Annotated in this window: 50 protein-coding genes (2 of these 50 cut by a window edge); 22 read left to right on the forward strand and 28 right to left on the reverse strand. The window is 58.9% G+C overall.

Annotation, left to right across the window (positions count from 1 at the left end):
* Window positions 1-1,214, forward strand: partial view of an FAD-binding oxidoreductase gene (locus tag QRN55_RS12610; protein WP_284776940.1) — the 3' portion only. It extends 217 nt beyond the left edge of the window; the window shows 1,214 of its 1,431 coding nt (coding positions 218-1,431); the start codon falls outside the window, past its left edge; its stop codon occupies window positions 1,212-1,214.
* Window positions 1,215-1,640: 426 nt separating this feature from the next.
* On the forward strand, window positions 1,641-2,207 hold the full coding sequence (locus tag QRN55_RS12615) for a DUF6101 family protein (RefSeq protein WP_111840585.1): 567 nt from the start codon (window positions 1,641-1,643) through the stop codon (window positions 2,205-2,207).
* A gap of 63 nt (window positions 2,208-2,270) precedes the next feature.
* On the opposite strand, the gene ubiA is transcribed toward QRN55_RS12615, so the two are convergent.
* The 3 genes from ubiA to QRN55_RS12630 form a co-directional block, all read right to left on the reverse strand.
* Window positions 2,271-3,224 carry a 4-hydroxybenzoate octaprenyltransferase gene (ubiA, locus tag QRN55_RS12620; protein ID WP_284776941.1) on the reverse strand — a complete coding sequence of 318 codons (954 nt, stop codon included), beginning with the start codon at window positions 3,222-3,224 and terminating at the stop codon, window positions 2,271-2,273.
* Between the two features lie 64 nt (window positions 3,225-3,288).
* Window positions 3,289-4,545 (reverse strand): cyclopropane fatty acid synthase, encoded by a 1,257-nt coding sequence (locus QRN55_RS12625; RefSeq protein ID WP_284776942.1) that lies wholly within the window; start codon window positions 4,543-4,545, stop codon window positions 3,289-3,291.
* 387 nt (window positions 4,546-4,932) lie between these two features.
* Window positions 4,933-7,245, reverse strand: a complete 2,313-nt coding sequence (locus QRN55_RS12630) for a Tex family protein (RefSeq protein ID WP_284776943.1) — start codon at window positions 7,243-7,245, stop codon at window positions 4,933-4,935.
* A gap of 172 nt (window positions 7,246-7,417) precedes the next feature.
* Between QRN55_RS12630 and purD the strand changes: the two genes are divergently transcribed.
* From purD to QRN55_RS12645, 3 genes are all read left to right on the forward strand, one after another.
* Window positions 7,418-8,704 carry a phosphoribosylamine--glycine ligase gene (gene purD, locus QRN55_RS12635; protein WP_284776944.1) on the forward strand — a complete coding sequence of 429 codons (1,287 nt, stop codon included), beginning with the start codon at window positions 7,418-7,420 and terminating at the stop codon, window positions 8,702-8,704.
* Between the two features lie 103 nt (window positions 8,705-8,807).
* Complete coding sequence (locus QRN55_RS12640; protein WP_284776945.1) at window positions 8,808-9,266, forward strand: plant virulence effector HPE1-like domain-containing protein; 459 nt, start codon at window positions 8,808-8,810, stop codon at window positions 9,264-9,266.
* A 267-nt stretch (window positions 9,267-9,533) separates the two neighbouring features.
* Window positions 9,534-11,363, forward strand: a complete 1,830-nt coding sequence (locus tag QRN55_RS12645; protein WP_284776946.1) for a methyl-accepting chemotaxis protein — start codon at window positions 9,534-9,536, stop codon at window positions 11,361-11,363.
* Between the two features lie 77 nt (window positions 11,364-11,440).
* Here the strand turns inward: QRN55_RS12645 and QRN55_RS12650 are convergent, their stop codons facing one another.
* Genes QRN55_RS12650 through glyS form a run of 5 tightly spaced genes read right to left on the reverse strand, consistent with a single transcriptional unit; the run spans window position 11,441 to window position 15,491 of the window.
* Window positions 11,441-11,917 carry a VOC family protein gene (locus QRN55_RS12650; RefSeq protein ID WP_284776947.1) on the reverse strand — a complete coding sequence of 159 codons (477 nt, stop codon included), beginning with the start codon at window positions 11,915-11,917 and terminating at the stop codon, window positions 11,441-11,443.
* 36 nt (window positions 11,918-11,953) lie between these two features.
* Complete coding sequence (locus tag QRN55_RS12655) at window positions 11,954-12,484, reverse strand: 2-thiouracil desulfurase family protein (protein WP_284776948.1); 531 nt, start codon at window positions 12,482-12,484, stop codon at window positions 11,954-11,956.
* A complete protein-coding gene (locus QRN55_RS12660; protein WP_284776949.1) occupies window positions 12,481-12,795 on the reverse strand; it encodes a helix-turn-helix domain-containing transcriptional regulator in 315 nt (104 codons plus the stop codon). Before QRN55_RS12660 ends, QRN55_RS12655 begins: the two co-directional genes overlap by 4 nt.
* A 1-nt stretch (window position 12,796) precedes the next feature.
* Entirely contained in the window at window positions 12,797-13,117 is a 321-nt protein-coding gene (locus QRN55_RS12665; protein WP_284776950.1) for a type II toxin-antitoxin system RelE/ParE family toxin, read from the reverse strand.
* A 40-nt stretch (window positions 13,118-13,157) separates the two neighbouring features.
* Window positions 13,158-15,491, reverse strand: coding sequence for a glycine--tRNA ligase subunit beta (gene glyS / locus QRN55_RS12670; protein WP_284776951.1), 2,334 nt, complete (start codon window positions 15,489-15,491; stop codon window positions 13,158-13,160).
* A 2,539-nt stretch (window positions 15,492-18,030) separates the two neighbouring features.
* Here glyS and QRN55_RS12675 point away from each other — a divergent pair.
* The 5 genes from QRN55_RS12675 to QRN55_RS12695 are packed head-to-tail and all read left to right on the forward strand — an operon-like array spanning window position 18,031 to window position 24,030.
* Window positions 18,031-18,987 (forward strand): glycine--tRNA ligase subunit alpha, encoded by a 957-nt coding sequence (locus QRN55_RS12675; protein ID WP_111840739.1) that lies wholly within the window; start codon window positions 18,031-18,033, stop codon window positions 18,985-18,987.
* A 54-nt stretch (window positions 18,988-19,041) separates the two neighbouring features.
* Entirely contained in the window at window positions 19,042-20,202 is a 1,161-nt protein-coding gene (locus QRN55_RS12680; RefSeq protein ID WP_284776952.1) for an alpha/beta hydrolase family protein, read from the forward strand.
* Window positions 20,203-20,237: 35 nt separating this feature from the next.
* Entirely contained in the window at window positions 20,238-20,789 is a 552-nt protein-coding gene (locus tag QRN55_RS12685; RefSeq protein ID WP_284776953.1) for a LemA family protein, read from the forward strand.
* Window positions 20,790-20,831: 42 nt separating this feature from the next.
* Window positions 20,832-22,094: a 3-phosphoshikimate 1-carboxyvinyltransferase gene (aroA, locus tag QRN55_RS12690; protein ID WP_284776954.1), complete on the forward strand. Its 1,263-nt coding sequence runs from the start codon at window positions 20,832-20,834 to the stop codon at window positions 22,092-22,094.
* 19 nt (window positions 22,095-22,113) lie between these two features.
* The gene (locus QRN55_RS12695) at window positions 22,114-24,030 is read left to right on the forward strand and encodes a DUF2207 domain-containing protein (RefSeq protein ID WP_284776955.1); all 1,917 of its coding nucleotides are present in this window, start codon (window positions 22,114-22,116) and stop codon (window positions 24,028-24,030) included.
* A 19-nt stretch (window positions 24,031-24,049) separates the two neighbouring features.
* Here QRN55_RS12695 and QRN55_RS12700 read toward each other — a convergent pair whose 3' ends face one another.
* Window positions 24,050-24,244 (reverse strand): hypothetical protein, encoded by a 195-nt coding sequence (locus QRN55_RS12700; RefSeq protein WP_077103523.1) that lies wholly within the window; start codon window positions 24,242-24,244, stop codon window positions 24,050-24,052.
* Between the two features lie 14 nt (window positions 24,245-24,258).
* Entirely contained in the window at window positions 24,259-25,116 is an 858-nt protein-coding gene (locus QRN55_RS12705; protein ID WP_284776956.1) for a S49 family peptidase, read from the reverse strand.
* Between the two features lie 825 nt (window positions 25,117-25,941).
* Between QRN55_RS12705 and QRN55_RS12710 the strand changes: the two genes are divergently transcribed.
* Window positions 25,942-26,241 (forward strand): GIY-YIG nuclease family protein, encoded by a 300-nt coding sequence (locus QRN55_RS12710; RefSeq protein ID WP_284776957.1) that lies wholly within the window; start codon window positions 25,942-25,944, stop codon window positions 26,239-26,241.
* A gap of 206 nt (window positions 26,242-26,447) precedes the next feature.
* Here QRN55_RS12710 and QRN55_RS12715 read toward each other — a convergent pair whose 3' ends face one another.
* Together QRN55_RS12715 and QRN55_RS12720 are read right to left on the reverse strand one after the other, a co-directional pair.
* Complete coding sequence (locus QRN55_RS12715; protein ID WP_284776958.1) at window positions 26,448-27,260, reverse strand: tRNA1(Val) (adenine(37)-N6)-methyltransferase; 813 nt, start codon at window positions 27,258-27,260, stop codon at window positions 26,448-26,450.
* A 6-nt stretch (window positions 27,261-27,266) separates the two neighbouring features.
* Window positions 27,267-27,497: a putative signal transducing protein gene (locus QRN55_RS12720; protein WP_065699697.1), complete on the reverse strand. Its 231-nt coding sequence runs from the start codon at window positions 27,495-27,497 to the stop codon at window positions 27,267-27,269.
* A 116-nt stretch (window positions 27,498-27,613) separates the two neighbouring features.
* Here QRN55_RS12720 and QRN55_RS12725 point away from each other — a divergent pair, with 116 nt between their 5' ends.
* From QRN55_RS12725 to moaB, 4 genes are all read left to right on the forward strand, one after another.
* Window positions 27,614-28,630 (forward strand): polyprenyl synthetase family protein, encoded by a 1,017-nt coding sequence (locus QRN55_RS12725; protein ID WP_045232878.1) that lies wholly within the window; start codon window positions 27,614-27,616, stop codon window positions 28,628-28,630.
* 258 nt (window positions 28,631-28,888) lie between these two features.
* Window positions 28,889-30,727: a tetratricopeptide repeat protein gene (locus QRN55_RS12730; protein ID WP_284776959.1), complete on the forward strand. Its 1,839-nt coding sequence runs from the start codon at window positions 28,889-28,891 to the stop codon at window positions 30,725-30,727.
* A gap of 6 nt (window positions 30,728-30,733) precedes the next feature.
* Entirely contained in the window at window positions 30,734-31,624 is an 891-nt protein-coding gene (locus tag QRN55_RS12735) for a 4-(cytidine 5'-diphospho)-2-C-methyl-D-erythritol kinase (RefSeq protein ID WP_284776960.1), read from the forward strand.
* Window positions 31,621-32,166: a molybdenum cofactor biosynthesis protein B gene (moaB, locus tag QRN55_RS12740; protein WP_284776961.1), complete on the forward strand. Its 546-nt coding sequence runs from the start codon at window positions 31,621-31,623 to the stop codon at window positions 32,164-32,166. The genes QRN55_RS12735 and moaB overlap by 4 nt, the downstream gene beginning before the upstream one ends.
* Here the strand turns inward: moaB and QRN55_RS12745 are convergent, their stop codons facing one another.
* Window positions 32,167-32,685, reverse strand: coding sequence for a glycosyltransferase family protein (locus tag QRN55_RS12745; RefSeq protein ID WP_284776962.1), 519 nt, complete (start codon window positions 32,683-32,685; stop codon window positions 32,167-32,169).
* Between the two features lie 202 nt (window positions 32,686-32,887).
* Between QRN55_RS12745 and QRN55_RS12750 the strand changes: the two genes are divergently transcribed.
* The gene (locus QRN55_RS12750) at window positions 32,888-34,045 is read left to right on the forward strand and encodes a PA0069 family radical SAM protein (protein WP_284776963.1); all 1,158 of its coding nucleotides are present in this window, start codon (window positions 32,888-32,890) and stop codon (window positions 34,043-34,045) included.
* A 251-nt stretch (window positions 34,046-34,296) separates the two neighbouring features.
* Complete coding sequence (gene rnhB / locus QRN55_RS12755; RefSeq protein ID WP_284776964.1) at window positions 34,297-34,950, forward strand: ribonuclease HII; 654 nt, start codon at window positions 34,297-34,299, stop codon at window positions 34,948-34,950.
* A gap of 15 nt (window positions 34,951-34,965) precedes the next feature.
* Here the strand turns inward: rnhB and QRN55_RS12760 are convergent, their stop codons facing one another.
* The 13 genes from QRN55_RS12760 to QRN55_RS12820 all read right to left on the reverse strand — a co-directional run bounded on the left by QRN55_RS12760 (window position 34,966) and on the right by QRN55_RS12820 (window position 49,115).
* The gene (locus QRN55_RS12760; protein WP_284776965.1) at window positions 34,966-36,798 is read right to left on the reverse strand and encodes a HAMP domain-containing methyl-accepting chemotaxis protein; all 1,833 of its coding nucleotides are present in this window, start codon (window positions 36,796-36,798) and stop codon (window positions 34,966-34,968) included.
* A 456-nt stretch (window positions 36,799-37,254) separates the two neighbouring features.
* A complete protein-coding gene (locus tag QRN55_RS12765; protein ID WP_111840964.1) occupies window positions 37,255-37,740 on the reverse strand; it encodes a F0F1 ATP synthase subunit B in 486 nt (161 codons plus the stop codon).
* Window position 37,741: 1 nt separating this feature from the next.
* Window positions 37,742-38,380, reverse strand: coding sequence for a F0F1 ATP synthase subunit B (locus QRN55_RS12770; RefSeq protein ID WP_111840963.1), 639 nt, complete (start codon window positions 38,378-38,380; stop codon window positions 37,742-37,744).
* Window positions 38,381-38,458: 78 nt separating this feature from the next.
* On the reverse strand, window positions 38,459-38,686 hold the full coding sequence (locus QRN55_RS12775; RefSeq protein WP_027673924.1) for a F0F1 ATP synthase subunit C: 228 nt from the start codon (window positions 38,684-38,686) through the stop codon (window positions 38,459-38,461).
* A 70-nt stretch (window positions 38,687-38,756) separates the two neighbouring features.
* Complete coding sequence (locus tag QRN55_RS12780; protein WP_111840962.1) at window positions 38,757-39,506, reverse strand: F0F1 ATP synthase subunit A; 750 nt, start codon at window positions 39,504-39,506, stop codon at window positions 38,757-38,759.
* Between the two features lie 62 nt (window positions 39,507-39,568).
* Window positions 39,569-39,934 carry an AtpZ/AtpI family protein gene (locus QRN55_RS12785; protein WP_112501174.1) on the reverse strand — a complete coding sequence of 122 codons (366 nt, stop codon included), beginning with the start codon at window positions 39,932-39,934 and terminating at the stop codon, window positions 39,569-39,571.
* A 270-nt stretch (window positions 39,935-40,204) separates the two neighbouring features.
* On the reverse strand, window positions 40,205-41,374 hold the full coding sequence (locus QRN55_RS12790; protein WP_431355641.1) for a cell wall hydrolase: 1,170 nt from the start codon (window positions 41,372-41,374) through the stop codon (window positions 40,205-40,207).
* Between the two features lie 181 nt (window positions 41,375-41,555).
* Window positions 41,556-43,460 (reverse strand): potassium transporter Kup, encoded by a 1,905-nt coding sequence (locus QRN55_RS12795; protein ID WP_502871324.1) that lies wholly within the window; start codon window positions 43,458-43,460, stop codon window positions 41,556-41,558.
* A 27-nt stretch (window positions 43,461-43,487) separates the two neighbouring features.
* A complete protein-coding gene (locus tag QRN55_RS12800) occupies window positions 43,488-44,465 on the reverse strand; it encodes a magnesium transporter CorA family protein (RefSeq protein ID WP_284776966.1) in 978 nt (325 codons plus the stop codon).
* Between the two features lie 393 nt (window positions 44,466-44,858).
* Window positions 44,859-45,992 carry an Mrp/NBP35 family ATP-binding protein gene (locus QRN55_RS12805; RefSeq protein ID WP_284777175.1) on the reverse strand — a complete coding sequence of 378 codons (1,134 nt, stop codon included), beginning with the start codon at window positions 45,990-45,992 and terminating at the stop codon, window positions 44,859-44,861.
* Between the two features lie 112 nt (window positions 45,993-46,104).
* A complete protein-coding gene (locus QRN55_RS12810; protein ID WP_284776967.1) occupies window positions 46,105-47,328 on the reverse strand; it encodes a CmpA/NrtA family ABC transporter substrate-binding protein in 1,224 nt (407 codons plus the stop codon).
* A gap of 78 nt (window positions 47,329-47,406) precedes the next feature.
* Entirely contained in the window at window positions 47,407-48,147 is a 741-nt protein-coding gene (locus QRN55_RS12815) for a helix-turn-helix transcriptional regulator (protein WP_284776968.1), read from the reverse strand.
* Window positions 48,148-48,317: 170 nt separating this feature from the next.
* Window positions 48,318-49,115: an IclR family transcriptional regulator gene (locus QRN55_RS12820; RefSeq protein ID WP_284776969.1), complete on the reverse strand. Its 798-nt coding sequence runs from the start codon at window positions 49,113-49,115 to the stop codon at window positions 48,318-48,320.
* A gap of 115 nt (window positions 49,116-49,230) precedes the next feature.
* Here QRN55_RS12820 and QRN55_RS12825 point away from each other — a divergent pair, with 115 nt between their 5' ends.
* Genes QRN55_RS12825 through QRN55_RS12840 form a run of 4 tightly spaced genes read left to right on the forward strand, consistent with a single transcriptional unit; the run spans window position 49,231 to window position 52,454 of the window.
* On the forward strand, window positions 49,231-50,004 hold the full coding sequence (locus QRN55_RS12825; RefSeq protein WP_502871314.1) for an SDR family NAD(P)-dependent oxidoreductase: 774 nt from the start codon (window positions 49,231-49,233) through the stop codon (window positions 50,002-50,004).
* A complete protein-coding gene (locus QRN55_RS12830) occupies window positions 50,004-50,921 on the forward strand; it encodes a 2-dehydro-3-deoxygalactonokinase (RefSeq protein WP_284776971.1) in 918 nt (305 codons plus the stop codon). Before QRN55_RS12825 ends, QRN55_RS12830 begins: the two co-directional genes overlap by 1 nt.
* Before the next feature lie 12 nt (window positions 50,922-50,933).
* On the forward strand, window positions 50,934-51,563 hold the full coding sequence (locus tag QRN55_RS12835) for a 2-dehydro-3-deoxy-6-phosphogalactonate aldolase (protein WP_284776972.1): 630 nt from the start codon (window positions 50,934-50,936) through the stop codon (window positions 51,561-51,563).
* A 3-nt stretch (window positions 51,564-51,566) separates the two neighbouring features.
* On the forward strand, window positions 51,567-52,454 hold the full coding sequence (locus tag QRN55_RS12840) for an SMP-30/gluconolactonase/LRE family protein (protein WP_284776973.1): 888 nt from the start codon (window positions 51,567-51,569) through the stop codon (window positions 52,452-52,454).
* 53 nt (window positions 52,455-52,507) lie between these two features.
* On the opposite strand, the gene QRN55_RS12845 is transcribed toward QRN55_RS12840, so the two are convergent.
* Both QRN55_RS12845 and QRN55_RS12850 read right to left on the reverse strand, forming a co-directional pair.
* Window positions 52,508-53,866 (reverse strand): putative bifunctional diguanylate cyclase/phosphodiesterase, encoded by a 1,359-nt coding sequence (locus tag QRN55_RS12845; protein WP_111840951.1) that lies wholly within the window; start codon window positions 53,864-53,866, stop codon window positions 52,508-52,510.
* 131 nt (window positions 53,867-53,997) lie between these two features.
* A complete protein-coding gene (locus QRN55_RS12850) occupies window positions 53,998-55,662 on the reverse strand; it encodes a response regulator (protein ID WP_284776974.1) in 1,665 nt (554 codons plus the stop codon).
* 338 nt (window positions 55,663-56,000) lie between these two features.
* Between QRN55_RS12850 and mutL the strand changes: the two genes are divergently transcribed.
* On the forward strand, window positions 56,001-57,671 hold the 5' portion of the coding sequence (gene mutL / locus QRN55_RS12855) for a DNA mismatch repair endonuclease MutL (protein WP_284776975.1). 144 nt of this gene lie beyond the right edge of the window; the window shows 1,671 of its 1,815 coding nt (coding positions 1-1,671); the start codon lies at window positions 56,001-56,003; its stop codon lies beyond the right edge, outside the window.

Below are 57,671 nucleotides of genomic sequence, written 5' to 3' on the forward strand. Positions count from 1 at the left end.
CGCAGACCGGCAATACTGGCCTTGTGGGCGGACAGACGCCACGCGGCGATGCCAGCGACGTCATTCTATCGCTGGAGCGCATGAACCGCGTTCGCGATATCGATCCTGTCGCCAATGTCATCGTGGTGGATGGCGGTTGCATTCTCGATAGCGTCCATCAGGCCGCCGAAAAGGTGGAGCGCATGTTTCCGCTATCGCTGGGTTCGCAGGGCTCGTGCCGCATCGGCGGCAACCTCGCCACCAATGCAGGCGGCACGGCGGTTTTGGCCTATGGCAACATGCGCCAGCTTTGCCTCGGTCTGGAGGTGGTTCTGCCGACCGGTGAAATCTGGAACGGCCTGCGCCGTCTGAAGAAGGACAATACCGGTTACGATCTGCGTGACCTATTCATCGGCTCCGAAGGTACGCTTGGCGTGATCACCGGTGCGGTGCTGAAACTCTTCCCAAAACCGCGCGGCCATCAGGTCGCATTTGCCGGACTGAACTCCCCGGCGGATGCCTTGACGCTTTTCGACCGCGCTTCGACCCTGTGCGGCAGTGCGCTGACCGGTTTCGAGCTGATGCCACGCATCGGTATCGAGTTTACCGCAAAGCACATTCCCGGCGTCCGCGATCCCTTGGAAACGCCGCATCCCTGGTATGCGCTGATCGACGTCTCGACCTCCGACACTGCCGAGACGGCGCAGACGATGATCGAGACCCTTCTGGAGCAAGGTTTTGAGGCCGGGATCGTGCAGGATGCCGTGATTGCCAGTTCCGAAGCACAGCGTCAGGCGCTGTGGCACATGCGCGAAAGCATGTCGGATGCGCAAAAGCCCGAGGGCGGCTCCATCAAGCATGATGTGTCCGTGCCGGTTTCCAAAATCCCGGACTTCATGGCAGAGGCCGAGGCTGGCGTTCTCCAAGCCATTCCCGGCGCGCGCATCTGCGCCTTCGGCCATCTGGGTGATGGCAATATCCATTACAACATCTCGCAGCCCGTGGGAGCCGACAAGGCGCAGTTCATCGAACGCTGGCGTGACATCAACCACATCGTCCACGGCATCGTGCTTTCCCATGGTGGATCGATTTCTGCCGAACATGGCATCGGCCAGTTAAAACGTGACGAGCTCGCATCCATCCGCCCCGGCATCGAAATGGAACTGATGCACCGAATCAAGACAGCCTTCGACCCCGCAGGCATCATGAACCCGGGCAAGGTTGTGCAGATATAGGGCGTTTTCGCTTTCATTTTGTAGACCTGATGTGAACTGATCCGACGCAAAGATTCCGCGCCCTTTTCCCTCATCCACGCTCATTTTTGGCTTTCGCAATTTTACCGATTGCGGAAGCGCTTTGCACTGCGCAAGCTGCTTTTAGGCGGAACCTGCGGGGGCAAGGGAAGCGTAGCCGAATGCGGCACAGACGGGATGAAGGGGTGATATTGGCTGACAGGCTGCCACAAGGGGTTGCCGTACCAATTCAGGAATTCGAAACCCTATCAGGCTGCGTTTTGCTAACCATTTGGGAACGCAAAGTTTTCTTAACCTCGATTTTTAAGCTGTATCGAACAAGCGCCCGCTATCTTCTCCCTATCAGAGGACGAAAAGTCCCGGACGAGACCATGAAACGGCTCTCAGGTAAAACAAGGATAGCATGATATGACCAACACTGTTCTGAAGCCCGAATGGGCAGGCGCGACACTCCGGCTCGATCCTACGCGGTTCCCGCAGCAGCTGACGTATGGCAACGACCAGGGTTCAGCCGATGTGGCAATCACGCTTGATGAGCGCGGCGCTGTTCTTCGCAAAGTGCTTCACACCAGCGGCCTTCCGCTTTCCTTCGCTCTGCCTGCTCGCGCCTTCAAAGGTGTTGCCGCCCGCGCCATCGACCATGGTGACGGACAGGTCACTGTTACCCTCGAACTTCACCACGATGACCCGGAGCTGTGCATTCCGCTGCTGGTGGCGCATGATCTGTGCGACATCGCCGCAGACTGGCGCAGCTGGTCGGAAAAGTATCGCATTCCCATGCTGATGGTCGAAGCCGATGGTGTTGCCCGTCCGCTGGAAGATCATCTCGGCAATGTGCGCACCCAGACCACCCGCCCGCGCCGCCGTCATTCCTATTTCGCAGACCGTCGCCCGCGCTTCCTCGTGCGCCGCAGCACCGGTTCTCTGGGCATGACCATGCGCATTCAGGGCAAAGAAATCATCGCCCGCAGCTGATCCACCACGCTTGCGGACAAAAGAAAACCCGGCGCGTTTCAGGACGCGGCCGGGTTTTTCATGTCAGCCCGTCACCAGTGGCAGAAGCAATCCGGCAAAGATCAGAAGTCCGACGCGATTGTTGGATTTGAAAAGCGCCAGGCACTGCTCGACATTGTCGATATCCAGCACCCAGACCTGTCTAAACAGCAGGAAAGCTGCAATGGCGACGCCGATATAGCCTGCGAGACTGACCCCCGCGGTCACAAACGCCAGCAGGATAAAGGCGAGCGCTGCACCATAAAGACCGATCAGCCAACCATGGGTCTTTTCACCGAACAACAGCGCGGTGGAGCCGATGCCCGCAGCCGTGTCATCTTCCCGGTCCTGATGGGCGTAGATCGTGTCGTAGCCGATGGTCCAGACGATGGCACCGACATAGAGCAGGACAGGCGACATCGACAGCGACCCGAATTGCCCGGCCCAGCCCATCAACGCACCCCAGGAAAAGGCGAGGCCGAGGAAAAACTGCGGCCAGTGGGTAAAGCGTTTGGCAAACGGATAGATCGCCACAAAGACCAGCGATGACAGACCGACCAGAATGGCAAATCCGTTGAAGCACAGCAGAACCGCAAGTCCGACAAGCGCCTGAATGACGATGAAGATTTTCGCCTGTTTGCGGCTGACCCGCCCGGATGGCAGTGGTCGCGAGCGGGTTCTGGCGACCGCCATGTCAATCTTGTGATCGACGAGATCATTATAGGTGCAGCCCGCACCGCGCATGGCAACGGAACCGGCAAAGAACAGGAACAGGTGAAAAAGCAGCGTCATCCACGAAAACGTGCCCTGATGCTGCGCCACGTTTGCCGCCAGCGCCGCCGACCAGAAGCACGGCCACATCAGCAATTCCCAGCCGATGGGCCGATCCCAACGCGCAAGCTGCGCATAGGGCCACAGCGTCCTCGGCAAGATCCGATAGACCCAGTTGTTGGATGGCGCGTCGGAAACGCGGCCAGAGAGATCGCTTTGGTCAACCATGCCAGCGTTCTACGCCTCGCCTTCGTGAAGCGTCAAGCGGGGACGGAGGCGCGACCGATTCCCGTTAAAACGTGACCTTCTCGAGCGGCGGGCGCGTCTTTTCGAATTCCATCAGCCGCGCTTCGTTTTTCGCGATGTAATCGCGCGCAACGGGCACCACGCCGCCACGTTTTGTCAGCTGCATCTGGAAGATGTGGAAGTTCTCGTGGGTGAAGGCCATTTCCGATCCGGCCAGATAGAATTCCCACATGCGGAAGAAGCGCTCATCATAAAGAGCGATGGCTTCCGCCTTGCTTGCGACGAACCGTTCCCGCCACGCCCGAAGCGTATGGGCGTAGTGCATCGGCAGGATTTCGATGTCGCGCACCAGAAGACCTGATTTTTCGATGGCCGGCAGAACCTCGGCAAGCGAGGGTATGTAACCGCCGGGGAAAATATATTTTTCGATGAAGGGATTGGTCGCTAGCGCGGGCTGTGGCTGACCGATGGAATGCAGCAGCATCACGCCGTCATCATCCAGCAATTCCGCGGCCTTGGTGAAGTATTCGCGGTAATGCGTCGGCCCCACATGTTCGAACATACCGACGGAAACAATCCGGTCATAAGGCCGCGCGGCAGACATATAGCGATAGTCCTGCAGCTCGAAATGCACCTTGGCATCCAGACCGCGCTTTTGTGCACGGTCGCGCGAAACCCGCAACTGCTCTTCGCTGAGCGTGATGCCCGTGACCTCGACGCCGGAGCTTTCGGCAAGATACATCGCCATCCCGCCCCAACCGGACCCGATTTCCAGCACGCGATGGCCTTCATCCGGCATAAGCTTTGCGGTGATATGCCGCTTTTTGGCAACCTGCGCTTCATAGAGACTGATGCCGGGCGGGTTGAAATAGGCGCAGGAATATTGCCAGTCCTCATCCAGAAACAGATCGAACAGCTTGGCGCTCAAATCATAATGGTGGGAGACGTTATCCTTGTTGTGGTTGACCGGCAGGTGCATCTTGATACGGGCGGCGATGATGCGGGCCATGCCGCGCCAGATCATGCCGAACGTCAGCGCTTCGCTGATCGTGTTGCCTTTGATAAGGGCGAGAAAATCATAGATGTCGCCCTCAACGACAACCATCCGCCCGTCCATGAACATTTCTGCCAGCTTCAATGCGGGGTCCGCGGCAATCTCGTCCATCGCCGCCTGGTCGGTGAAGTTGATGGCGACACGTTTTCCAGTGTTATCGCCAAAGACCTGAAGGCCCCCAGGGCCTGTCACGACCAGATTTCCTGTCTTTATGATTTTGCCAAGCAAAGCATGCAGAGATGAGGCCATTCCACCCACCAAATAAGCTAAGTCTCACTTATCAAGTAGAATGAAGCTATTCTTTTCAAGCAAAGTTGCAAGCCGGACAATGTTCAAAAATATTGAATGATTTCAGCTTGGTTTTTTGGCGTTATTCGGTGTTTTGATAGAGTAGAGAGGCTTAGTGGGTGTGGCTTACCCCCCTCTGTCCTGCCGGACATCTCCCCCACAGGTGGGGAGATCAACTCGTGGCTAGCTCTCGCCCTTCTTGAAGGTTGCGGATAGAGCGGGGTGTAAGCGTCTTGCCAATCTCCCTCCTTGTGGGGGAGATGTCCGACAGGACAGAGGGGGGTGAACCAAGCCCGCTGACATCTACGACCAATCACCAGCTTCCGGCAAATCAACCGTTTTCGCCACTCACCGCTTCTTCATCGCTTCCGCCAAAGCTGCCGCCAATGCACCGCCGGATGGCGCTGCCTCGGCACGTGGCTGCGGTTTGGCGCTGGCATGGCGCATGGCATTGGCGTTGCCCTTTTCGCGCATCGGCTGGGGTGCTGCCTCGCCGCCATCCTTGCGCATGGTGAGACCAATGCGCTTGCGCTTCACGTCCACTTCCACCACGCGCACTTTTACGACATCCCCTGCCTTCACCACCTCATGCGGGTCCTTGACGAAACGGTCGGCCAGTTGTGAGACGTGGACGAGGCCATCCTGATGCACGCCGATATCCACGAAAGCACCGAAAGCCGCGACGTTCGTGACCGTTCCTTCCAGCAGCATGCCGGGTTTCAAATCAGTGATTTCGTCCACGCCATCGGCAAAGGTTGCGGTCTTGAAGCTTGGGCGCGGGTCGCGGCCCGGCTTTTCCAGCTCAGTGATGATGTCCTTGACGGTCGGGAGACCAAACTGTTCATCGATGAATTGTTTCGGGTCCAGTGATTTCAGCGCGGCACTATCGCCCATGACAGAGCGCAGATCGCGACCGCAGGCGGCGACGATCTTCTTGGCAACGCCGTATGCTTCCGGGTGCACGGAGGACGAATCCAGCGGCTCCTTGCCGTTTGGAATGCGCAGAAAGCCCGCGCATTGCTCGAAGGTGCGCTGACCGAGACGCGGCACTTTCAGCAACTCCTTGCGGCTGACAAACGGGCCAGTCTGATCTCGATGCAAAACGATGGCATCGGCAATCGAGCTACCGAGGCCCGAAACACGGGCCAGAAGCGGGGCGGATGCGGTGTTGAGGTCGACGCCCACCGCGTTCACCGCATCTTCAACGACAGCATCCAGAGAGCGCGACAGCTTGCCCTGATCGACATCGTGCTGGTACTGGCCGACGCCGATCGACTTCGGCTCGATCTTCACCAGTTCCGCCAGCGGGTCTTGCAGACGACGAGCGATGGAGACGGCACCGCGCAGCGAGACGTCCAGATTGGGGAATTCGGCAGCAGCACTGGCCGAGGCCGAATAGATCGAAGCACCCGCTTCCGACACGATGACCTTGGTAGGCTTTGCACCGCTCAACTGCCCCAGCATGTCAGCGACTAGCCGTTCCGTTTCACGGCTGCCCGTGCCATTGCCGATAGAGATCAGCTCGATATTGTGCTTCTTGATGAGGCTCGCAAGCTCCGCCTGCGTGCCACGAATATCGTTTCGTGGCGGGAACGGGTAGACCGTGGTCGTATCCAGCAACTTGCCGGTGCCATCGATAATCGCCACCTTGACGCCGGTGCGAATGCCGGGATCGAGACCCATGGTGGCACGCGAACCGGCGGGAGCTGCCAGCAGCAAGTCCTTGAGATTTCGGGCAAAGACGTGGATTGCCTCCTCTTCGGCCCGCTCCCGCAATTCGCGCATCAGGTCGAGCGAAAGCGACATGGACAGCTTGACGCGCCAAGTCCAGCCCGCAACCTCCATCAGCCACGCATCCGCAGGTCCTACACTGCGAATATCGAAGGCGCTGGCGATGGTGCGCTGGGCGGGTTTGACGGGAGATGGGTCATCCGCATCCACATCGATGGTCAGCGTCAGCACTTCCTCGTTCCAGCCGCGCAACATTGCCAAGGCGCGATGGCCCGGCACAGTCGCCCATTTTTCGGAATGGTCGAAATAGTCGGAGAATTTTTCGCCCGTCGCCTGCTTGCCATCCACCACCTTGGCGCGGAAGGTTGCGTTGTGGCGCATGTAGTCACGCAGCCGCTTCAGCAGATCGGCATTCTCGGTCATGGCTTCGGCCACGATGTCGCGCGCACCCTCCAGCGCCGCCTTCACATCGGCCACCTCGCCCTGAACATAAGCCTGCGCCAGCTTGGCCGGGTCGGCGCTGCGGTCGTCCCATAGGGCTTGCGCTAGCGGTCCAAGCCCCCGCTCACGGGCAATTTCGGCGCGGGTGCGGCGCTTGGGCTTGTAGGGAAGATAGAGGTCTTCCAGTTCCGCCTTGGTCGTGGCCGAGACGATCTTGACCATCAGTTCGTCGGTCATCTTGTCCTGACCCGTGATGGAATCGACAATCGATGTGCGACGGGCGTTGAGTTCACGCAGATAGGACAGCCGCTCGGCCAGCGTGCGCAGTTGCGTATCGTCAAGACCGCCGGTCACTTCCTTACGGTAGCGGGCGATGAAGGGCACGGTGGCGCCTTCGTCCAGCAGCGCGATCGCTGCCTTGACCTGTTCGGCGCGGGCATTGATCTCGGAAGCGATTGTCGGGGCGATACGGGCATTATCTGCGGACATATGGTTCTCTGAACTGTTTGAAAATCTGCCCGAACATAGATGTTGATTATGGCATGACAACAGGAAGCTTTATCGATTCCACAGAAAAGCCGTCGGTGACCTTGACCTTTCCTGCCCCTGCCCTTAACGCCCCAACAATACGATAAAACGCGAGATGACAGGGGTGTTGACCATGAAAGTTCTGTTGATCGGTTCCGGCGGACGCGAACATGCCTTGGCGTGGAAAATTGCCCAGTCTCCCCTTCTGACGAAACTCTACGCCGCCCCCGGCAACCCCGGCATTGCCGACCATGCGACGCTGGTCACACTCGATGTCGAAGATCATCCAGCAGTCATCTCCTTCTGTCGGGAAAACTCAATCGACTTCGTGATCATCGGCCCGGAAGCACCGCTGGTGGCGGGTCTGGCGGATGACCTGCGCGCAGCAGGCATCGTGACCTTCGGCCCATCGAAGGCAGCAGCACAGCTAGAGGGATCCAAGGGCTTCACCAAGGATCTCTGTGCGCGATACGACATTCCAACCGGCGCCTACCAGCGCTTCAAGGCTGCCGAACCCGCCAAAGCCTATGTTCGCGCACAGGGCGCCCCCATCGTCATCAAGGCCGATGGCCTGGCGGCTGGCAAAGGCGTGACCGTTGCGATGACGGAAGCCGAGGCGCTTGCAGCCATCGACGATTGCTTCGATGGCGCCTTCGGCGCTGCCGGTGCTGAAGTCGTGGTCGAAGCCTTTCTCGATGGTGAGGAGGCCAGCTTCTTCTGCCTTTCCGATGGCAAGACGGCGCTGGCACTGGCCACCGCGCAGGACCACAAGCGCGTCGGCGATGGCGACACCGGTCCCAACACAGGCGGCATGGGCGCCTATTCGCCTGCCCCAGTCATGACGCCCGAAATGGTGGAACGCACCATGAAGGAGATCATCGAGCCGACCATCAAGGGCATGGCGAAGGACGGAAACCCGTTTTCCGGTGTGTTCTTTGCGGGTCTGATGATCACGCAGAAAGGCCCTGAGCTGATCGAATACAATGTCCGTTTCGGCGACCCGGAATGCCAGGTGCTGATGATGCGGCTGAAGAGCGATCTTCTGCCAATCCTCCATGCAACGGCCACCGGCACGCTGGATCAGGTCAGCGCCGAATGGCGTGACGATGCGGCACTGACCATCGTTCTGGCGTCGAACGGCTATCCCGCTTCCTATGAGAAAAACATGCCGATTGCGCATGTGCCGGACGAGCGCGCCGATGCCAAGGTCTTTCACGCGGGCACATCCATCAAGGACGGCCAATTGGTTGCCACCGGAGGGCGCGTGCTGAACGTGACTGCCTTTGGCAAGACCGTGACCGAAGCAAGAGACCGCGCCTACGCCTTGGCCAAAGAGGTGAAGTGGGACAATGGTTTCAGCCGCACGGATATAGGCTGGCAAGCTGTAGCCCGCGAAAAGCAAGGCCCGAGCGAGGGCTGATTTCGCTCAATTTTTACCATTATTCCTGACGGTATGGAAAGGAAGTCTGCGTAAAATTCCCGCCTGATACAGCAGCGAAGAGCTGCCGATGACGGGGATTTTCATGCGCAAGACTTTGCTGACGATTGCAGTTGTGCTGACAAGCGGCACTGCCATGGCATCTTCCATCGAAGTCATCGGCCAGAACCGTACCGGAAACGGCAGTCTGCTGTCCATTTCCTGCGACGGCTGTCCGCCACCCAAGCCACGACAGCCAGCACCGCAGCCCACCCCCGTTCTCAGCCCCGGCACGCAGGATATTTCCATTCGCGATGTCGGCGGCAAGAGGGAAATCGTGCGCACGGAAGCTTGGCTCGGCGGATCACCCGTAACCTATGTCAGCAGCAACCCTACCTGGTTTCCTGCGCCCGAGATGAATGTGGCGGCCCCCGCACCCGATACTGTCGATATGACGGCGAAGACTTCTGCTGTCGGCAAGACCATCGGCGGTGAAATGCCCGAACCTGTAACTGCGGACGCTGTCACGCCGCTGTCGCTGGATGGCTTTACGCTGCGCCAGTGATGGCAAAAGCAACCATTCTGGGTGACAACCGATATCTCAAACAACCAACGATGGAATTTTATTGTCATATATTTGACAAATGACAAAATATTTTCTACGGCGCCGCCTCCAGCGGGCTGAATTTAAACAATTGTTCAAATTTTTGAAGCTTCATCTACATTATCGGGTGCGATGAGCGTACCTTTATAGCGCATCAGGCGCCCATCCCACATCGTCCCGAGATCGCTCCGTTGCCCATGCTGCGGTGCTTTAGCCCTGTGAGCGCGTATGAAAAACCTGCCGATTTCCCGACAACTGATCCTGCTCGTGGTCGCGCTGATGGCAGCCTTTGCCGCCACGACCTATTTCCAGATCAGATCGTCCGTCAACGCCATTTACGAAGAGCGATACGGGATGCTGCGCACGCAGGTGCAGTCGTCCATCTCCATTCTCCAGTCGTTCTACGACAAGGAAAAGGCCGGTACGCTGACCCACGAACAGGCGATGTCCCAGGCCTTCGCTATCGTCGCAGCCATGAAATATACCCCCGATGGATATATGTTCGGGTATGACTACGATGTCAAAATGCTGTTTCACCCTGATCCAAAGCGCGTCGGCCAGAGCTTCAAGGGCAAGCCGGACAGCCAGGGCTTCAACTACCGCGACGAACTGGTACGGCTGGCCCGCGCAGGCGGCGGCCAGACCAGCTTTTATGGTCCGAAGCCCGGCGCAGAAGGCGATACCTATGCCAAAAGCTCCTACGCCATGGCATTCGAGCCATGGCAGGTCGTGGTCGTGACGGGTGTCTACATCGATGACCTGCAGGCGCAGGTTCGCGATACCATCATCAGCGCCATTTCCTTCGGTCTCGGCGTCTTCCTGCTGGGTCTCGCTGCTGCCTATATCGTGATCAGAGGCATCTCCAAGCCGCTCGATGACATTCACAAGGCTCTGGGTGAAGTGGCCAACGAGAATGTCGATCTGGCCATTCCCCACACCGGCATGAAGAACGAGATCGGCCTAATGGCCAAGGCGACGGAAGCCTTGCAAGAGAAGGTGCGCGAGCGCCACACCATGCAGGCCCGTCAGGACGAACAGCAGCAGCAGCTGGACACCGAGCGCCAGACCAACCTCGATATGCAGCGCGATGAGGCCGAGCTACAGGCCCGCGTCGTCACCACCATCGGCAATGCGCTGGAGCAACTGGCGCAGGGCGATCTGACGGTACGCTGCGGCGATCTCGGTTCGCGCTATGCGGCTTTGCGCGACAATTTCAACGAGGCACTGTCGCAGCTCGACGCGGCCATGGAAAAGGTCAACGTCAAGAGCGTGGATATCGGCGGCTCCAAGGATGAAATCCGCAAGGCCTCCAACGAACTCTCCCAGCGCACCGAACGTCAGGCCGCAAGCCTTGAGGAAACATCGGCTGCACTGGACGAGCTGACGGTTGCCGTACGCCAGACCGCAGATGGCGCGTCGGAAGCCGCAAAGCGCGTGACCTCCATCAGCACCGATGCGAGCCGCAGCGACCAGATCGTGGAGGAAGCCATCGGCGCGATGAGCGGCATCGAACAATCCGCCGTGGAAATCTCCAAGATCATCGGCGTCATCGACGACATCGCTTTCCAGACCAACCTTCTGGCCCTGAACGCGGGCGTGGAAGCAGCCCGTGCAGGCGAAGCTGGCAAGGGCTTTGCCGTCGTAGCCCAGGAAGTGCGCGAACTGGCCCAGAAATCCGCCGCCGCTGCCAAGGAAATCAAGACGCAGATCGCCCGTTCCTCGACACAGGTGGAAAATGGCGTTCGTCTGGTCGGTGAGGCAGGCGATGCGCTGAAACGCATCTCCACTCAGATCAAATCCTCCAGTGACATCGTCAGCAAAATCGCCCATTCGGCGGCTGAGCAGGACACCACACTTCGCTCCATCTCGTCCTCGCTCAATCAGCTGGACGCGGCAACCCAGCACAACGCCGCCATGGCAGAGGAGACCACCGCGTCTGCCGAAGCACTGGCCGCCGACACCGAAGAGCTGCTCAACCTCATCCGCACCTTCCGCGTCTCCAATTCGCAAAATGGCAGCGTGCATGGCATGGGCCAGCAGATGCGGATGGCAAGCTGATCGGGTTTAGCGGAATATTTTGAAGTGAACCGCCGGGGAGAGATCTCCGGCGTTTTTTTATGGGCAGGACAAACCGATTATGGTCCGCGCCGGGCAGTCTCGATCTTCGCCACATCGATCTTCTTCATCGTCATCATGGCATCGAATGCCCGCTTGGCCTCGGCACCACCGGCGGCCATCGCTTCCATCAGCACGCGCGGTGTGATCTGCCACGAGACGCCCCATCTGTCCTTGCACCAGCCGCAATCGCTTTCCTGCCCGCCATTGCCGACGATGGCATTCCAATAGCGGTCGGTTTCCTCCTGGGTATCGGTTGAAATCTGGAAGGAAAAGGCTTCATTGTGCTTGAACACCGGCCCGCCATTGAGGCCCACACAGGCGACGCCTGCCACCGTGAACTCCACCATCAGCACATCCCCCTGTTTGCCGGAGGGATAATCGCCGGGGGCGTGGTGGACCTTGCCAACGGTGCTATCGGGAAACACCTCCGCATAAAACCGGGCGGCGGCTTCGGCTTCCTTATCGTACCAGACGGAAATCGTGTTCTTGGCCATTGTGCATTCCTCCCTGAATTCAGTATGGCGAATGCATCATGCCTCAAAATTCGGGAAGTCGCTAGGACGCGGTCCGTGCTGCTCGACCTCAGCGACAAGCGCATCGATCTGCCCGTCGGAAAACACCATGATGCCTGCCTGCGCGAGCAGTGCTGCGGTAACACCATTGCCCGCATGTTTGCGGCCCGAAAACGAGCCGTCATAGACCGAAACCGACCCGCAGGACGGACTGCCATCGATCAGCAGCGCATAGCCGCAGCCATTGTCTTGCGCGAAAGCCAGCGCCTTTTGCGCACCGGCCACGAACTGCGCCGTCACATCGCCGCCGTTGACTTCGATAACCCGTGCCCTGCCCTCCAGCACATCGAGGCCCGAGGCCCCATTTTCGATTTCCGCTGGCGGACGCGGGACCGCCATGCCGCCTGCCATTTCGGGACAGATCGTCACCAATCGGCCCTCTCCCTTCCAGCGCTCGATGGCCGGGTGGGAGAGTGGTTTGCCCCTGCCATCGTAGCGGACGGCGTGGCCGAGGAGGCAGGCGCTGATGAGGATTTTGGGCACGCTCAAGCCGCTGCGACGGCAAGGTGAATGCCGGAGTCTTTCTGAAGCGCATGGATGACGCTGAAGAGATTATCCGCACGCGGATTGCCCTTTGGTCCGAACATGCGCATCAGGCTTTTGGGCGGCATATCCACCGCGATGGCCAAAGCTTCGAAGCCGAGCGTCGCATTGATGAAGTCACGCAAAACGGCCTTTCCGGTGTCCACGTCACCTTCCAGAAACAGTTCGACTGCATCTGAGAGAAGTGCTGCCCTAAAGGCCGGGTCATTGTCCGCCCGCAGCTTGACCGTTTGTTTGAAGTCCCGTGTCAGGGCCATGTCAGATACCCTTTCTGGATTTGTAGTCGCGCCACAGACCATGTGCGGTTTCGATATCGTTCTGCTGCCGCGCTTTAGTTCCACCGACCAGTAAAATCACCAGTTCATCGCCATCACGACCGAAATAGACCCTGTAGCCCGGCCCATAATCAATCCGGTACTCCAGCACGCCCGAGCCAACGGTCTTGACGTTGGAGAGATTGCCCTGCTCCATTCGGGTCAAGGCAATCGTCACTTTGGATGCCGCACGGGCCTCGATTTTCGCGAACCAGCGGCCAAATGGGCTGATGCCATTCCGCTCGATGTATTCGACGATCTTCATCGCTCATAGTACCATAAATGTTACCATGAGCAAGGCTACCTCACCCACTGATCTTCGAGAAGTCCGCAACCGTGCCCGTTGCTTCGCGGATGGCCTTCAGCAAAGCCAGGCGGTTGGCGCGGATGGCGGTGTCTTCGTCGTTGACGAGGACATCTTCGAAGAATTTGTCGACGGGCGCGCGCAGCGTTGAAAGCGCCTGCATGGCGGAGCGGAAGTCTTCCGTTTCGACCGCTTTGGCGGCATCGGCGGAGGCGGTCTTGATGGCGGCGTATAGCGCTTTTTCGGCGTCGAGCTTCAGCAGTTCTTCCGACACGCTGTCGGCCACCACGGTGCCCTTCTTTTCTTCCGCAGCCAGAAGCTGGGTGGCGCGCTTGGTGCCGGCCAGAAGGTTGATGCCATCCTGATCCGTCACGAAAGCCGTCAGTGCTTCGACTCGGCGAGCGACCATGAGGAGGTCGTCGGCCTCAGGTGTGAGCACGGCTTCGATGAGATCGTAACGTGCGCCGAGGTCGCGGAGGTAGACTTTCAGGCGGTCGTGGAAAAAGGACAGGAGGTCGGCGCGCTGCGTAGTCCCAAAGACTGAATGATGAATAACAACATCCTCACCCCTCTGTGCCGCCTCAATCATTTTTGGTCGCCACAGGGGAGAAATTGTTTTCCAAGCCCCCCTAGCAATCTCCGAACCCTTACTTTCGTTTGTTACGATTGCGATTGTATCATCGGACACCGTCTCTTCGTGAAAAGACATAATTTTATTTAACTCAACGCGAACATTGCGCTCCAAAATCATCCGCACAACGCCCAGCGCCGCACGGCGCAGCGCGAATGGGTCTTTCGAACCGGTCGGCTTTTCATCGATGGCCCAGAAGCCGACGAGGGTATCTAGCTTGTCGGCCAGAGCCACGGTCAGACCGACCTTGTCTTGCGGCAGACGGTCGGACGGGCCATTCGGCTTCCAGTGATCTTCGATGGCGGCGGCGACGCTTTCGTTTTCGCCCTGAAGGCTCGCATATTTGCGGCCCATCAGGCCCTGCAATTCGGGGAATTCACCGACGGCTTCGGTGCGCAGGTCGGCCTTGGCGAGAACCACGGCGCGGTCTACCAGATCGGCATCGGCACCGATGACAGGGGCAAGCTGCTTGGCCAGTTCACGGATGCGGGCGACGCGTTCGCCCTGCGTGCCGAGCTTGGCGTGGAAGGTCACGTTCAGCGCATCGAGCTTGGCCATGCGCTGGTCCAGCGGCTTTTTCAGGTCGAGGTCGAATTTCGCGGCGGATGCTTTCAGCGTTTCCAGGTCCGGCAGGTCGCCCTGGTCGCGGGTCCAGAAATGCTTGGCATCCGAGAGGCGGGCGCGCACGACCTTGCCGTTGCCGTGGATGATTTCCTTGCCGCCATCGATGGCTTGAATATTGGAGACCAGAATGAAGCGGTTGGACAGGCCTTCCGTCGCGCCTTGCGGGCGGGTGACGAAACACTTCTGGTTGGTCTTGATGGTGAGGCGGATGATTTCGGCGGGGATTTCGAGGTAATCTTCCTCGAAGGTGCCGATCAGCACCTGCGGCCATTCCACGAGGCCGGAGACTTCTTCGAGCAGGCCTTCGTCTTCCACGAGGTCGAGGCCGTTGGCGAAAGCCAGATCCTTGGCGTCATGCAGAATGATGTCCTTGCGGCGCTCGGCATCCAAGATGACCTTGGCCTTTTCGAGGCTCGAAACATAGTCCTCGAAGCGGCGCACGGTGATGGCTTCGGGCGCATGGAACCGGTGGCCATAGGTCACGTTGCTGGCCACGATGCCATCGATCTCGAAGGGAATGACCTGCGTTTCGTCGTGTTCGGGGCCGAACAGGCAGACAATGGATTGCAGCGGGCGCACCCAGCGCAGGCTTTCAGACCCCTTGCCCTCGATGCCGCCATAGGTCGAGCCCTTCGGCATAGAGGCCGGGCCGGAGCGCATGGATTTCGGCCATGCAAAGCCCCTGATAATGCCGGGCATCACCTCTGCAATGATTTCTTCTGCCGCACGGCCGGGCTTGTTGACGATGGCGATGTAGAAATCACCCTTCTTCGGGTCGGACACGACCTGCGCCTGCGCGATATCACTGAGGCCCGCGCCACGCAAAAAGCCTTCGATGGCCTTTTCGTTGGCATCGGTGCGGGGGCCTTTCTTTTCTTCTCGTACATCGGCAGAGCGCGCATTCAGCCCGCGAATATCCAGCGTCAGGCGGCGCGGCGTCCAATATTCGCGCGCACCCTCATAGGTCAGCCCTTTTTCCACCAGTGCATCGGTGACGAGCTTCTTCAGATCACCAGCCGCCTTCCGCTGCATGCGAGCGGGGATTTCCTCGGAGCGGAGTTCAAGCAGAAGATCGGGCATATCTATTTTCCGGTGTCATGGATTTTCGGTTGGCCTCTGCTAGCAAAATTTGCGGTGGATGCACAATGGTAATATCGGGTTGGACGTTGTGCCGTTGGCGGGATGGTAAGCCTCGGCGCCAGATCGCCCCCCTCTGGCCTTTCGGGTTGCTGCCGTTGCGCCCGATGTCCAGTGTCTCACTCTGCCCTCTCGAAGACTAGGGCAACCACACCCACCGCCCTCATGCTGAGGTGCTTTGACCGAAGGACAAAGCCTCGAAGCATCCGCCGCGCACTCTGCCCCAAGCCCGCAACCCCCGTCCTTCGAGGCTCCGGCTTCGCCTCCGCACCTCAGGATGAGGGTTGCTGCGTTGCATCCGGCATCCGACGACATGCATTCGTCCAACTCCGTTTCACCATCCCCCCTTTGTTTCTAGCAGGGTGGGCTGCCACACCCACCGCCTCATGCTGAGGTGCTTTGACCGAAGGGCAAAGCCTTGAAGCATCCGCCGCGTACTCTGCGCTCTCGTCCCGCAACCCTCGTCCTTCGAGGCCCCTGCGGGGCACCTCAGGATGAGGGTTGCTGCGGTGCATCCAGCATACGGCATCCGACGACATGCACTCATCCAACTCCGTTTCACCATTCCTCCTTTGTTTCTAGCAAGGTGGGTAGCCGCACCCACTGCCCTCATGCTGAGGTGCTTTGGCCGAAGGACAAAGCCTCGAAGCATCCGCCGCGCACTCCTGCCCCAAGCACGCAACCCGCGTCCTTCGAGGCCCCTGCGGGGCACCTCAGGATGAGGGTTGCTCTGTTGCGGCCCGCAGTCCAGTACCTTGCACCCAGCACCCAGCATCCAGCGACCAAAACCTCCCAATCCCATCACCATCAAAAACCCCAGCCACCGCTTACGCAAGCTTCGCCGTTCACGCGGCAGCGCCTGCCCGTGGTTTGCTTCATTCTCTGGTCCCATAACCATTCGCGGCCACGGATATGTCGGACGGGGCGCTGCAAGCTGCCTCGTTGGGTAGTTTAAGAATGGCACCTTTCAGCGCCCCGTTCGGCTCTTTTGGCCAAACAGCAATCCACTTGCCACGGCTGGCAGAGCCCGGACGGCGAAGGGGGAACCTTGCCGGAGAACCGGTCGGACGTGTTCAAGGTCCGACCCTTCCCATCCGGGTGGCGATGGCCTGTTGCCAGATCATCGCCCTACCAGTTCGGCTGCACCTGCCTTCGATTTGCCTCCGCGCCGATAATCAAGGGGCGGAAGGATCGATCCGTTTTTCGCAAGTTCCTCACCCGCCAGCCCCGGCCAGGTGTGCCCCTTGCGATCCGTCCGCGCTGTTTGCCAACAGCGCGGGGCAGATGCAGCGTGTTCCTGTGTACCGCCTGACTTTCGCTTCAATCTCCGTAGTCGCGTTCGACCAGAGGACGATGAGCTGTCGGTACACCCGGCGACCAAGCTCCTGGCGGATGCATCGCGGGTCACCAAGACGGTCAGTCTTGGCACCCGTGATGCGGCCAGGTCGGGCATCGGGAGGATGACACCGGCCGGTCCGAAACCGGTGTCGCCCTCCTCCCGTGCCGCCGGGGGGATTGCTGCTCGACCCCGATAGCAAAGAGGATGCGTAGCCTCTCTCCCACCAGCGCCGGTCCCGCCTCGCCGCAACGCCTTGCGGTGTATCCGAGGGCGGAACGGAGCAATTGTGCGGGTGATTCGCGCGTCATTGAGAAAGTTGCGGGAGGAATTTTGGGGTTTTTTGCGGGTTTTTGGGTAAGGGATTGATTTGGTTGGGAAGTATTTTTAGTTGAGAGGTTCGAGGGTGTGGGGTGGCGGCTCGATGGAAGCCAAGCCGGGTGCCGCTCACCCCCCCTCTGCCCTGCCGGGCATCTCCCCCACAAGGAGGGAGATCGACTCGTGGTTAGCTCCCGGCCATCTCGAAGGCTGCGGATAGATTGGTTAGCGTTCGGCTGTCCGATCTCCCCACCTGTGGGGGAGATGCCGGTAGGCAGAGGGGGGGAGCGGCATACTCTGCCCCAAGCCCGCAACCCTCGCCCTTCGAGGCTGCGGCTTCGCCTCCGCACCTCAGGATGAGGGATGCTGCCGTTGCAACCGGCATACGGCATCCTACGACATGCACTCATCCAACTCCGTTTCACCATTCCTCCTTCGTTTCTAGCAGGGTGGGTAGCCGCACCCACTGCCCTCATGCTGAGGTGCTTTGGCCGAAGGACAAAGCCTCGAAGCATCCGCCACGCACTCTGCCCCAAGCCTGCAACCCTCGTCCTTCGAGGCTGCGGCTTCGCCTCCGCACCTCTCCTTCGACAAGCTCAGGATGATGGATGCTACCGTTGTGCGACACTCTCAACTTATGCGAGGGAGTCCGGCTGCCACGCCCACCGCCCTCATGCTGAGGTGGCGCGAAGCGCCCTCGAAGCATCCGCCGCAGGCACCCTCCCCCACACAGAAGTTCTTGACCCGCAACCCTTCGCCGTGGCACCTGTCCGCATCCAAGGTGCGTCAAGCACTTACCGACAACAATCGATGGCCGTGATGACTGTAATGACCGACGTTCCAGACCATATGAACCCGAAGCGTTCCTTTCAGGCGCTGATCCTGACGCTGCACAATTACTGGGCCGACAAGGGCTGTGCGGTGTTGCAGCCTTATGACATGGAAGTGGGTGCGGGCACGTTTCACCCGGCAACGACGCTGCGGGCGCTGGGGCCGAAGCCGTGGAAGGCTGCTTATGTGCAGCCGTCGCGTCGTCCATCCGACGGGCGTTATGGTGAGAACCCCAACCGGTTGCAGCATTATTACCAGTATCAGGTCATTCTCAAACCCAACCCTTCCAATTTGCAGGAGCTATATCTCGGCTCGCTGAAGGCCATCGGGCTTGATCCGCTGCTGCATGACGTCCGCTTTGTGGAAGACGACTGGGAAAGCCCGACGCTGGGGGCCTGGGGTCTGGGTTGGGAGTGCTGGTGCGACGGCATGGAAGTGTCGCAGTTTACCTATTTCCAGCAGGTCTGCGGCATCGAATGCTCGCCTGTCGCCGGTGAGTTGACCTATGGTCTGGAGCGACTGGCCATGTATGTGCAGGGCGTGGACAATGTCTACGACCTGAACTTCAACGGCCGCGAAGGCGAGGAAAAGATTTCCTACGGCGATGTCTTCCTGCAGGCAGAGCAGGAATATTCGCGCCATAACTTCGAATATGCCGACACCGCCATGCTGCACCGCCATTTCATCGACGCCGAGAAAGAGTGCAAGGCGCTGCTGGATGCTGGTGCGCCCGGCGACAACGCCAACCAGATGCTGCACAAATGCGTGTTTCCTGCCTATGACCAGTGCATCAAGGCATCCCACGTTTTCAACCTGCTGGATGCGCGCGGCGTGATTTCCGTTACCGAGCGGCAGAGCTACATCCTGCGGGTTCGCACGCTGTCCAAGGCCTGCGGCGAGGCGTTTTTGATGACGGATGCCGGTGGTGCGAACTGGAATAAGGACGCGGCCTGACCGCATTCAGGCCGAGGCATTGATATCCGACCCATTGAGCGAAAGCTTTTTGCGATGGTTTTTAGGTTACTCTGTTTCGCAAGCCTTATCATTCTCTCTTACGCTATCGGCGCTGGCGCGGCGCCGCTGACATATGACTCGACGCGGATCGAGACACAGATCAACGGCCTACCGGTCGGGCTGGAAGCGTTTATTGCCAAACCTGCGATAAGCGGGCGCTTGCCGGTCGTGCTGATTACTCACGGAACCAGCAATACGCCGGAAAAGCTGGATGCCAGTGATGAACTCGGCAATTGGGCGCTGGATTTCGCCGCGCGGGGATATCTCGCAGTCGCGGTGTTGAGACAGGGTTATGGAAAATCTGACGGGACAGTCAACCAGAGTGGCGGCACCTGCGAAGTTCCGACGCCAGCTCTGGTCTTGCAGCGCGATGCCGACGACCTCGAAGGCGCTCTCAAGGCCATTGCCTTGCGTCCAGATGCAGATATGTCGCGTGTCGTTGCGGTCGGTCAATCGCGCGGCGGCAGCGCCGTGACCGCACTGTCTGCACGATCTAACGTGCATCTGTCTGCTGTCATCTCCGTGTCGGGTGGCGTCTATCACCTCGACAAGGGCGCGCAACCGCGACCTTTTCATGCTTATGACAATTGCGAGCGCTATCGTGACGCACTTATCGAGACAGTCAGCGGATATGCACGCACGGCTCACATGCCGCAGCTTTGGGCCTATGAGGAAAACGATCCGTGGTTTTCGCCCGATCTGGTGCAGGCGTTTCGACAGGGCTGGGAAAAAAGCGGCGGCAATGTCCAGGTGGCCATTTTTCCGCCGAGCGATATCAACGGACATCAATTGTTCTTTTCTGCCCAGGGGCGTGCCAGCCTCCATCCTCTCGTCGACGATTTTTTACGCCGCAACAATCTGCCAACGTGGAGCAAGACAGACACCGCAACGTTGCGGGCAACACTGAGGCCAGATCAGCAAAAAGATCTCCATGCGTATCTTGAAGGCGGCACCGCCGAGCGGGCGCTGGCCATCGCCACTGATGGAACCGGGCGCTTGCACTATAATGAGGGTCGCGCAATCAGCGATCGCGCCAGGCGCGACGCGCTGAAAACCTGCGAGGATCAGGAGCATAAAAGCTGCAAGCTGCTGATGGCGAATTTCGACCTATTGCCGCAAACCGTTTCGCATGACAAAAGCGAAGGACCGGAATAGGGTCACCCGCTTGCGGTTACAGGGAGGATATCGGAATGTACCTAGCTCTTGCCGCGATCGTCGCCATCGCCGTCTATGTCGTCTTCATCTATAACAGCCTCGTCACGGCGCGGCAGATGAAGGAAGAGGCGTGGTCGGGCATCGATGTGCAGTTGAAGCGCCGCGCTGACCTCATTCCCAACCTGATCGAGACCGTGAAAGGCTATGCGGCGCACGAGAAAAGCACCTTTGAGGAGGTGGTGGCCATGCGCAACCGCGCTCAGGCCGTGCCCGCTGGCGATGTCGAGGGGCGTGCGCAGGCGGAAGGGTTGCTGAGCCAGGCGCTGGGCAAGCTGTTTGCGCTGGCGGAAGCCTATCCCGATCTCAAGGCCAATCAGGGTTTTCTGGAATTGCAGAAATCGCTTGAGACCATCGAAGGTGAAATCCAGATGTCACGCCGATATTATAATGGTTCGGCACGCGATCTGAATGTGAAGGTGGAGAGCTTTCCTTCCAATCTCGTGGCACGCAATTTCGGCTTTGCCAAAGCACCGTTTTTCGAGATCACCAACGAGGCGGACCGCGCCGTTCCTACCGTAAAATTCTGAGCCAAAGAACCGGCCCCCGGCTGGTTGAGAAACGATAAAGCCATGATCGAACTGACCATTACCCCGCCCAACCATCCGCTGTCCGGCAAGGTAGAGCCGCCCGGTTCCAAATCCATCACCAACCGCGTGTTGCTGCTGGCGGGTCTCGCCAAAGGGCGCAGTGTGCTGACCGGCGCGCTGAAAAGCGATGATACGCTCTATATGGCCGAAGCACTGCGCGCCATGGGCGTTGATGTGACCGAGCCGGATGCGACAAGTTTCGTGGTGGAGAGCAGCGGCGTATTGATGGCACCGACCCAGCCGCTTTTCCTCGGCAATGCGGGAACGGCGACACGGTTTTTGACCGCGGCGGTGGCCTCCGTGGATGGCACCGTGGTTGTCGATGGTGACGAGCATATGCGCAAGCGGCCTATTCTGCCGTTGGTGGACGCGCTGAACGGGCTGGGCATCGAAGCGGAAGCGGCAACGGGTTGCCCGCCGGTGACGGTGAAGGGCAACGGACAGGGTTTTGTGAGGGATAGCGTCACCATCGACGCCAATCTTTCTAGTCAATATGTGTCCGCGCTGTTGATGGCCGCACCCTGTGGGGCAAAGCCGCTGGATATCATTCTGGCGGGTGAGGACATTGGCGCCAAGGGTTATATCGACCTGACCGTGTCTGCCATGGAAGCCTTCGGCGCGACGGTTGAGCGGGTGAGCAATGCCATCTGGCGCGTGCACCCAACCGGCTATAAGGCCACCGATTTTCACATCGAGCCGGATGCCTCCGCTGCCACCTATCTCTGGGGTGCGGAACTGCTGACGGGTGGCAAGATCGATATCGGTACGCCTGCGGATGCGTTTACGCAGCCGGATGCCAAGGCCTATGCCGTGATGTCGCAGTTTCCCAACCTGCCTGCGGAAATCGATGGCAGCCAGATGCAGGATGCCATTCCGACGATTGCGGTTCTGGCGGCTTACAACACGACGCCGGTGCGCTTCGTGGGCATTGCCAATCTGCGGGTGAAGGAATGCGACCGCATCCGGGCGCTGTCGCTTGGTCTCAACGGCATCCGCGAAGGTTTGGGGGAAGAGGATGGCGACGATCTGATCGTGCATGCCGATCCTGAGCTGGCCGGACAAACGGTGTCTGCCTCCATCGATACGTTCCACGATCACCGCATTGCCATGAGCTTTGCGCTGGCGGGTTTGAAGACCGGCGGCATCGCCATTCAGAACCCGGCTTGCGTGGGCAAGACCTATCCCGGCTACTGGAAGGCGCTGGCTTCGCTGGGTGTGGATTACAGCGAAACCGGACAGGACTGACGCTCAGAAAGGACCGCCCGTGAAGACCATTGCTGCGAGATGTCTTGCACTTTTCGTCTTCATGCTTGCGGCCCTGCCCGCGGCGGCTGAGGAGTTTATCAGCTCTTATCATTCGGTGGTGGATGTTGCCAAAACCGGTGAGCTGACGGTGACGGAGACGATTACGGCGCGGGCCGAGGGCAACCGGATCAAGCGCGGTATTTTCCGCGATTTTCCGCTCTATGCGCTGGACAAGAACGGCAGCCGCACCAAGGTCGGCTTCAAGGTTCTGTCGGTGGAGCGAGATGGCGCTTCAGAAGACTGGCGCACCGAAAGCATCGATGGCGGCATTCGCATTTACACCGGCAACGCCGACCGGTTTCTGCCCACCGGTGATCATGTTTTCCAGATCACCTACACCACCGACCGGCAAATCCGCTATTTCGACACCTATGACGAGTTGAGCTGGAACGTGACCGGCAATGGCTGGCAGTTTCCGATGCGCGACATCTCGGCCACCGTCTCCCTGCCTGAAAACGTGACGCCGACCGACACCGCCGTTTTCACCGGACCTCTCGGTTCGAAGGGTAAGGATGCCCGCATCATGACCGAGGGCAACGAGGTGTTCTTTGCCTCCACCCGCCCCTTCTATCAGGGCGAAGGCATGACGATTGCGGTGAAGTTGCCGAAGGGTGTGATCGACGCGCCGACGGCTGCGCAGGCGCGGAGCTGGTGGTTGCAGGACCATTTGGGCTCGGTGCTGGGTGTTTCCGGCTTCATAATCATCCTGTTTTATTATTACCGGGCATGGTCGGCTGTTGGCCGCGACCCCGCCAAGGGCATCATCGTGCCGCGTTGGGATGCGCCGGAGGGATTGTCGCCTGCGCTCGTCAACTACGTCGATAATCACGGATTTTCCGAGAATGGCTGGACAGCGTTTTCCGCAGCATCGCTCAACCTTGCGGTCAAAGGCTATGTTGTGCTGGAGGATTTGAAGAATTCGCTCATCATTCGCCGCACCGACAAGCCAATCGACGGTAAGTTACAGGCGGGTGAAGCAAAGATCATTAGTACGGTCGATGAACCGGGCATGACATTCGAGATCAACAAGAAAAACGGCTCGCGGGTCGTATCGCTCGGCAATGCTTTTCGCAAATCCATCGAAACGGAACATAGTGGCAAATATTACCATGCCAATGCTGGCTTCATCGCCTTAGGCGTTGGCATGTCCTTCTTCATCGTCTTCGCCGTTGTGGTGTTCGGCAATTTCGAACCGGAAGCTCTTGTTGCGATGTTCGTCATCGGCATCCTGTCCTTCATCGGCACGGGTTTTGCACTTGTCTTCGGGAAATCGTTGACGCGAGGTGGCTCCTTACTCAAGCGCATCGGGATGATCGTCGTTCTGGCGCTGGTGGGGTCTATGCTGATCTCCGGTATTGGCGGTGCGATCAGTGTCTTCTCGGTGGACGCACTAGAAGCGCTGCATTTACCAGCCATCATGTCCGTCGCCGGTATCATCGCCACCAACATCGTGTTCCTGATGCTGATGGGCGCACCGACGCCGCTGGGGCGCAAGCTGATGGACGGCATCGAGGGCCTTCGGCTTTACCTAACGGTGGCTGAGAAAGACCGGATGAACATGCAGGGCGCGCCGCAAATGTCGCCGCAGCATTTCGAGACGCTGCTGCCTTACGCTGTGGCGCTGGGCGTGGAAAAGCCCTGGAGCGAGGCGTTCGAGACGTGGTTGGCAGATGCGAAGGCTGGAGAATATTCGCCGGGATGGTACAGCGGTAACTACAGCAATTTCGGAACCCGCATCGGCGGCTTCTCCTCGTCCATGGCATCGACAATCGCCTCAACGATACCGGCACCAGTCAGCTCGTCTTCATCGAGCTTTTCCGGTGGCGGCGGGTCGTCGGGGTCTGGAGGTGGTGGGGGTGGAGGCGGCGGCTGGTAGGCGGCCTCTGCGACGAGGGTTAGACCTCGTCTTCCTTTTTAACGCGGTATTCGCCCGTGGTGGGATCTTTGATCAGCGTGCCGGTGGCGCCGGTCTCACGCTCTTTTTCCTGCCGTTTGGTCTTCTCGGACAGTTTTTTCGCATCGCCGACGAAACGTTTGTAAAGAATGATCGCCCCGAACATGAGTAGGGCGAGCGTTATCAATTGGGCCATCTATCGTTTGTCCATCAAAAACCGTAACGGGCCCACAATGCCTTTTCTTCCGCCACTTCCGCAAGCCCCGAGGCGGCGGATGCGGCGATGGATTGGGCGTGGAGATCGACGCCCGGCAGTTTCTTGCCGAAGAAATTGCGCGCGCCGCTGACCAGTTGCAGCTTGACCTTGTCGCCGTAGCGACGACGAAGGACGTCGCGCATGTCGCCCAGGCCATCGATAAGGCCGAGATCGAGGCCGCGCATGCCGGTCCAGAACAGGCCGGAGAAAATCGCCGGATCGTCCTTCAGTTTCGCACCACGGCGCAGCTTGACCATGTCGATGAAAACATTGTGGATTTCCAGCTGGAGCGATTTCAGATATTCGATATCGCCTTCCTTTTCGGGCTGGAAGGGATCGAGGATCGCCTTGTTCTGGCCTGCCGTATAGACACGTCGTTCAACGCCGATCTTCTTCAGCATTTCAGGAAAGCCGAAGCCGCCCGAGACGACACCAATGGAGCCGACGATGGAGGTGGGGTCGGCAATGATCTCATCCCCCGCCAGCGCAATCATGTAACCGCCGGATGCCGCCACATCCTCCACGAAGATCAGCACCTTCTTGTTCTTCTCCTCGGCCAGTTGGCGGATGCGGTTGTAGATCATCCGCGACTGGACGGGCGAGCCGCCAGGGGAATTAAGCGTAATGGCAACGACGGGTGCTTCCTTCATGCCGAACGCCTTGTCCAGCAGTGGGGCGTAGGAGGCCAGATTGAGCGCCGGACGAAACTGACTGCCGCCTGCCATGATCGCGCCATGCATGCGCACCACGGGAATGATCAGCTCCGTCTTACGAAACCGCTTGGGCACCAGTCGCTTCAAAATTCTGGCCATTTTATCCTCATCGTCATTCCTATTGGAACCGATGTGGGTATGGCGGGGGCAAAGACAATGGCGGGGGTGGTGATAATTTGGTGAGGGGTGGGTGGGTGCTTGAACGACATCATGCGATTTGCCCGCAACCCTCGTCCTTCGAGGCTCCGGCTTCGCCTCCGCACCTCTCCTTCGACAAGCTCAGGATGATGGATGAGGGTTGCTCCGTCGAGCTCGTGGCTCGCGTCGCCTGACTGCTAGCGTCACAACAACGCTGAATAAGATGCCGCAGCGTCTCTCCACCCTTCATACCACTGCCCGCAACCCTCGTCCTTCGAGGCTTCGGCTTCGCCTCCGCGCCTCAGGATGAGGGTTGCTGCGTCGAGCCCTTGGCTTCGCTCTATATCACGTCTCGTGCATAGCTTTCTGTTGGTGGTCAAATCGCGACTTGGTTCCGTAGCGGTAGCAGCCCTCACCCTGAGGTGCCCCGCAGGGGCCTCGAAGGGCGGGGCTGCGGGCGGAAGCCGAGGGATGCCGCGACGTCTCTCCGCCCTTATACCACTTGCCCGCAACCCTCGTCCTTCGAGGCTCCGGCTTCGCCTCCGCGCCTCAGGATGAGGGTTACTACCGTCGGAGCCCGTGGCTCGGCGCTATATCACGTCTCGTGCATAGCTTTCTGTTAGTGATGAAATCGCGACTTGGTTCCGCAGCGGTAGCAGCCCTCACCCTGAGGTGCCCCGTAGGGGCCTCGAAGGGCGGGGGCTGCGGGTTGTTTTGCTCCAAAGGCCGGAATACTGGCAGTTTTCAGTATTGAATTGACTGTAATGACTTGGCAGAATTCCCGCCATGGAAGTAACCGTTTATATCGTTCGTTGCTGCGATGGATCGTATTATACCGGACTGACGAAGCAGTCTGTCGAAGCCCGCCTTTGTGAACACAACGCTGGTATCTATGATGGATATACCTCCAAACGACGCCCGGTGGAGCTGGTGTTTACTGAGACCTACGACCGCATTATCGACGCCATTGAGCGAGAGCGCCAGATCAAGGGCTGGTCGCGGCGCAAGAAGGAAGCGTTGATTGCGATGGCCTATGAGACGCTGCCGGAGCTTTCGCGCAGGGGACCTGCCTTGGCTAAGGCTTGAACCAGTGGCCGCCCCCGATGGTTCGAGGCTCCGCCCTACGGGCTACGCACCTCACCATGAGGGTGGAGAGACGTTACGGCATGAAGATTGCTGGGTTCCGACCGCCCGCAACCCTCGTCCTTCGAGGCTACGGCTTTGCCTCCGCACCTCAGGATGAGGGCTGCTACCGTCGCGCCCTGGCTGTTGGTCCACAACTGCGATGCTAGTTATGAGGGTTGCTGCCTCTTGCCCGGCGTATTTGCATCATTCCTTCCATACCCCACCCGCCCATTGCTCAAATCATCCACCACCGACAAAAACGCGTGACTTCCATCCTCATGCATCGTCAGCGGCGCGCGAAATGTGAGCCTTGCGCGGGACCCCTTTATCGCGGTCACCAGCATGCGCACCGCGTCTTCGCCGACTCGCGGGTGGACGAGGGTGATTTCGAGGCTGCCGAAGCGGCGGCCGCAGGCGGTTATGATGTCGGAGATGGATTGGGGGCGGGCGATGAGGGAGAGTTGGCCGCCGGGGATCAGGATGGCGGCGGCGGTTCTGAGCCAGTGTTCAAAGAGATCGTCGGTCATGGCGTGGGCGGTGGCTTTGAGCGCGTCCGGAGTTCTGCGGTCGCCTGCGTCGTTATAGGGCGGGTTCATGATGACGTGGTGGAAATGGTTGTCGAGCAGCCCCGCGTTCCTGCGGGCGTCGGCGCGCAGGGTGACATCCGCCTGTTGGACGCGGACGCGGGGCGCAAAGGCCTTGTTGGCGGGAAGTTGCAGACTGCGCTGCGCAAAATCCACCATCTCCGGCGAAAACTCGAACAGCGTGACGTCAGCTTTTTCCAGACGCGATGCCACCGCCATGCCTGCGGCACCGGCCCCGGCGCCCAGATCGGCAACGCGACATTGGGCATCATCAACCACCAGAGAGGCCAGCAGCATGGCATCCATGCCTGCCCTGTGGCCCCTGCCCTTGGGTTGCACGATCTCGAAGCGACCGCGATGAAACGCATCGACTGTTTCGGAAACGGTTGCCGCCATGGCGTTTCAGGCCTTGTCTTCGCGCAGCTCGTCAGCCAGTCCGGCATCCGTCAGAATGCGGCGTGCTTCATCGCCCCGGTCCTCTTCCACCAGAAACCGTCTGGGCAGCAGCCCGAGCGAACCTTCGAGAATGCTCATGCCCTGATCGGCGATGAGGCTGTGAATGCCTGCGTCCTTCATGAGGCTCTGTGCGAAGGACAGAAGAACGGCGTCGTTTGTACGGATCAGTTCACGCATAGGTCAGTTTCCACCCTAAATCCCATCTTTTTGAACTGCATGAGGCAATTCGCCCCTTGCCGCTTGCACCGGCGCTTTCTATTGTCGGCCCCAATATCGAACAGGAGTCCGGTCCGTTGGGCGTCGTCATACCGCTTGAAGAAAGCAAAAACAAACTCGCATCCGTCACGCCGCTTGTCGACCTGACCCGTCCAGACATGGAAAGGGTTAACCAGCTTATTCTTTCCAAAGCCGGTTCCGATGTCCAGATGATACCCGAAGTGGCGAACCACCTGATCTCCTCCGGTGGAAAGCGCCTGCGCCCGATGCTGACCCTCGCATCCGCTGCCATGTTTGATTACAAGGGCGACCATCACATCAAGCTGGCGACCAGTGTGGAGTTCATGCACACGGCCACGCTGTTGCATGACGACGTGGTGGATGAAAGCGATCTGCGCCGCGGCAAGTCCACGGCACGCACCATCTGGGGCAACCAGGCCAGCGTGCTCGTCGGCGACTTCCTGCTGGGCCAGGCCTTCCGCATGATGGTGGATGTCGGTTCGCTGGATGCGCTGGATGTGCTGTCCACCGCGGCTTCCGTGATTGCCGAGGGCGAGGTTCTTCAGCTTTCCGTTGCCAAGAACATGGAAACCACCGAGGACGATTATCTCCAGGTCATTCGCGCCAAGACCGCTGCTCTCTTTGCTGCTGCCGCCGAGGTTGGCCCGATCGTTGCCAAGACCGACAAGGCCACTCGCAGCGCGCTGAAATCCTACGGCATGAACCTCGGCCTTGCCTTCCAGCTGGTGGACGATGTGCTGGATTACGGCGGCAAATCTGCTGATCTGGGCAAGAACACCGGTGACGATTTCCGCGAGGGCAAGATCACGCTGCCGGTCATTCTATCCTATCGTCGTGGCACGGTGGAGGAGCGCGAATTCTGGAAACGCGCCATCGAGCAGGGCGAAAGCACGGATGCAAATCTGGAAACGGCGCTGGGCCTTATCAAGAAATACAATGGTCTGGCCGACACCATCACCCGCGCCAACCACTATGGCACCATTGCCCGCGACGCGCTGGCGCCTCTGCCGAAAAGCCCGTGGAAGAACGCCCTGATGGAAGTCATCGATTTCTGCATCGAGCGTGTGAACTGATAACGGAGAGCATCGCGGATTGATCATATGCGCGATGCCGAAATTTCCGGCAGTTCGAATATCAGTGGCAGATTTTCTTGCGGGGCTGCTTCAAAAAAGCCATTCTGTCGTGACGTGGTGCGTCATCGTCTGAATCGGCCTCGATTCAGACATTCGATTCCCGCCAAAGCCATACAGCGTCCAGGTGCCGCAAGGTGCACCGAACTGTAGGGTGCAACGGATTTTTCGGTGCTTATGCACAAGAGCAAAGGTTTCTTCATGCGGCGCAAATCAGCATTTCGTCTTCTCTGCGGTGCGGCTTTCATTGCCGCCCTTTCCCTCGGCGCTGGCCAGCAGGCCGCATTTGCCGAGACGAAACCGGCAGAAAAAGCACCTGATGCCGTCACTTTTAATCCCGATAAGGTCAACACTTTCTCCGGCGCGTTTCTTGCTGCACGCACGGCAGATGTCGATCAGGATTTCGCGACAGCCATCACGCTCTACAAAAAGGCGCTGGAATTCGATACCGCCAACGTGGAAATCCGCCAGCGCCTGATGATTGCGCAGCTGCTGAGCGGTGATTTCGAGGCCGGGGCCAAGATTGCCGATAGCCTCAAGGACGATTCGTCTGTGGAGCGCGTCACCACCATCGTGCGGGCACTGGCTGCCATCAAGCACAAGGAATTTTCCAGCGCGGAAAAAATTCTGAAATATACCGGCCCCAACGATCTGGACCGCATGGTCAATACGCTGCTGACGGCCTGGTCCCGCGCTGGTGCCGGCAAGGGCAAGGAAGCCCTGGCGCTGGTCAACGGCATGAAGGGTCCGGGCTGGATTTCCATTTTCCAGAAATATCATGCTGGCGCGATTGCGCTGGTGACCGGCAACACGGAAGCGGCCCGCAAGAACCTGAACGACGCCGTGGCCGACCGTGAAGGCGGTGCGACCGCAACCGATACCTACATGCGCGCGGTGATGGCGCTGGCGCGGCTGGAGGCCAAGGCTGGCAACAAGCAGAAGGCGCTGGACACGATTTCCGTCGGCGACAACTTCGCGCCGAACTATGCGCCGCTGAAGGCGCTGCGCCAGAGCATCGAAAAGGGTGAAAAGCCAGATCAGCAGGTTCAGACCGCCATCGAGGGTGCCGCTTCGGTAATGTTCTCCATCGCCGGTGCGTTGAACCGCGAAGGTGCCGAAGAGATCGTTACGCTCTACCTTCAAACATCCCGCGCGCTCGATCCGCAAAGCGCAGATACACTGATTTTGCTGGGTGGCCTCGCGGAAGCGCAGAAGCAACCGGAACGCGCCATTGCGTTCTATCGCGAAGTGCCTGACGATTCGCCCATGCACCGCATTTCGGAGTTGCAGCTGGGCCTGACGCTGGCGCAGACGGACAAGGTGGATGAGGCGCGCCAGCACCTGCGCTCGCTGCTGGAATCCGACCCGACCGATCTGCGCTCCTATCTCGCCTATGGCTCTGTCCTGTCGGATGCCAAGGACTATGCGGCGATGGCGGCCAATTACGACAAGGCTGTCGAGGTCATCGGCGCCGTGCCGAAGAAAACCGACTGGACCATATTCTTCCAGCGCGCCATTGCCTATGAGCGCCTGAAGCAGTGGGACAAGGCGGAGCCGGATTTCAAGCGCGCACTTGAGTTGAACCCGGAACAGCCGCAGGTTCTGAATTATCTGGGATATTCCTGGGTGGACAAGAACCTCAATCTCGATCAGGCGATGGATATGATCCGCCGCGCGGTGGAGCTTCGCCCGAATGACGGCTACATCGTCGATTCGCTCGGCTGGGCCCATTTCCGTCTCGGTGCTTTCGATGAGTCGGTGACCGAGCTGGAACGCGCCATCGAACTGCGCGCCGGTGACCCGACGATCAACGACCATCTGGGCGATGCCTATTGGCGCGTCGGTCGCAAGATCGAAGCGGTCTACCAGTGGAACCGCGCCCTGATTGGCGATAGCGATGATGTCGACAAAGCCAAGGTCAAGGAAAAGATCGCCAACGGCCTGCCGCCTCTGGAAAAGGATGCGGAAAACACCGCCAAGAAGGAACAGGCACCGCCACAACCGGTTGCGCCCTCCCCTGCCCCGGACAAGAAGTCTTAAGGCCATATGCTCTTGCGCGAGCCTATCGGAGCGGTCGTGATAAGTGAGACCGCTCCCGCCAAGATCAATCTTGCCCTGCATGTGACGGGCCAGCGGGCTGACGGGTATCATCTGCTTGAATCGCTTGTGGTATTTACGCAAGCGGGTGACCTGGTCGAGATCAGCGATGCCGAAAGCGATGGCTTCGCGATTTCCGGCCCCTTCGCCGATGTGCTGAAAGAGGCTAATCCGGCCAGCAATCTCGTGCTGAAGGCGCGGGATCTGTTGAGAGCGGCGGCAGGCGTCAGCGCCACGCCCGTCTTCATCCACCTGCATAAAAATCTGCCCGTCGCCTCCGGTATCGGTGGCGGTTCTGCCGATGCAGCCGCGACCCTGCGCGCTTTGATGACCCATTGGGGTGTTGCGCCGGACCATTCCGCCCTCGTGGAGATCAGCCTCCAGCTGGGCGCAGATGTGCCGATGTGCCTTGCCAGCAAGCCGCTGATTGCGCGCGGCATTGGCGAAGACATCGAGATCGTCGAGGATATGCCGACCCTGCACCTCGTTCTCGTCAATCCCTTGAAAGGTGTTTCGACGCCTGAGGTGTTCAAGCATCTGGCCAACAAGAACAATCCACCGCTCATTCAGCGCGGCGACGAGGATTGGCTGAGTTTCATCGCGCAAAGCCGCAACGATCTGGAACCACCGGCGCGGACCCGTCTTGCCGAGATTGGCGAAGCCTCCACTCTGCTGGCGCAGACCGGAGCGGCGCTGGTGCGCATGTCCGGCTCCGGCGCCACCTGTTTCGGACTTTATGCCACGGCAGAAGACGCACAATCTGCCGCAGTTTTTCTTCGCCAACAGCGGCCCGGCTGGTATGTTCAGGCCACGAGAACCGTATCGGAACCTGCCTCATGAATGGCGAAAGAGCCTTTATTCCCGTCGGCATCGCGGTGTTGACCGTCTCCGACACCCGCACACCGGCTGACGACAAATCCGGCGATACGCTGGTTGCGCGCATCGCGGAGGCGGGTCACCGGCTGGTAGACCGTGCCATCGTGGCGGATGACAAGGCGGCTATCGAGGAACAAGTGCGCAGCTGGACGCTGTCCGATGAGATCGATGTGGTCATCACCACAGGCGGCACCGGTTTTACCGGTCGCGACGTGACACCCGAGGCGCTGGAGCCGATGTTCGAGAAACGCATGGATGGCTTTTCGTCCGTGTTTCACCGCATTTCCTATGACAAGATCGGCACATCGACGATCCAGTCGCGCGCGACCGCTGGACTTGCCAATTCCACTTTCATCTTCGTGCTGCCCGGTTCTCCCGGCGCCTGCAAGGATGCGTGGGACGGCATTCTGAAGGCGCAGCTGGACTACCGCCACCTGCCCTGCAATTTCGTGGAAATCATGCCGCGTCTGGACGAGCATCTGAAGCGCGGCAAGGCGCAAGGCTGACTATCGCGCTGCGCGCAGCACCCATGAAGGAATAAGCTCGGCGCTCAAGCGGCGGGTCTTCTGCGATTTCGGGAAATGGTCGAGCGGCATGCCGGATTTGGCAATCGACAAAGCTTCCTGCTTGCGCAGCAACAGGCCATATTCCAGCGGCGGTTTACGGCCGATGAATCGTGACAGAAACGACGGGCGATAGTGGCGCGATGGCGCAAAGCGTGCGGGCAGTTTGCTCAGCGCCATATATTCGCTGATGTCAGCGATCCAGCCGCTTTGCGGGCGGCTGCCCGGCTCCATCATCAAAATCCACTCGCCGCGCGCCGAGCCGATGATATCCCTGATGTCCCATTGCGTATGAAACCGGCATCCGGCGGCTTCGGCCACACGTTCCGAGCCGTCGCTGGAGGCATGATCCAGCACGATGACGTCACTGATCAGCCCTTCCACGGCGCCCGAGACGAGCGTGGCGAGGGTGTGAGCAAGCTCCGGCTCCTGATCCCGGCATTCCATGATGACTGTCAGCATATGTCTATCAGCGTGTGATCCCCTAGAAGCGATAAAACAGAAAGCGCGCGAAGCCACAAGATTTCATCGATCAAATTCCTATCGCAATGCAAAACAAATTACCATCGCGCGTTTTTAACATTTTGTTCTTGTCTTGTTCTCATTTCTGCGATAGGAATCGGGGCATCCAACAAGCCGGTTCGTGCCGGTCAGGAGCATCCAGATGAGACAACATGTGCTTTCGGGGCAGGCTGCATTCCAGCCAGGCCATACGCCAGATATTGCCAATGCGCTGGCCGATGCATCGGGTCTGCGGATCGAGATCGACCGTCGTCGCGGGCGTGGTGCGGGCATCAATCCGGGTGGCCGCTTCGAGACCTTACAGCACGAGCCTGTCGATGATGGCTGGCAGATCATCGAGGAACTGCCGGAGTTTCGTACCGAAGTGCAGGTGGAAAAGCCGCGCACGATCATCAGCCGCAACGATTCGCCTGATATTCCCTTCGACCGATCCGTCAATCCCTATCGCGGATGCGAGCATGGCTGCATCTATTGTTTCGCAAGGCCCAGCCACAGCTATATGGGCCTGTCTGCGGGGCTGGATTTCGAGGCCAAGCTGTTTGCCAAGCCGGATGCCGCAAAGCTTCTGGAACGGGAGCTGGGCAAGCCGGGATACAAGGCGCGCGTCATCGCCATCGGCACCAATACCGATCCCTACCAGCCGATCGAGCGGGAATGGCGCATCATGCGGCAAATCCTCGAAGTGCTGGCAAAAGCCGAGCATCCGGTTGCCATCGTTACCAAGTCGGGTCTGATTACCCGCGACATCGACATTCTCGCCCCGATGGCGGCCAAGGGCCTGGTGAAGGTCGGTATTTCCGTGACGACGCTGGATCGCAAGCTGGCCCGCAGCATGGAGCCACGCGCTGCGACGCCCACCAAGCGGCTGGAAGCCATCAAGACGCTGACGGAGGCTGGTATTCCCGTCGCCGTGATGATGGCGCCGGTTATCCCAGCACTCAACGACCACGAGATCGAGCGGGTGCTGGAGGCCGGAAAGGCAGCCGGTGCAACGGAAGCATCATACGTGCTGCTGCGGCTTCCGCTGGAGGTCAGTCCGCTGTTTCGGGAGTGGCTGCTGCGCAATTATCCGCACCGCTATCAGCACGTCATGTCACTGGTGCGCTCCATGCGCGATGGCAAGGACTATGACGCCGAATTTGGCAAGCGCATGAAGGGCGCTGGTCCCTATGCCTGGCAAATCGGCCGTCGCTTCGAGATGACGACCAAGAGGCTGGGGCTCGTGCGCCGTGGCCTCCACCTTCGGGATGACCTGTTCGTCGCACCGGGAGGTGCAGGCGTGCAACTCTCGCTGCTTTGATATCACAGACGTCCGGCTGCTGCCCTGTGGGCCAGCCGGACGCTCAGAAATACCCCTAGCGTCTATGCCCTGCGCTATGGGTTGCGCCCCCGGCATCTGCCGCCTCGCATGGGTCTGCTCTTTCCGCCCCGATTGGAAGAGCTTTGGAGGTCATGAGACCTCATGCACCAGCCCTCCGCCCCGTGGGCTGGCGCAAACACCCTGCGTCCGGGGGCTTGCAGGAGATCGGTTGCCTGTGCGAGTTTCGCCAAATGAAACGAAACACAGCACCCGATTCTCCTGCGCTCTTCGACTTCACCGAAACAGGTCCCGATTTCAGTCTGGAACTTGAGGCGAAGCGGCGTGGCGAATGGCCGGTTGCCGGAACGGATGAGGCCGGGCGCGGCCCCTTGGCCGGGCCTGTGGTTGCCGCAGCCGTCATTCTCGACCCGGACAATATTCCAGAAGGTCTCAACGATTCGAAGAAGCTTTCGAAAGCACGTCGGGAGTTTCTGTTCGAGCGCATTTTGGAAACGTCGCAGGTCTCGATCGCGTCATCAGGCCCGGTTCTCATCGACCGGATGAACATTCTGCGCGCCAGTCTGGATGCGATGCGCAGGGCCGTGCTCGGCCTGGAAACGACACCCGCGCTGGTTCTGGCCGATGGCCGTGATATTCCGCCGGGTATCGGGTGTGCCGGTAAGGCCGTGATCAAAGGCGACGCTCGATCCGTTTCGATTGCCGCCGCCTCCATCATCGCAAAAGTCACGCGTGATAGAATGATGGAAAGAGCCGGGTCGATCCATATCGTCTATGGTTTCGAAGCCCATGCAGGCTATGGCACGCCGACGCATCTGCGTGCCATCGAGGCAAATGGCCCCTGCCCTCTGCACCGCATGAGCTTTCGTCCCATGCGCGTCGAGTAAGCGGGAGCCTCGGCTTTAGCCAGCAAGCCTCATCTCGTATCCATCGCGCCGCTGCCCGTAGGAATTCGAGCCGGTCAGCTGGAACTGTTGCAGCAATGTCCGCAGCTTATCGCTTTCGCTGGCGAGTGCCGATGTGGCCGACGTGGTCTCCTCGACCATGGCTGCGTTCTGCTGGGTCGTCTGGTCCATCTGGTTGACGGCATTGTTGACTTCAACAAGCCCTGTCGACTGTTCCTGTGACGACGAGGCGATCGCGGTCATATGCTGGTTCATGACGGTCACGTGCTGCTCGATGGTCTTCAGGGCATCGCCAGTCTGGCGCACCAGATTGACACCGTTTTCCACTTCGACCGACGATTTTCCGATCAGTTCCTTGATCTCCTTGGCGGCCTTGGCGGAGCGCTGAGCCAGTTCGCGCACCTCCTGCGCAACAACCGCAAAGCCCTTGCCTGCCTCACCCGCACGGGCAGCTTCGACACCGGCGTTCAGCGCCAGCAGATTGGTCTGGAAGGCGATCTCATCGATGACGACGATGATGTTGGAGATCTGGCCGGAGGATTGCTCGATACGGTGCATGGCGTCCACCGCAGTCGCAACAACCTCACCGGAAACCTTGGCCGCGCGGTTGGCTTCCGTTGCAGCTCCGCGCGCTTCCTGAACACGCTTGGTGGAGTTGGCCACATTCACCGTGATTTCATCGAGTGCTGCTGCCGTTTCCTCCAGCGTTGCGGCCTGCTGCTCGGTGCGCTTGGAAAGCTCGACGGAAGCACCAGCAATTTCGCGGGTCCCATTGTTCATAGTGTCGATGGAATGAGAAATCTCTGCCATCGTGCCGCCCAGCTGCTTGAGCGAACGGTTGAAGTCCTGCCGCAACGTCTCAAAATCCGGTGCGAAGGCGTCGTTGAGCTGGAAGGCGAGATCACCGGATGCAAGCCGTCGCAAGCCATCCGCGAGGCCAGCCGTGGCGATCTGCAACCGCGCCTGCGCATCGGCTTCGGCCTTCTGCTGCGTTGCTATACGATCCTGTTCGGCCTGCTGGCGGTTCGTTTCGGCCTGAAGCTCAAGACGCTTGTTCTCGATTGCCGCGAGGCGGAAGACATCAACGGCTTCCGCCATGGCGCCGATCTCGTCCTTGCGTCCACGCGCAGGCACGGTGATCTCGGTGTCGCCATCGGACAGGCGGCGCATCACATCCGTCATGCGGACCAATGGTCGGGCCAGATGCATATTGCCGAAGAGTGCGGCACCTGCGCCGATGGCGAGCGCCACGGCCAGAGAGATGTAGTTGAGCGTGGCGGCATCTTCGGCGATCGCGGTGGTGTTTTCGCCCTCCTGGCGGACATCGGCCTCCATATCGCTGACGGTGTCCTTGAGCATTGCGTTTGCGGCGGTGTAGTCAGCCAATGAGGGCCCAACAAACCGCGCCCGCGCCTCGTCCAGGTTCCCGCTTTTCAACAGGGCTGTGACGTCGTTCCAGCCATTTTCGGCAATCTTCCATTTCGCCACGAAATCCAGAAAGAGCTTTTTGTCCAGCTCATCGACCAGATAGTCCTGATATTTGACGAAATCACCTTCGAGTGCGGCCCGTGATGTCCCCATCTGCGCTTCGAACTGCGGCCACTTGTCGGCTGCTGAACTCACGATCGAGCTCTGGATATTTCTGATGTTGCCGACTTCGGTGCTGATCTCGCCAATCAATATGAAGGCCGGAACGCGGTCGCCGACGATCGTGTCGATCCCGCCCCTGATCTGCTGGAGCGACGAAATCGAAAACGTTCCCTGCACACCTGCCACCAGCAGCATGATGCCAGAGAGGGCTGCAAGTACGACACCAATGGATATTTTCATATTACGTCCCCCGTCGGGATGTGCCTGACCTGCTGCATCGATCCACACGGTCTCTCTGCCAAAGCAGATCACCCGGATCGAGAAAGGCTAGAACATCGAAACTTAGATTATACTGTTGAGCAGAAGCGCAATTACGCAGCTGATATAACAATACAATGTGTTGTCATGATTGAAATTTGATTAAATTTTGAATGATCGAGTGTGGCGCGCGAGAGAAACTTTATAAAATTCGAATTCTTGCAGATATAAGCAAGTGTAATGGACATGTGCGTCCACTCCCGACCGCCCGTGCTTCCCTCAGGTGGATTTTATTCCGACTATTGACTGACTGTCCTATAGAGGGGTCGTCTGGACTGCCGCTGATAGTGCCTAGACAAAAGAAAAACCCCGCCAATCGATTGGCGGGGTTCAAAATTTTCGACGTCGTCTGTCGCCAGACGACAATGATGCGAAATCTTAGTTGAGGCGTGTCTTCACGTCGCTGACAGCGGCGTTGAACAGCTTGGCACTCGAAGCGGCTGTCGTCTTTTGAGCGATCAGCTTTTCGGACGCTGCAATAGCCAAATCGACGGCGGCGGCACGAACGGCGCCGATGGCGTCGGTTTCTGCCTGCTTGATCTTCTGTTCGGACAGTGCGTTGCGGCGCGCGACGAATTCTTCCGTCTTGACCTTGGCTTCCGCTGTCAGCGCTGCTGCTTCACGTTCAGCCGCAGCAATGATGTTGGCAGCGTCTGCTTCGGCTTCCTTGCGCTTGCGCTGATATTCGGCCAGCAGGTGCTGAGCCTCTTCACGCAGGCGCTTGGCTTCCGCCAGCTCTTCCTTGATGTTGCCCGCACGCTCATCGAGCGAGCTTGCCAGCATGCCAGGAACCTTCAGGTAGGCGATCAGGACGAAGAAAAGGATGAGACCGACGAGGGCGAAAAATGTTGCATCGAACGCCATATCAAGCCCCCTTTACTGCTGATGCGGCTGATACAGCTGCCTTGGCATCGGTTTCGGTGACCTTGGCGCCGATCAGTTGATCAACGATTGCGGTCGCGGTTTCCTCAGCAATCGTGCCGACATCGGCAAATGCCTGCTGCTTGATGCTGTCGATGCGCGCTTCGGCAGCGGTCAGCTTCTGGGCCAACTCGGCTTCGATGGCGGCGCGATCTGCATCGGCCTTTGTCTTTGCAGCGTCACGCGCAGCGGCGGCGATGGAGCCAGCCTTGGCGCGCGCAGCAGCCAATTCTTTTTCATAGGTTTCGATGGCGGCATCTGCTTCGGCCTTGAGCCGGGATGCTTCATCCAGATCCTGTGCGATACGGCCATGGCGGTCTTCGAGAATTCCGCCGACGCGTGGCACGATGACCTTCTTCATGAGCACGTAGAAAAGGCCGAACGAAATTGCCAGCCAGAGAAGCTGGGATGCGTAAGTGGACTGATCGAACGGTGGGAACACAGCAGATGCGTGACCGGCATCATGTGCCACTCCCGTTTCCGTATGCGTTGCTTCCGGGGCGGTCTGACCGACAGCCGGAGTTCCGGTATTCGTTTCACTTGTCGCCGGTGCTGACTGGGCCAAAGCCTCGGTCACGAACATGCTCACCTCCAGGGGTAGTGCAAATGCGAAGGATCACGGCACGCTGCTGCGAGCCGTGATCCAAACCTGATGCTGTTATTAGACAGCGAACAGGAGAAGGAGAGCTACGAGCAGCGAGAAGATGCCCAGAGCTTCCGTAACGGCGAAGCCGAATACCAGACGGCCGAACTGGCTGTCAGCGGCAGACGGGTTGCGCAGTGCGCCCGACAAGAAATCGCCGAAGATACGGCCGAGAGCGAGGGACGTACCAGCCATGCCGAGGCATGCGAGACCTGCGCCGATGTACTTTGCTGCTTCCGCTTCCATGTTAAGCTCCTTAGAATGGTTGTTGCGGCTATTTTTGACACCCGTCCTCCGGGGCCAGCGACTTTACTTCTCAGTGACCGCCATGCACGGCGTCGTTCAGGTACATGCAAGTCAGTACCGCGAAGACGTATGCCTGCAGGAAGGCGACGAGAAATTCCAGACCGGTCATTGCGACCGTCATGATGAGTGGCAGGATTGCGCCACCGATACCAAGCGCGCCGAGGGCACCCATGGAAGCGACGAAGCCTGAGAAAACCTTCAGCGTGATGTGACCGGCCAGCATGTTCGCAAAGAGACGAACCGACAGGCTGATGGGACGCGACAGGAAAGAGATGATTTCGATCGATGACACAAGCGGCAGAAGAACCGCCGGAACACCCTGCGGCGCGAAAATGCCAAGGAAGTGCAGGCCATGCTTATAGAAACCGTAAACGACGACCGTTCCGATGACCAGGCACGACAGTGCGAATGTCACGATGATCTGGCTGGTGACCGTGAAGAAATACGGGAACATGCCGAGAAGGTTTGCGGTCAGAACGAACATGAACAGCGAGAAGACGAATGGAAAGAACACCATTCCCTTCTTGCCAGCGCCTTCGCGCAGCATCGACGCGATGAATTCGTACGACATTTCGGCAACGGACTGCATGCGGCCAGGGATCAAGCCGCGGTTCGACGTTGCGAAATAGAGGAAGCCGGAAGCAGCAGCAACCGTAGCGACCATGAAGAGAGATGCATTGGTGAACGAAAAATCCACGCCACCGATCTCAATCGGGATGATCGGCTGTACAATGAACTGATGCGTCGGATCGTTTGCCACCGGCTGCCCTCTTTACCTTTTGCCGCAGATAGCGGCACTTTATTTCTATAGAAGCGAAGCGATTACTCGCCCTGCTTACCACTCTTGTCTTTCCCCAACCCGCCTTCGAGAAGCGGCGGCTTGGCAACCACTCCGGCGGAACGCAGAACGTTCAGCACACCGGCACAGAAACCGAGAAGAAGAAGAACGATCATCCCCCACGGCGACGTACCAGCAAAATGGTCCAGAAGATAACCCAGCATCGCACCGACGATAACTGCGGAAATGAACTCGGAAGAGAGCTTGATCGCCATCGCAAAACCCTTCCGGGTCTCCGCTGCATTCTGCTCCGTCCGCTGTTCCGCGTCGTCTTCCGCCTTCACCTTTGCCAATTCGTTGGCCAGGCGCTTGCGGCGCTCATCCAGACTATCGTTACGGTTGCCGGTCATCGTCAAATCCCACCCTTTGTCTCCATACTGGCATTGCCAGAACTCTTTGGAGTTGTAAACGGCAGGGCTTCAAGCCTGTTCCAGCCCGCTCTGAAGTCGCGCGCAACATAGTTTTAGGGACTTCGCTAGTCAAGGCACTGATGGCCCTCAGCGGAATACAAAATTGTGCATTGAAAACAATTGGTTATTTGATATTCGCGGATTATTGGCGTCACAGCCGCGCAGAATCGGCAATTTTGACACGGTTATCCCGTGGAAAAGGCCGGAATATCAGCTCCAGCCGCCGCCATAGGTGCGGTAGAAGACGTGCAGGCCGATTCTACCAACCTTTTTCATGGATTTTCCCCATGCAGGGCGAACATAGACGGCATGGTAGTGCGTCGCGGAGCCGACTTCCTTCAGCCAGATCTTGCCAGCCGTCGTGGCAAGAGCCACTTCACGGGCCATTTTCCAGTGACGTTCGGAATTGATGCGGTCCTTTATATTGTCGCAGGCGAAAGAAAACTGGCAACGATTGCGCCAATCCTGGTTCTGGTAGACGACGCCACAGATGGTTTTGGGATAGGACGGGTTGCGCACGCGGTTCAAAATGACCTGCGCGACCGCCGCCTGACCTTTCACCGATTCGCCGCGTGCCTCGAAATAGATGCCAGAGGACAGACACTGCTGCTCGGCTGCGGAGAAAACCTCTGCCGGAAGCGGGGTCGCCGCCCAGGCATGATCGTCTGCGGCGATCTGGGGAATGAAGCGGCCCGTCTCAGGCTTCTTCAAAATCGCATCGAAGGGCGATTCGCGGGCGAAATCCGGTTCGGCCGGGGCATAGGCGGTGGCCAGAATGTCGGGTGTGCGATTGGTGATCAACTCTGCCACCATCGGCGAGACATTCTTCTCGCTCTTGGTTTCGTCACGGCGGAAATAGAAGGACGCCAGTTCGATGTCCTTTTCCTTCTTCTGCTTGACGAAGGCCGTGCGGTCCTTGCGCTTCAGCGGCTCGATGTCCAGCATGCTGGTACGTTGCAGGACAGACCCCGCCGTGAAGGCTTTCGGCGGCTGCATGATTTCGGTGGCGACCACCCTGCCCTTTTTGCTGGCGCGGTTGACGCGGTCTGCATCCGGCGTGCTTTCCTTGCCGCTCTTGGCGGTGACGAAGGCAACCTTGCGGCCATCGGGCGTGATCATTCCGGCACCGGTCAGTGCCGAGGCAGGATCGGCTTCGCTGAATGCAAGCGATGCGCTGTGAACGGAACCGGCGGGTGAGTTGGTCAGCACCATGCGCCACTGTTCGCCCCCGGCATCGAGACCGGCAAGCAAGGATGCCAGATCGGCCCGTGCTGCAAGGGAGGGAAAGGCAAGCCATGCGGCCATGCCGAAGATGACAGGGGATGCCCATTTCTCATACGAGAAGAAGAACCCGCGACGCGATACTTTCTTTGAACGCAAAACCAGCACTCCGGACACAACGCAACTCACTGCTACAGGACCGGATAATCTCTCATTAACCTTGATGCTTGGTTAACGCCGGGGCCAGACGCGGTTTCACGTTAACGTGTACCGGAAGCAAAAACGCCACCCGGCTTGGCAGGGTGGCGTTTGAATGTTGCATATAAGAAGACAGCTCGTGTCAGATCACGACGTGGGAACCCAGCTCGACCACGCGGTTTGCGGGCAGACGGAAGTAATCCGATGGGTCTGCTGCCGTTTCGGCAAGCGCGATGAACAGCCGGTTCTGCCAGCCGGGCATGCCCGACTTCGGGTCCGGCACCAGCTTGCGACGACCGAGGTAGAAGGATGTCGACATGATATCGAACTTGTACCCGGTGCGGCGCAGATAGCCCAAGGCCTGCGTCACGTTTTGCGTTTCCATGAAGCCGAAATGCAGTTCGACCACGACGAAACGTTCGCTGACCTTGGTGATGGTGTAGCGCCTGTCTGCGTGAATGCGCGGCGTGTCTTCGGTTCTGATCGTGAGGATGACATTCTTGTCGTGCAGGACGTGGTTATGCTTGAGGTTATGCAGCAGTGCGGCAGGTGCTGTCTCCGGGTCGCCGGTCAGGAAGATCGCCGTGCCGGGAATGCGAACCGGCGCATGGGCGCTTTCTTTTTCAACTGACGATACGAAGGCCTTCAACGGAACGTCGGTGCGGCGGGTCTTGGCGAACAGGATTTTCGAACCGCGCTGCCATGTCGTCATGATGATGACGAAAGCGACAGCCAGCAGCACAGGAACGTAGCCGCCATCGTGAATCTTCAGAAGGTTTGCGCCGAGGAAGATCAGTTCCAGCGAAATGAACGGGAAGATCACCAGCATCGCCAGGGATTTCGACCATTTCCAGTGGCTGCGTGCAAACTGGAAGAACAGCAGGCTGGTGACGACCATCGCGCCGGTGACGGAAATGCCGTAGGCCGTTGCCAGCGCATCGGAGCTTTTGAAGGTCAGCACCAAGGCAACCACGCCGATCAGCAGGATGGTATTGACCGATGGCAGATAGATTTGCCCGGTATTGGTTTCCGAGGTGAACAGGATTTCCATGCGCGGCAGATAGCCAAGGTGGATAGCCTGACGCACCAGCGAGAACGCGCCCGTTATGACGGCCTGGCTTGCGATGATGGTGGCCGCCGTTGCGAGAATAACCGCAGGCAGCAGAGCCCATTGCGGGAACATCAGATAGAACGGGTTGGCTGCGGCGGCGGGGTCCTTGAGAACCAGCGCGCCCTGCCCGAGATAATTGAGAGTGAGGGCCGGAAATACCAGCACGAACCAGGCCCACTGGATGGGTCTGCGTCCGAAATGGCCGAGGTCGGCGTAAAGTGCTTCGGCACCGGTAATGGTCAGGAAGACCGCACCCAGAACCACGATGCCATAGAAGCCTTCCGCCAGCAGAAACTCCACAGCGTGGACGGGGTTGAAGGCAAAGAGAATGCTGTAATCATCGGAGATGTGCATCAGTCCGGTGAGGCCCATGACGAGGAACCAGACGGCGGTAATGGGTCCGAAAAACTTCGCAACGACTTCCGTGCCGTGGGACTGGATGGCGAAAAGCCCGACCAGAATGAAGACGGAAATGGGAATGATGAACTCATCCATCTGCGGCGTGACGAGCTTCAACCCCTCCACCGCCGATAGCACCGAGAGCGCAGGCGTGATCATCGCGTCACCCAGAAACAGAGCGGCACCGATGAGGCCGAGCATGATCAGTACGCCGCGCTTGGCACCTGCATTTTTCATCAGCAAGGCCAAAAGCGACAGTGTGCCGCCTTCGCCATCATTGTCGGCGCGCAGCAGGAAACAGATGTATTTGATGGTGACGATGATGGTGAGGGCCCAGATCATCAGCGAGATAAGGCCGATGACCTCCGCTTCCGTCAGGCCATCGTGCGAGATCGGCTTCAGCGCCTCGCGAAAAGCGTAGAGCGGACTGGTACCGATATCGCCGTAGACGACGCCGATCGAACCCAGCATTGCCGCAAACAGGCCCTTCATGCGGTGATCACCCGCTTCCGGCTTGTCGTGGCTTTCCTTATCCAAGGCATGAGACATGGTGTTTCTGACCCTTTAGAGCCAGCCCTTCCAACGGAAAATGATGAACGGAATGATGGCCGATATGAGCATGATGAAAACTGCCAATGGATACCCATAGGACCACTGCAACTCCGGCATGACCTGAAAGTTCATTCCGTAAACGGATGCCACGAGCGTTGGCGGCAAAAAGACGACCGACGCGATGGAGAATATCTTGATAATGGCATTCTGCTCGACATTGATAATGCCGAGCGACGCATCCAGCAGAAACGTCAGATTGCCTGAAATAAAGGACGCATGCTCCGACAGGGACTGAATGTCGCGTCCAATCGAGCGCCCTGTTTCCTTGGCTTCCTTGTCCTGCTGCACATTGGGTGTGGCTTGCAGGAAAGATTGCAGACGGGCAAGCGATGCCAGACTGTCACGCACCTTCGATATCAGGCGGTGATAGCCGGAGATATCGGCAAGCTTGTCTTCCAGATAACGCGGTGCCTTGCGTTTGCTGCGCGCCTGCTCACCGAAAATTCCGGCAGCGACCGTATCGATGCGAATGACGGAGGTTTCGAGAATTTCTGCCGTGCGGTCCACGATCGTTTCGAGAAGCTTCAACAGCAGCGCCGTACCGCTGCGCATTTCATGCGGAACACGGGTGATGGCGGCGATGAAGAGGTTGAAGGATTTCGGTTCGGCGTAGCGGATCGTGACCAGCCGCTTGCCCGCCAGAATGAAAGCGACATCGGTCAGGCGCGGATCTTTGCTATCTGCATTCCAGACCAGCGAACCCGTCATAAAGACATTGCCGTCTTCGACATAAAGACGGCTTGATGGTTCGATATCTTTCAAATCTTCACGGGTGGGCAACTCGACGCCGAGCATTTTCTCGACACGTATTTCTTCGGCCCGGTCGGGATTGATGAGGTCGATCCAGACAATATCATCCGAAATCTGCAGGACCGATGGGTCCGCCGACAGGCTGATTGCCTCGCAATTCGAGCGATAGGCCTTGATCAATCAGTTTCTCCGGTCAGCACACCGACAAATGCCGGAAGGCTGCTCTAACACATCATGTGTGGCTTCCGCAAACGCCCAGAATGAACGGCGGATCAAACGGCGCGGCCTATGCTCTTTATGCCCGCAATAATCAAGGAGTATTTTTCAGGGTCGCCATGCAACCAATGTGGAATGGCTGTTTCATCGGCGTAGTTTCGTTGATCGTCTCCCAACCATGGATACGTCAAAAAATCGCGTATAACGCATATGTATCAATTGGTTGAACATTAAAACAAGCGCGCATTAGATTCCCGTAAAACCAGAAATCCAACTGTAGGCTCTACTTAAACGCGGCGCTGTCAAGCCGTGCGAAAGACCGAGTGCTATGCGCAGCACGCATCGATTATCTTGCGATTAGTCGAAAACGATGCGGGGAGCGGGCCTGCGCAGACCGGCGCCGATCTGGGTCCACACCCCTTGCGCGATGTCGCGGTAAATCTTCGCCTGCGGCCCGTCTGGCTCGGCCACGACCACGGGTGTTCCTGCGTCCGACAGCTCACGGATGGAGATGGTGAGCGGCACTTCGCCAAGGAAGGGAACGCCGATGCGTTCTGCTTCCGCCCGCGCGCCGCCATGGCCGAAGATATCATAGCGTGCTCCGGTATCGGGCGCGATGAAGTAGCTCATGTTTTCGATGACGCCGAGAAGCGGCACCTCGACCTTCTTGAACATGGTGATGCCCTTGCGCGCATCGATCAAGGCCATATCCTGTGGCGTGGACACGATGACAGCCCCTGCCAGAGGCACCTGCTGGGCGATAGTCAGTTGCGCATCGCCGGTGCCGGGTGGCATGTCCAGCACGAGAACGTCGAGTTCTCCCCAGGCAACTTCGCGCAGCATCTGCATCAGCGCCGATTGCACCATCGGCCCGCGCCAGATCATCGCGGCTTCCTCATCCACCAGAAAACCCATGGACATGACCTTCAGGCCATAATTTTCCATTGGAATGATGGTGCGGCCTTCGCCCTGTTGCGGACGACCGGAAAGCTTGAGCAACCGGGGCAGCGATGGGCCGTAAATATCCGCATCCAGAATGCCCACGCGCAGTCCCAGCGTCTGTAGCCCCAAGGCCAGATTGACCGCCGTGGTGGATTTTCCGACGCCGCCCTTGCCGGATGCGACGGCAATGATGGCGCCAATGCCGGGAACGCCTGCCTTGGTGCGCGCTGGCTGGCCGGGCGGTGGTGGCGAAGGTTGGGCTTTCGAAGCGGGGCGCTGGGTCTGGGATGCGCCGGGTTTGCGGTCTGCCGTCAGGGCGACCATGGCGGCCTTGACGCCGGGCACGGCGAGTGCCGCTTTTTCCGCTGCCAGCCGCAAGGGCTCCATATCATCGGCCTGATCTGCGGGAACGGTGATGGAAAAAAAGGCTTTGCCATCCGCAATGAAGATTTCGGACACCATGCCGAGCGCGACGATGCTTTTATCGCTGCCGGGATAGATGACGCCTTCCAGCGCCTGTTCGATCTGCTTCTTGTCGGCCTGTGTCATGTCGTTTTCCATACGCTTGGCATCCGCAGGCTCTCCATAACCAAGTGCTGCGGTTTCGCCAATGATAAAGCGTAAGTGGGGACGTTTGGCCGCAATATCGACACAGGCGGCATCACGGATCGGTCTTGGCGTCGAATTTCTCGGGGTCGAAGATACGCCCATCGAAAAAGGCATCTGGTCCCAAAACGAGACCGGAGCGTGATGCGCCGACATGGACCGGCACCTGCAACGTGCCCTCCTGCTTCATGTTGGCCGATGGCACGGGGGCGAAGATGGGACGCACGGCCTTTCTGAAAATATCCGGGCGATAGGCGCTGGCGGCGGCGTCGTAGGCCTTTGCATTTGTGGCGAATTCTGCGGGGCAGTCGTTCCAGTGCAGCATCTGGCTGAAGAACCACAATGCCTGGCTCTGCCACGGAAAATTCGCCGCCTTGCCGCTGGTGGAAAAGAAGCCGGGGCACTCCAGCATGCGGGCGGGTGAGTGCGAGATAAAACCGGTCAGCGCGGGTAGGATAAGCTCGCCGTCCATATCCAGATACTGCGGCGATGCCAGGATGCCTGCTAGTTCCTCGATATTGGCGTGGCTGGAGCACCATTCCCCCGAATGGTAGAGCGCACGCAGCAGTGCTTCCAGTGTGGCCGGCTCGGCGTCAGCCCATTCGCGTGAAACGGCGAGCACTTTTTCCGGCGCGTTCTGCCAGATGTGGGATTTCGTGGTGACGATGCGCGCCGTGCCACGCAGAACCGCAGTGGTGCCGTAGGGTTCGGAACCGTAGAAACCGTCGATCTCGCCTGCTTCGAGCATTTGCGGCATGTCGGCAGGGGGGACTTCGACCAGGGTGAAATCCTGACCGGCGCTGAGACGGGCGCTATCCAGCAGGTATCGCAACTCGAACACCGAAACCGCCAGATGATGCTCCACCCCGAACACCAGCGGCTTTAGCCGGGCCGACTGTCGGGACGCAGCCACGCGGGCCACAGCGCGGGCCAAGGTGCCGGGATCAGGGATTTTCATGCCCTGCTCCGCCAGATCATCGTGCAATTCCTGCGAAACCACGAATGCGGCGCCGCCGGTGGCAAGGATAAAGGGCGCGATGAGGTCGGGTGGAAGGTCTGGCACGCCAAGCGCACTGGCAACGGGCAAGGAGGCGGAAAGATGGAGGCCCTGGAGGTCACCGCTGCGCCATTCGGTCAGCAAATCCTGCACGGAAGGCTTTTTCAGCAATGTCAGAGATATGCCTTCGTCAGCGGCAAAGCCCTTTTCGACAGCAACAATAAGGACCGCGCTATCCACCGTGGGAGAAAACCCGGCCTTGAAGCTTTTCGAAGCTGCCAAACGAATCTCCTCTGCCGCCAGCTCCTATGAGAATTGCGCACGTTTGAGCATATCACAATCGAAAAATCGAAAATATTCCTATTTTATCAAGCCCACACGCAGCGCTTTTGCGACGGCCTGGGTGCGGTTGACCGTATCGAGCTTCTTGGTTGCGCGATTGAGGTAGTGATTGACCGTATGTTCCGACAAGGAAAGGATGTCGGCGATCTCAGCGCTGGTCTTTCCGGCTGCCGTCCAGTTCAGACAGTCGATCTCCCGATCGGTCAGCGTGCCGGGAATGCGCGTATCGAGGCTGCGGACATAGGCGAGACGGCTGTAGACATGGGCCGAGACATAGGCGATTTCCGCAATGCATTTCGGCCCCAGCTTGATGTTTTCGCCGTGAAACGAAATCGCGCCCCTTTGGCCGGTGCTGTCCTGAACAGGACACCATAGCGACATGGTCATTTCGAACCGTGCGAAGAGCTCAACGATCGTTTTCGCACGGGCTTCCTCATGCCCGGCTTTCAAGAAGGAAGGATCGACGAGGAACGGCGTGCATGACTGCTTCAATGTGCGCATCACATTGCTGCGAGGAAGCAGGCCCTCATGATCATACTGGTGTAGCAATTCGGCGGGCCAGTTGTTGATGACGGTGTATTGCGACAGCTCCAAAGCGATGTGGCTTGGCAGATTGACCACCATGAAGGCCTTGAAATCCCAGGCCTCGGTCAACCTCTTGAGAAACCGGAAAATGTCGAATTGGGTGTTGAGTTCGGCGACTTCCTGCGCGCATTCGGCACCGGGATGAGAATAGGTTGAAATCTCTGGTTTCAGCATTGGCGTCGTCTTTACGGATAGACTTATATTAAAAATATTCAGTATCAGAAGAATGATCTGGCATGAATATCAATGTATCAATTTTTTGCAAACAAAAGTTGTTGGTAACATTAATCACACTTTTGTCTGATGAATATTGTTATTGTACATTAGTAAGTCATATCTGTTTGCTATTCCTGCGACGGGGGCAAGCGTACCATCAAATCACGAGAAATATTCTGCGCGGCGTCGCGAACGATGCCCGCCCAACTCTCAAGCCGCTCACGGGTTAATCTATAGGCCGGGCCTGTCACGGAAATGGCGGCGTGAATGCGCCGTCCCGGTGCCGGTACAGGCACGGCGATGCACTGGATACCGGTTTCATGCTCCTCAAGATCGAAGCCATAACCGTACATGCGTATATCTGCAACCTGATGTTTCAGTTTTATTGCAGATGTGATCGTGTTGGCCGTATAGGGGTGGAAGGAGATCGACGCCAGCGTCTCATCCAGTTCCGCCGCCCCGAGCAGCGAGAGCGCAGCCTTGCCCACGCCGGTGCAATAGGCTGGGGAAACGCGACCGATCTGGGAGTGCATCCGCACTGCATGCTTGCCATCGATCTTGTCGAGGTAGACGATCTCGGCACCGCGCAACACGCCGAGATGGACGGATTCCTGCGTCTTCTCGTGCAGGAGCCGCAGATGCGGCAGCGCCACCGAGCGCACATCATTTCCGCTCCAGGCCTGCGAGGCGAAAGTGAGCAGACGCAGACCCGCAACATAGGTCTGGTCGCAGCGCTGTTCCAGCAGCCCTTCTTCCATCAGATGCGCGAGTTGGCGGTGCAGCGTGCCACGTGGCTGGCCGCAGCGCTGAAGAATATCCGTGAAGCGCAGCGGTTGCGGTGACATCACGACCAGTTCCAGCAAGGATATGGCCTTGCCCAGCGTACCGGTCGTGCTCTCGCCGGTTTTATCGTTTCGAGCGGCCATGCTATTCTCCACGTGCGCAATTGCCGCGCTTGACATTGCGCTGGCAGCGAGGGCACTATTCCGTTAAATGAAACTTAGTTCCAAATAATGGAACTTGCAATCCTCACCGGGTGTCATGTTGCAGGAAAATTCCGAAACGCTTTCCGAATTTGCCGATCAGGGCGTTCTGATCACCGGCGGCAGTTCCGGCATCGGCGCGTCGCTGGTCGCAGCCTTTGCAGAGCGCGGCGCGAAAGTCGCTTTCATCGATATCGATGACACCGCAGGAAAAGAGCTTTCCGAAACGCTGTCGGCACGGACGAAGCACCCCGTATCCTTCATCAAGGCCGATCTTCGCGACCAGTCGCAGCTGGCAAAAGCCGTGACGGAGGCTGCGCAGGCGACTGGTGGCATCAAAGTGCTGATCAACAACGCCGCCTGGGATGACCGGCACGATATCGACACCGTTACCAGCGACTACTGGGATGCAAACCATGCGGTCAATCTAAAGCCGGTCTTCTTCGTCACGCAGGCGACCCTGCCCTATTTGCGCAGGGAGAAGGGTGCTTCGATCATCAATTTCTCGTCTATATCCTATCTTCTGAACATGGGCGAATTGCCTGCCTATACTGCTGCCAAGGCGGGTATCATCGGGTTGACAAAGAGCCTTTCCGGTCGGCTGGGGGCGGAAAACATTCGCGTCAATGCCATTCTGCCCGGCATGATCGTGACCGAACGGCAAAAGGCGCTTTGGTTGACCGATGATTCGATCACCCAGACCGTTGCGCGCCAGTGCCTCAAGCGCGCGCTGACGGCAGGCGACATCGTCGGCCCCTGCCTATTTCTGGCCTCGTCGGCATCCGCCGCCATGACGGCCCAAACAATCATCATCGATGGAGGTCTTTTATAATGTCCGATGCCGCATTCGTTGCCGTGGACTGGGGTACGACCAGTTTCCGGCTCTGGCTGATCAGTTCATCCGGCGAGATCATTGGCGAGCGACGCAGCGCTGAAGGCATGACGACGGCCATGCGTACGGGCTTTTCAGAGGTGCTGGCATCACATCTCGAAGCGCTGGCCGCGCCTGCGGGCCTGCCTGTCATCGTCTGCGGCATGGCGGGTGCCCGTCAGGGCTGGGTGGAAGCCGGTTATGTCGATGTTCCCGCCGATCTTTCTGACGTGCTGAAAGGTGCTGTCCAGGTGCCGGGACAGGCAAGCGATGTCCGCATCCTGCCGGGCCTTGCCCAGCGCGCGGTCGAAACACCAGACGTGATGCGTGGCGAAGAGACCCAGTTGCTGGGCGCGCTGTCCGCAGATTACCGCACAGGCCAGCAACTGGTCTGCATGCCCGGCACCCATTCCAAATGGGTCAGCGTCAGCGATCTCAAGGTCACCGGCTTTTCCACCTTCATGACGGGCGAATTGTTCGACGTGATTTCGAAGCACTCCATTCTGTCGCACGCTGTGTCCGAGGCTGAAGCTTTTACCGGCGATCTCGCAGCTTTCCGTGCTGCCGTGATGGACGCCTATGCCAATCCGCAGATGGCGACCAACCGGTTGTTTACAGTTCGCTCCGGCCAGTTGCTGCATGGCCTTTCCGCAACCGATGCCAAGGCGAAACTGTCGGGCACCATGATCGGGCTGGAAATTGCCGGGGCCCATTCCACCGCACCGAAAGATGCCAAGGTCGTTCTCATCGCATCCGGTGCGCTGGGCGACCTTTACAAGGCTGCGTTCGACGCGCTCTCCATAGAATTCGTAACAATAGACGCCGATGAAGCCGTTCGCCGCGGGCTTGTCGCAGCCGCAAACGCCATTTGGCACTGAGGAAACAACACCATGCGTATTCCCTTCCCTTCCATGACATATCCGCTCGTCGCCATTTTGCGCGGCATCAGGCCTGAAGAAACCGATGGCATCGTCACCGCTCTCCTGGAAAGCGGCCTGCGCGCCATCGAAATCCCGCTGAACTCGCCTGACGCTTTCCGCTCTATCGAAATTGCCGCCAAGCTTGCACCTGAAGATGCGCTGATCGGCGCTGGCACGGTGCTGACGGTGGAAGATGTCGCAAAGCTCGATGCTGCCGGGGGCAGGCTAATGGTCAGCCCGAATGTGGATGTCGATGTCATCACTGCCGCCCGCGAAAAGGGCATGGTCACCATGCCGGGCGTATTGACGCCGACGGAAGCGCTGCTTGCGCTGAAAGCCGGTGCGACCGGGCTGAAGTTTTTCCCGGCAAGCGTTCTGGGGCCATCCGGCATCAGCGCCATCAGAGCCATTCTGCCCAAGGATACGCTGGTCGCGGCTGTCGGTGGCGTTTCGGACAAAAACTTCACCGATTACACCAGCATCGGTGTGACGGCCTTCGGCCTCGGCACCAGCCTTTACAAGCCCGGCATGACGGCGGACGATGTGCGTCAGCGCGCAGTCACCACCGTCAAGGCCTATGACGCCGCGATGGGAGGATAAGCGATGACAGATATCCATAAGTTTACGGGCAAGGTGCTGGACAAGGCCCAGATGACACTGGGGGAAGGCCCAAGCTTCGACCCAACCAACAACACGCTGTGCTGGCTGAACATTCTCGGCAAGGAGCTTCACGAACTCGACCTGGAGACGGACACCAAGACCGTTCACGCCCTGCCCTTCATGGCAAGCGTCGTGGCGCGTATCGATGAAAAACGGCAGTTGCTGGCAACGGACGACGGCCTTTTCATCCGTGACCGGGAGACGGGTGGCCTGTTCCTTCACGTCGATTTCGAACCGACCAAGCCCGGCAATCGATCCAACGACGGACGCGTGCACCCGAGCGGCGCGCTGTGGATTGGCACCATGGGCAGAAAGGCCGAAGAGGGCGCCGGTGCGATTTATCATGTGGCCAAGGGTGTGGTGACGACGCTGTTTGAAAACATCAGCATCAGCAACGCCATCTGCTTTTCACCTGATGGCGCGACAGGTTACTACGTCGACACCAAGGTCAACCGCATGATGCGCCTGCCGCTGGACCTGGCAACCGGCCTGCCAACCGGCAAAGCCGAGGTCTTCATCGATCAGGCTGGCGAAAAGGGTGGCATGGACGGCGCAGTCTGCGATGCGGAAGGTCACATCTGGAATGCCCGCTGGGGTGTTGGCGCAGTGGACCACTATTCGCCGCAGGGTCAACATCTCGCGCGCTACGAAGTGCCTGCCGTGCAGAGCACCTGCCCGGTCTTCTTCGGCGCATCGGCCAATCGCATCGGCGTAACCTCGGCCTGCGAAGGTCTTGACGACGACGTGATCAAGGCCAACCCGCTTTACGGCGCGACCTTCGATCTTGGTATCGAGGTCAAGGGCGTGCTGGACGCAGCGTACAAAGCTTAAGTTCGCGACTGATGCAGCAAGACTATCCTCGGGCGTGCCCCGGGGATATCGGTTCAGGGATGGCGACTGGCGGATGCGAGGTCGCGGTAGTTTTCCTGAAGGTAACGGTGGGTAGCGGCGGAATCCACCGGCCGGCCATAGAAATAGCCCTGGCCCATGGCGCAACCTAGGCTGCGCAGTTTCTCCGCCTCGCTCTTGTCTTCGATACCCTCTGCCACGACTTCCAGATCCAGCCCGTCACACATGGCAACGATGGCCTTGATGATGTGCTCCGAAGGACGGTCGGTACTGATGCGCGAGACGAAGGCGCGGTCGATCTTGACCTTATCGAAGGAGAAGTCGCGCAGGCGACCGAGGCTGGACTGCCCGGTGCCGAAATCATCCAGCGAAATCCTGATGCCGGCGTGCTGAAGTTCGGTCAGGATGCGCTGTGCGGTATCGGCGGATGTCATGACCGCCGTTTCGGTGATTTCCAGTTCGACGCGCCGCGGATCGAGCCCGACGCGCCGCAGAATGGAGAGAATGTTCTCGGCAGTGCCGGGGTCCATCAATTGCGCCGAGGAGAGATTGAAGGATAAAAACAGTTCCCGTGGCCAGGAGAGTGCCGCTTCTGCCGCCTTGCGCAGCAAGGTTTCAGAGAGCGCATCGATGAAGCCGCGCTCTTCCGCCAGAGGCACGAAGACGGCGGGCGACACAAAACCGAGATCGGGATCGTTCCAGCGCGCCAGTGCCTCGAAGCCGATGACCGTGGCATCGGTCAGGCGCACGATGGGCTGGAAATGCACATCGACGGAATCGCTGATGATGGCGTGGCGCAGCGCCTGTTCGAGCTGTGTTGCGTTTTTCATTTCCTGCGCAATTTCGCGCGAATAGACGGTGATCTGCCCACGCCCGCGTCGCTTCGAGCGATAAAGCGCTGTTTCGGCGCTCTTCAGCAAATCCTCGAAATCGTCGCCCGCGAAAGGGTAGATTGCAAAGCCGAAGGAGGAAGACAGACGCACATTGCGGTCTCCCAGATCGTACGGTGCCGACAGGACGTCCTTGATCATCTGGCCGACGCGTTCCGCCCCCGTTCGCTCGAAGACGAGTGGCAGGACGAAAGCGAACTCGTCGCCATCGTGACGGGTGACGATGGCACCATCCGGCACGCAGGCCTTCAAGCGGTGGGCGACCTGACAGAGAATCTCATCGCCCGCCTGCACGCCGAACAGATCGTTGATCGGCTTGAAGCCGTCGATATTGGCAACGCCGATGGTGAAAGGGGCAGGATCATTCGCCCGTTCCGTTGCCAGCATGCGGACCTTGTCGCGAAGCCGGTAGCGGTTTCCCAGACCCGTCAGCGGATCACTATAGGCCATGGCCTGCAACTCGTGCTGGCTCACCATCGGCGCATTGGGCTCAGGCGATTTCATTCGCGCATCCTGATCGGGGCATTGTGAGGAATTTTCGAGGTCGGCATGAATGATTCTTGCACCATCACTATCGCTGAACTCTACGAAATAGCTATTGATTTTGAGGGTAGAACCGCTCTTGGCGCAGCGATTTAACTGCGCACACGGGACTCCCGTTGTGGCATGTGTCGTTTGATAAGAGCATCCACCATATCGGGGCTGACGGGTTTCAGCAGCATATCATCCATGCCAGCGGCAAGGCAGGCCTGACGATCGCCTTCGAAAGCCAGGGACACGACGCCGATGATGGGCGTGCGCGCCCGCTGCGATCCCATCATATTGCGCAATCTGCGTGCGACTTCGAAGCCGTCGAGGTCCGGCAGGGTCGTATCCAGAAGGACAAAAGCGGGTTTTTCCTGCTCGTAAAGGTGAAGCGCATCCTTGCCCGTGGCGGCAATCCTGTAGCTCATGCCCAGGCTTTCCATGATCTGTGAAAAGACGATCTGGTTGATGTTGTTGTCCTCAACGACCAGAACGTCGAGCGTGGTTTTCTTCACGCTCGCGGGCGTGGCGCCGGTGGAAATTTCCCAGCCACCATCGCTTTCGGGGGAAGACAGCGCCTGGCTGGTGAGACGGAAATGACGGGTAATATGATGGATCAGTGCGCTTTCGAGCAGATAATCGTCTACCGCCACCGAATCCACGCCATAGGACTGCGAAAGGTCGAGGCACGCAATATCCAGTTGAACGTCAACGATCACGAGATCGACCTGCACCCCTGCGGATGCGGCGAATTCCATGAACGCTCTCTGCTCGGCCTGACTGGTGGCGACCGCACAGTCCACACCCACGGCCACCATTTTGCGCCGCGCAAATTCCCCCAACGTGGCGTTGGGCGTGACCAGCAGAATGCTGCGGCCCTTCAGTATCTGCGATGCCTGATGATGCTCGTCATCCACGTAGGACGAGGTCACGAAGGACATGTGTTCCAGCCCGCGAATGACACTCTTTCCATCCGTTCCGGCTGTCGAAAAGGCCGTGACATCATCCATGGTGGTGACGAGGAAATACCGACCAGGCTTGCCCACACGCTGTTTGCGCGTGATGACCAGAACCTCTTCGCCTGTCAGCCGCGTGACGCGTTCCGGGTAGATATCGGGCGTGCCGGTTGCCAGCACGTGACGGTCGATGGCATCGATGCGCGAGGCAAGCGGGTCGGAGTGGATATCGGAAACGGTGCGCCCAAGAATGAGATCGGCGGATGTTTCCAGAAGCGCGCAACCGGCTTTGTTGACAGCGACATAGGCCGTGCTGCGATCCTTGACGAAGACCGACAGCGGCAGCGTATCGAGAATTTCTTCCGTCAACTGTACCCGCTCGATATCCGAACGCCACTGCTCCTCGCGCTTCTTCTGCTCTGAAATGTCGGTGATGACGCAGATGCCGATGCCGGAGGGCATGCGCCGTTTCATCAAGCGCAACCAGCGATCACCAGCGATCTGTTCGACGGTTTCGGAGCGCTCTTTCCAGTGCGATGCCAGTTGCTCTGCAATCCAGTCTTCGCGCTCCACGCAATGGGGTGCGCAATCATCACCCGATGCCCGCTGGCAATCGTAGAGTGCGCCTAGAAAATCGCGCAGCCGGGTGCCAACGGCGAACTTGGTCTCACAAACGGCAAAGTGGTTCAGAACACGGCGACTCGCAAAAACGATATGATCGTCACGGTCATAGATGATCAGCGCGGAGGAGATCGCATCGCAAACGGCGTCGAACATGGCAGTCTGAATGTCTGCGCAAACCGACCCCACCTCCTTCATTGCAATTCCTCACACATACGTCTCAAGGCGATAATCACTCACAGCAAAAACCCGACCGATAGCCGCATGAAAATAGATAAATTATGAGACAGACGGGGTTGCGACTTGAAGCAGACCTTTTGCGTTATGTGACGGCCCCAGCTACCCGTCACACACCCTTGGCCACGCCGAAGGGACATCATGCTGCACTCATTTCAAGCTGAATGCACAGTAACTGCTTTACCTTAAAAGGCACTTAACATTGTCGTTTGCAAAAATTTAGCGGGACAACCAATCGATCTGCCGGGCTTTGTGCGAATTTCCTTTCACATGGCGGACGAATCCACGAAAATAGCGCCATGTCCATCAAACAGCTTTCCGAAACCCTGATCAACCAGATTGCCGCAGGCGAGGTCATCGAGCGTCCTTCCAGTGCGGCCAAGGAGTTGATCGAAAACGCCATCGACGCAGGCGCAACGCGCATCGAGATTGCCACCGCTGGCGGCGGCAAAGGGCTCGTGCGCATCTCGGACAATGGCTGCGGCATGTCGCCTGCCGATCTGGAACTGGCGATCCGCAGGCATTGCACCTCGAAGATTTCAGCAACGCTCGACGATATCAGGACGCTGGGGTTTCGTGGTGAGGCCCTGCCCTCCATCGGCTCCGTCGCCAAGCTGACCATCACCAGCCGCCAGCAGGGAGCCGCAGAAGGCGCGGTTATCTCGGTTGCGGGCGGCAAGCTTTCGCCGGTGCGACCAGCACCGTCCAACACCGGCACGATCGTTGAGGTCCGCGATCTGTTCTTCGCTACGCCCGCACGGCTGAAATTCCTGAAGACGGAGCGGGCCGAAGCGGCAGCGATTACCGAAATCGTCAAGCGCATGGCGATTGCCTTTCCGCATATCCGCTTCGTTCTCTCGGGCACGGACCGCTCGACGCTGGAATTTCCGGCAACCGGTGACGACCATCTGGCGCGCATGGCGCAGATTCTCGGTGCAGATTTCAAGGACAACGCCATCGAGATCGACGCGGAGCGCGAAGACGTCACGCTGACCGGGTTCGCAGGTGTGCCGACATTCAACCGGGGCAACTCCGCCCATCAATATATGTTCGTGAACGGTCGCCCGGTGCAGGACAAGCTGCTGCTTTCAGCCATTCGCGGGGCCTATGCGGAAACCGTGCCCCATGGCCGTTACCCGATTGCGGTTCTGTCGCTGCAACTCGACCCCGCACTGGTCGATGTCAATGTGCATCCCGCGAAATCCGATGTGCGTTTTCGCGATCCCGGGCTGATCCGCGGGCTGATCGTCGGCGCTGTACGTCAGGCCTTGCTGCGCGAGGGAGACCGGGCGGCCACCACCGGTGCAGCGCAGATGATGAGCGCGTTTCGCCCCGGCTACAGCCCTTCGACGGTGCGGCCCTACCCTTCGCAGGCGTGGACGCCAGCCGCATCACCATCGCGGCCTTTGTCGGTTTCGAGCGATCTGGCGCTGCGGGAAACCGCGCAATCGCAATTCGCCGACATCACCATGCCGACCGCGCGCGCCGAACAGGCGGTTGCGGAACCAGTGGTGACCGGGGCCGAACCCTCGCGCTTTCCTCTGGGAGCGGCACGCGCGCAGGTTCACGCCAATTACATCGTTGCGCAAACGGAAGACGGGCTGGTGATCGTGGATCAGCACGCGGCCCATGAGCGGCTGGTTTTCGAGGAAATCCGCAAGGCGCTTCACGCCAAACGCCCGCCCTCACAGGTGCTGCTCATCCCTGAAATCATCGATTTGCCGGAAGAGGATTGCGACCGGTTGATGGAACACGCCGCCGGGTTCGACAGCATGGGCCTGACGATCGAGCGGTTCGGTCCGGGTGCCGTTGCCGTGCGCGAGACGCCCGCAATGCTGGGCGAGGTCAATGTGCAAGGGCTGGTGCGCCAGCTTGCCGACGAAATTGCCGAGTGGGACACGGCTGGCAGTCTGGCCAGCAAGCTCGAATATGTCGCTGCCACCATGGCATGCCACGGTTCGGTGCGCGCT

It is taken from the genome of Agrobacterium sp. lyk4-40-TYG-31, assembly GCF_030209855.1.
GTDB classification, from domain to species: domain Bacteria; phylum Pseudomonadota; class Alphaproteobacteria; order Rhizobiales; family Rhizobiaceae; genus Agrobacterium; species Agrobacterium vaccinii.

What these genes read in the sequence shown, in the direction of transcription:
- QRN55_RS12840 (WP_284776973.1), top strand. Translation starts at nt 51,567, where the DNA reads ATGACAGATATCCATAAGTTTACGGGCAAGGTGCTGGACAAGGCCCAG.
- purD (WP_284776944.1), top strand. Translation starts at nt 7,418, where the DNA reads ATGAAAGTTCTGTTGATCGGTTCCGGCGGACGCGAACATGCCTTGGCG.
- QRN55_RS12825 (WP_502871314.1), top strand. Translation starts at nt 49,231, where the DNA reads ATGTTGCAGGAAAATTCCGAAACGCTTTCCGAATTTGCCGATCAGGGC.
- rnhB (WP_284776964.1), top strand. Translation starts at nt 34,297, where the DNA reads ATGAAACGAAACACAGCACCCGATTCTCCTGCGCTCTTCGACTTCACC.
- QRN55_RS12775 (WP_027673924.1), bottom strand. Translation starts at nt 38,686, where the DNA reads ATGGAAGCGGAAGCAGCAAAGTACATCGGCGCAGGTCTCGCATGCCTC.
- QRN55_RS12675 (WP_111840739.1), top strand. Translation starts at nt 18,031, where the DNA reads ATGACCGACGTTCCAGACCATATGAACCCGAAGCGTTCCTTTCAGGCG.
- aroA (WP_284776954.1), top strand. Translation starts at nt 20,832, where the DNA reads ATGATCGAACTGACCATTACCCCGCCCAACCATCCGCTGTCCGGCAAG.
- QRN55_RS12685 (WP_284776953.1), top strand. Translation starts at nt 20,238, where the DNA reads ATGTACCTAGCTCTTGCCGCGATCGTCGCCATCGCCGTCTATGTCGTC.
- QRN55_RS12805 (WP_284777175.1), bottom strand. Translation starts at nt 45,992, where the DNA reads ATGACACAGGCCGACAAGAAGCAGATCGAACAGGCGCTGGAAGGCGTC.
- QRN55_RS12615 (WP_111840585.1), top strand. Translation starts at nt 1,641, where the DNA reads ATGACCAACACTGTTCTGAAGCCCGAATGGGCAGGCGCGACACTCCGG.
- ubiA (WP_284776941.1), bottom strand. Translation starts at nt 3,224, where the DNA reads ATGGTTGACCAAAGCGATCTCTCTGGCCGCGTTTCCGACGCGCCATCC.
- QRN55_RS12645 (WP_284776946.1), top strand. Translation starts at nt 9,534, where the DNA reads ATGAAAAACCTGCCGATTTCCCGACAACTGATCCTGCTCGTGGTCGCG.
- QRN55_RS12660 (WP_284776949.1), bottom strand. Translation starts at nt 12,795, where the DNA reads ATGGCCCTGACACGGGACTTCAAACAAACGGTCAAGCTGCGGGCGGAC.
- QRN55_RS12760 (WP_284776965.1), bottom strand. Translation starts at nt 36,798, where the DNA reads ATGAAAATATCCATTGGTGTCGTACTTGCAGCCCTCTCTGGCATCATG.
- QRN55_RS12835 (WP_284776972.1), top strand. Translation starts at nt 50,934, where the DNA reads ATGCGTATTCCCTTCCCTTCCATGACATATCCGCTCGTCGCCATTTTG.
- QRN55_RS12830 (WP_284776971.1), top strand. Translation starts at nt 50,004, where the DNA reads ATGTCCGATGCCGCATTCGTTGCCGTGGACTGGGGTACGACCAGTTTC.
- QRN55_RS12680 (WP_284776952.1), top strand. Translation starts at nt 19,042, where the DNA reads ATGGTTTTTAGGTTACTCTGTTTCGCAAGCCTTATCATTCTCTCTTAC.
- QRN55_RS12625 (WP_284776942.1), bottom strand. Translation starts at nt 4,545, where the DNA reads ATGGCCTCATCTCTGCATGCTTTGCTTGGCAAAATCATAAAGACAGGA.
- QRN55_RS12850 (WP_284776974.1), bottom strand. Translation starts at nt 55,662, where the DNA reads ATGAAGGAGGTGGGGTCGGTTTGCGCAGACATTCAGACTGCCATGTTC.
- QRN55_RS12745 (WP_284776962.1), bottom strand. Translation starts at nt 32,685, where the DNA reads ATGCTGACAGTCATCATGGAATGCCGGGATCAGGAGCCGGAGCTTGCT.
- QRN55_RS12815 (WP_284776968.1), bottom strand. Translation starts at nt 48,147, where the DNA reads ATGCTGAAACCAGAGATTTCAACCTATTCTCATCCCGGTGCCGAATGC.
- QRN55_RS12650 (WP_284776947.1), bottom strand. Translation starts at nt 11,917, where the DNA reads ATGGCCAAGAACACGATTTCCGTCTGGTACGATAAGGAAGCCGAAGCC.
- QRN55_RS12720 (WP_065699697.1), bottom strand. Translation starts at nt 27,497, where the DNA reads ATGCGTGAACTGATCCGTACAAACGACGCCGTTCTTCTGTCCTTCGCA.
- QRN55_RS12845 (WP_111840951.1), bottom strand. Translation starts at nt 53,866, where the DNA reads ATGAAATCGCCTGAGCCCAATGCGCCGATGGTGAGCCAGCACGAGTTG.
- QRN55_RS12770 (WP_111840963.1), bottom strand. Translation starts at nt 38,380, where the DNA reads ATGTTCGTGACCGAGGCTTTGGCCCAGTCAGCACCGGCGACAAGTGAA.
- QRN55_RS12705 (WP_284776956.1), bottom strand. Translation starts at nt 25,116, where the DNA reads ATGGCCAGAATTTTGAAGCGACTGGTGCCCAAGCGGTTTCGTAAGACG.
- QRN55_RS12750 (WP_284776963.1), top strand. Translation starts at nt 32,888, where the DNA reads ATGAGACAACATGTGCTTTCGGGGCAGGCTGCATTCCAGCCAGGCCAT.
- QRN55_RS12765 (WP_111840964.1), bottom strand. Translation starts at nt 37,740, where the DNA reads ATGGCGTTCGATGCAACATTTTTCGCCCTCGTCGGTCTCATCCTTTTC.
- QRN55_RS12665 (WP_284776950.1), bottom strand. Translation starts at nt 13,117, where the DNA reads ATGAAGATCGTCGAATACATCGAGCGGAATGGCATCAGCCCATTTGGC.
- QRN55_RS12640 (WP_284776945.1), top strand. Translation starts at nt 8,808, where the DNA reads ATGCGCAAGACTTTGCTGACGATTGCAGTTGTGCTGACAAGCGGCACT.
- QRN55_RS12820 (WP_284776969.1), bottom strand. Translation starts at nt 49,115, where the DNA reads ATGGCCGCTCGAAACGATAAAACCGGCGAGAGCACGACCGGTACGCTG.
- QRN55_RS12730 (WP_284776959.1), top strand. Translation starts at nt 28,889, where the DNA reads ATGCGGCGCAAATCAGCATTTCGTCTTCTCTGCGGTGCGGCTTTCATT.
- QRN55_RS12630 (WP_284776943.1), bottom strand. Translation starts at nt 7,245, where the DNA reads ATGTCCGCAGATAATGCCCGTATCGCCCCGACAATCGCTTCCGAGATC.
- QRN55_RS12700 (WP_077103523.1), bottom strand. Translation starts at nt 24,244, where the DNA reads ATGGCCCAATTGATAACGCTCGCCCTACTCATGTTCGGGGCGATCATT.
- QRN55_RS12715 (WP_284776958.1), bottom strand. Translation starts at nt 27,260, where the DNA reads ATGGCGGCAACCGTTTCCGAAACAGTCGATGCGTTTCATCGCGGTCGC.
- moaB (WP_284776961.1), top strand. Translation starts at nt 31,621, where the DNA reads ATGAATGGCGAAAGAGCCTTTATTCCCGTCGGCATCGCGGTGTTGACC.
- QRN55_RS12735 (WP_284776960.1), top strand. Translation starts at nt 30,734, where the DNA reads ATGCTCTTGCGCGAGCCTATCGGAGCGGTCGTGATAAGTGAGACCGCT.
- QRN55_RS12710 (WP_284776957.1), top strand. Translation starts at nt 25,942, where the DNA reads ATGGAAGTAACCGTTTATATCGTTCGTTGCTGCGATGGATCGTATTAT.
- glyS (WP_284776951.1), bottom strand. Translation starts at nt 15,491, where the DNA reads ATGCCCGATCTTCTGCTTGAACTCCGCTCCGAGGAAATCCCCGCTCGC.
- QRN55_RS12785 (WP_112501174.1), bottom strand. Translation starts at nt 39,934, where the DNA reads ATGACCGGCAACCGTAACGATAGTCTGGATGAGCGCCGCAAGCGCCTG.